Origin of the sequence: Pseudomonas sp. AP19, assembly GCF_001728855.1 — a bacterium.
Classification (GTDB): domain Bacteria; phylum Pseudomonadota; class Gammaproteobacteria; order Pseudomonadales; family Pseudomonadaceae; genus Aquipseudomonas; species Aquipseudomonas fluorescens.
On record NZ_LXJP01000038.1, the window covers coordinates 1 to 57,671 of the forward strand.

Annotated in this window: 48 protein-coding genes (1 of these 48 running past the window's edge); 24 read left to right on the top strand and 24 right to left on the bottom strand. The window is 60.0% G+C overall.

The genetic code is table 11. The features are described 5' to 3' along the window. Positions 1–377 precede the first annotated feature (377 nt). The 4 genes from A7D21_RS23020 (at position 378) to A7D21_RS23035 (ending at position 6,317) form a co-directional block, all read left to right on the top strand. A complete protein-coding gene (locus A7D21_RS23020; RefSeq protein ID WP_171902631.1) occupies positions 378–677 on the top strand; it encodes a DUF6124 family protein in 300 nt (99 codons plus the stop codon). A gap of 173 nt (positions 678–850) precedes the next feature. Then, positions 851–2,092, top strand: a complete 1,242-nt coding sequence (locus tag A7D21_RS23025; RefSeq protein WP_069552771.1) for an exonuclease SbcCD subunit D C-terminal domain-containing protein — start codon at positions 851–853, stop codon at positions 2,090–2,092. Next, positions 2,089–5,727: an AAA family ATPase gene (locus tag A7D21_RS23030; RefSeq protein ID WP_069552772.1), complete on the top strand. Its 3,639-nt coding sequence runs from the start codon at positions 2,089–2,091 to the stop codon at positions 5,725–5,727. The genes A7D21_RS23025 and A7D21_RS23030 overlap by 4 nt, the downstream gene beginning before the upstream one ends. Further along, positions 5,724–6,317, top strand: a complete 594-nt coding sequence (locus A7D21_RS23035) for a glutathione S-transferase (RefSeq protein WP_069552773.1) — start codon at positions 5,724–5,726, stop codon at positions 6,315–6,317. The genes A7D21_RS23030 and A7D21_RS23035 overlap by 4 nt, the downstream gene beginning before the upstream one ends. 126 nt (positions 6,318–6,443) lie before the next feature. Here A7D21_RS23035 and A7D21_RS23040 read toward each other — a convergent pair whose 3' ends face one another. From A7D21_RS23040 to A7D21_RS23050, 3 genes are all read right to left on the bottom strand, one after another. Further along, on the bottom strand, positions 6,444–6,623 hold the full coding sequence (locus tag A7D21_RS23040) for a hypothetical protein (RefSeq protein ID WP_069552774.1): 180 nt from the start codon (positions 6,621–6,623) through the stop codon (positions 6,444–6,446). A gap of 156 nt (positions 6,624–6,779) precedes the next feature. Beyond that, positions 6,780–7,955: a lactonase family protein gene (locus A7D21_RS23045; protein WP_053256547.1), complete on the bottom strand. Its 1,176-nt coding sequence runs from the start codon at positions 7,953–7,955 to the stop codon at positions 6,780–6,782. Then, complete coding sequence (locus tag A7D21_RS23050; protein ID WP_053256548.1) at positions 7,942–8,238, bottom strand: DUF5629 family protein; 297 nt, start codon at positions 8,236–8,238, stop codon at positions 7,942–7,944. Before A7D21_RS23050 ends, A7D21_RS23045 begins: the two co-directional genes overlap by 14 nt. A gap of 293 nt (positions 8,239–8,531) precedes the next feature. On the opposite strand from A7D21_RS23050, the gene A7D21_RS23055 reads away from it, so the two are divergent. Next, the gene (locus A7D21_RS23055; protein ID WP_069552775.1) at positions 8,532–13,598 is read left to right on the top strand and encodes a dermonecrotic toxin domain-containing protein; all 5,067 of its coding nucleotides are present in this window, start codon (positions 8,532–8,534) and stop codon (positions 13,596–13,598) included. Between the two features lie 63 nt (positions 13,599–13,661). Here A7D21_RS23055 and A7D21_RS23060 read toward each other — a convergent pair whose 3' ends face one another. Together A7D21_RS23060 and A7D21_RS23065 are read right to left on the bottom strand one after the other, a co-directional pair. After that, the gene (locus A7D21_RS23060) at positions 13,662–16,037 is read right to left on the bottom strand and encodes an RND family transporter (RefSeq protein ID WP_053256550.1); all 2,376 of its coding nucleotides are present in this window, start codon (positions 16,035–16,037) and stop codon (positions 13,662–13,664) included. Between the two features lie 15 nt (positions 16,038–16,052). Beyond that, entirely contained in the window at positions 16,053–17,102 is a 1,050-nt protein-coding gene (locus A7D21_RS23065; protein WP_053256551.1) for a YCF48-related protein, read from the bottom strand. A gap of 285 nt (positions 17,103–17,387) precedes the next feature. Here A7D21_RS23065 and A7D21_RS23070 point away from each other — a divergent pair, with 285 nt between their 5' ends. Then, positions 17,388–18,503, top strand: coding sequence for a Gfo/Idh/MocA family protein (locus tag A7D21_RS23070; protein WP_053256552.1), 1,116 nt, complete (start codon positions 17,388–17,390; stop codon positions 18,501–18,503). Positions 18,504–18,538: 35 nt separating this feature from the next. Here A7D21_RS23070 and A7D21_RS23075 read toward each other — a convergent pair whose 3' ends face one another. Next, positions 18,539–20,164 carry a methyl-accepting chemotaxis protein gene (locus A7D21_RS23075; RefSeq protein ID WP_053256553.1) on the bottom strand — a complete coding sequence of 542 codons (1,626 nt, stop codon included), beginning with the start codon at positions 20,162–20,164 and terminating at the stop codon, positions 18,539–18,541. 234 nt (positions 20,165–20,398) lie between these two features. Between A7D21_RS23075 and A7D21_RS23080 the strand changes: the two genes are divergently transcribed. The 3 genes from A7D21_RS23080 to A7D21_RS23090 are packed head-to-tail and all read left to right on the top strand — an operon-like array spanning position 20,399 to position 22,857. Beyond that, on the top strand, positions 20,399–21,826 hold the full coding sequence (locus A7D21_RS23080; protein WP_053256554.1) for a nucleobase:cation symporter-2 family protein: 1,428 nt from the start codon (positions 20,399–20,401) through the stop codon (positions 21,824–21,826). A 12-nt stretch (positions 21,827–21,838) separates the two neighbouring features. Continuing rightward, positions 21,839–22,300, top strand: a complete 462-nt coding sequence (locus A7D21_RS23085; RefSeq protein ID WP_053256555.1) for an LEA type 2 family protein — start codon at positions 21,839–21,841, stop codon at positions 22,298–22,300. 5 nt (positions 22,301–22,305) lie between these two features. Beyond that, positions 22,306–22,857: a GNAT family N-acetyltransferase gene (locus tag A7D21_RS23090; RefSeq protein ID WP_053256556.1), complete on the top strand. Its 552-nt coding sequence runs from the start codon at positions 22,306–22,308 to the stop codon at positions 22,855–22,857. 49 nt (positions 22,858–22,906) lie between these two features. Here A7D21_RS23090 and A7D21_RS23095 read toward each other — a convergent pair whose 3' ends face one another. After that, positions 22,907–23,833, bottom strand: a complete 927-nt coding sequence (locus A7D21_RS23095; RefSeq protein WP_069552776.1) for a carbon-nitrogen hydrolase family protein — start codon at positions 23,831–23,833, stop codon at positions 22,907–22,909. A 90-nt stretch (positions 23,834–23,923) separates the two neighbouring features. On the opposite strand from A7D21_RS23095, the gene A7D21_RS23100 reads away from it, so the two are divergent. Continuing rightward, on the top strand, positions 23,924–24,844 hold the full coding sequence (locus A7D21_RS23100; protein ID WP_053256788.1) for a LysR family transcriptional regulator: 921 nt from the start codon (positions 23,924–23,926) through the stop codon (positions 24,842–24,844). Here the strand turns inward: A7D21_RS23100 and A7D21_RS23105 are convergent. Next, positions 24,816–25,070, bottom strand: a complete 255-nt coding sequence (locus tag A7D21_RS23105) for a hypothetical protein (RefSeq protein ID WP_003190904.1) — start codon at positions 25,068–25,070, stop codon at positions 24,816–24,818. The genes A7D21_RS23100 and A7D21_RS23105 overlap by 29 nt on opposite strands. Positions 25,071–25,234: 164 nt before the next feature. On the opposite strand from A7D21_RS23105, the gene A7D21_RS23110 reads away from it, so the two are divergent. Beyond that, on the top strand, positions 25,235–25,555 hold the full coding sequence (locus A7D21_RS23110) for a YqjD family protein (RefSeq protein WP_032887039.1): 321 nt from the start codon (positions 25,235–25,237) through the stop codon (positions 25,553–25,555). 38 nt (positions 25,556–25,593) lie between these two features. Here A7D21_RS23110 and A7D21_RS23115 read toward each other — a convergent pair whose 3' ends face one another. Beyond that, positions 25,594–26,631: an Ldh family oxidoreductase gene (locus tag A7D21_RS23115; RefSeq protein ID WP_053256558.1), complete on the bottom strand. Its 1,038-nt coding sequence runs from the start codon at positions 26,629–26,631 to the stop codon at positions 25,594–25,596. Between the two features lie 169 nt (positions 26,632–26,800). Here A7D21_RS23115 and A7D21_RS23120 point away from each other — a divergent pair, with 169 nt between their 5' ends. Then, a complete protein-coding gene (locus A7D21_RS23120; protein ID WP_069552777.1) occupies positions 26,801–31,945 on the top strand; it encodes a dermonecrotic toxin domain-containing protein in 5,145 nt (1,714 codons plus the stop codon). Positions 31,946–31,964: 19 nt separating this feature from the next. Here A7D21_RS23120 and A7D21_RS23125 read toward each other — a convergent pair whose 3' ends face one another. After that, positions 31,965–32,234 carry a PepSY domain-containing protein gene (locus A7D21_RS23125; protein WP_053256560.1) on the bottom strand — a complete coding sequence of 90 codons (270 nt, stop codon included), beginning with the start codon at positions 32,232–32,234 and terminating at the stop codon, positions 31,965–31,967. A 151-nt stretch (positions 32,235–32,385) separates the two neighbouring features. Between A7D21_RS23125 and A7D21_RS23130 the strand changes: the two genes are divergently transcribed. The 7 genes from A7D21_RS23130 (at position 32,386) to A7D21_RS23160 (ending at position 38,363) form a co-directional block, all read left to right on the top strand. Beyond that, positions 32,386–33,381, top strand: coding sequence for a FecR family protein (locus tag A7D21_RS23130; protein ID WP_069552778.1), 996 nt, complete (start codon positions 32,386–32,388; stop codon positions 33,379–33,381). Positions 33,382–33,699: 318 nt separating this feature from the next. Beyond that, positions 33,700–34,155 carry a hypothetical protein gene (locus tag A7D21_RS23135; RefSeq protein ID WP_053256562.1) on the top strand — a complete coding sequence of 152 codons (456 nt, stop codon included), beginning with the start codon at positions 33,700–33,702 and terminating at the stop codon, positions 34,153–34,155. Then, positions 34,152–34,715 (top strand): adhesin, encoded by a 564-nt coding sequence (locus A7D21_RS23140; RefSeq protein WP_069552779.1) that lies wholly within the window; start codon positions 34,152–34,154, stop codon positions 34,713–34,715. Before A7D21_RS23135 ends, A7D21_RS23140 begins: the two co-directional genes overlap by 4 nt. A 66-nt stretch (positions 34,716–34,781) precedes the next feature. After that, the gene (locus A7D21_RS23145) at positions 34,782–35,477 is read left to right on the top strand and encodes a hypothetical protein (RefSeq protein WP_053256564.1); all 696 of its coding nucleotides are present in this window, start codon (positions 34,782–34,784) and stop codon (positions 35,475–35,477) included. A gap of 61 nt (positions 35,478–35,538) precedes the next feature. Next, positions 35,539–36,216 carry a C39 family peptidase gene (locus A7D21_RS23150; RefSeq protein WP_053256565.1) on the top strand — a complete coding sequence of 226 codons (678 nt, stop codon included), beginning with the start codon at positions 35,539–35,541 and terminating at the stop codon, positions 36,214–36,216. 37 nt (positions 36,217–36,253) lie between these two features. Then, positions 36,254–37,003, top strand: a complete 750-nt coding sequence (locus A7D21_RS23155; RefSeq protein ID WP_069552780.1) for a hypothetical protein — start codon at positions 36,254–36,256, stop codon at positions 37,001–37,003. 49 nt (positions 37,004–37,052) lie between these two features. Continuing rightward, the gene (locus A7D21_RS23160; protein ID WP_069552781.1) at positions 37,053–38,363 is read left to right on the top strand and encodes a hypothetical protein; all 1,311 of its coding nucleotides are present in this window, start codon (positions 37,053–37,055) and stop codon (positions 38,361–38,363) included. Positions 38,364–38,425: 62 nt separating this feature from the next. Here the strand turns inward: A7D21_RS23160 and A7D21_RS23165 are convergent, their stop codons facing one another. Continuing rightward, positions 38,426–39,751, bottom strand: coding sequence for a sigma-54 dependent transcriptional regulator (locus A7D21_RS23165; protein WP_053256568.1), 1,326 nt, complete (start codon positions 39,749–39,751; stop codon positions 38,426–38,428). Positions 39,752–40,095: 344 nt separating this feature from the next. On the opposite strand from A7D21_RS23165, the gene A7D21_RS23170 reads away from it, so the two are divergent. Continuing rightward, positions 40,096–40,356, top strand: coding sequence for a hypothetical protein (locus tag A7D21_RS23170; protein ID WP_053256569.1), 261 nt, complete (start codon positions 40,096–40,098; stop codon positions 40,354–40,356). Between the two features lie 75 nt (positions 40,357–40,431). On the opposite strand, the gene A7D21_RS23175 is transcribed toward A7D21_RS23170, so the two are convergent. From A7D21_RS23175 to gnd, 3 genes are read right to left on the bottom strand one after another with little or no spacing between them, the layout of a single operon-like run. Beyond that, the gene (locus A7D21_RS23175) at positions 40,432–41,256 is read right to left on the bottom strand and encodes an HAD family hydrolase (protein ID WP_069552782.1); all 825 of its coding nucleotides are present in this window, start codon (positions 41,254–41,256) and stop codon (positions 40,432–40,434) included. After that, positions 41,253–42,776 (bottom strand): glucose-6-phosphate dehydrogenase, encoded by a 1,524-nt coding sequence (gene zwf, locus A7D21_RS23180; protein WP_053256571.1) that lies wholly within the window; start codon positions 42,774–42,776, stop codon positions 41,253–41,255. The genes A7D21_RS23175 and zwf overlap by 4 nt, the downstream gene beginning before the upstream one ends. After that, positions 42,773–43,756 carry a phosphogluconate dehydrogenase (NAD(+)-dependent, decarboxylating) gene (gene gnd / locus A7D21_RS23185; protein ID WP_069552783.1) on the bottom strand — a complete coding sequence of 328 codons (984 nt, stop codon included), beginning with the start codon at positions 43,754–43,756 and terminating at the stop codon, positions 42,773–42,775. Before gnd ends, zwf begins: the two co-directional genes overlap by 4 nt. 269 nt (positions 43,757–44,025) lie before the next feature. Between gnd and A7D21_RS35875 the strand changes: the two genes are divergently transcribed. The 4 genes from A7D21_RS35875 to A7D21_RS23200 all read left to right on the top strand — a co-directional run bounded on the left by A7D21_RS35875 (position 44,026) and on the right by A7D21_RS23200 (position 48,827). Next, positions 44,026–44,202 carry a DUF6026 family protein gene (locus A7D21_RS35875; RefSeq protein WP_169874999.1) on the top strand — a complete coding sequence of 59 codons (177 nt, stop codon included), beginning with the start codon at positions 44,026–44,028 and terminating at the stop codon, positions 44,200–44,202. Positions 44,203–44,366: 164 nt separating this feature from the next. Beyond that, a complete protein-coding gene (locus tag A7D21_RS23190) occupies positions 44,367–46,109 on the top strand; it encodes a phosphoethanolamine transferase CptA (protein ID WP_069552784.1) in 1,743 nt (580 codons plus the stop codon). A 126-nt stretch (positions 46,110–46,235) separates the two neighbouring features. After that, complete coding sequence (locus tag A7D21_RS23195) at positions 46,236–48,464, top strand: TonB-dependent siderophore receptor (protein WP_069552785.1); 2,229 nt, start codon at positions 46,236–46,238, stop codon at positions 48,462–48,464. Positions 48,465–48,605: 141 nt separating this feature from the next. Continuing rightward, positions 48,606–48,827 carry a hypothetical protein gene (locus A7D21_RS23200; protein WP_053256575.1) on the top strand — a complete coding sequence of 74 codons (222 nt, stop codon included), beginning with the start codon at positions 48,606–48,608 and terminating at the stop codon, positions 48,825–48,827. Positions 48,828–48,928: 101 nt separating this feature from the next. Here A7D21_RS23200 and A7D21_RS23205 read toward each other — a convergent pair whose 3' ends face one another. The 10 genes from A7D21_RS23205 to A7D21_RS23250 all read right to left on the bottom strand — a co-directional run. Then, positions 48,929–49,420: a GNAT family N-acetyltransferase gene (locus tag A7D21_RS23205; protein WP_069552786.1), complete on the bottom strand. Its 492-nt coding sequence runs from the start codon at positions 49,418–49,420 to the stop codon at positions 48,929–48,931. 148 nt (positions 49,421–49,568) lie between these two features. Next, positions 49,569–50,687: a cell division protein ZapE gene (zapE, locus tag A7D21_RS23210; protein WP_053256577.1), complete on the bottom strand. Its 1,119-nt coding sequence runs from the start codon at positions 50,685–50,687 to the stop codon at positions 49,569–49,571. A 15-nt stretch (positions 50,688–50,702) separates the two neighbouring features. Next, positions 50,703–51,038, bottom strand: a complete 336-nt coding sequence (locus A7D21_RS23215) for a nuclear transport factor 2 family protein (protein WP_053256578.1) — start codon at positions 51,036–51,038, stop codon at positions 50,703–50,705. A 52-nt stretch (positions 51,039–51,090) separates the two neighbouring features. After that, the gene (locus A7D21_RS23220) at positions 51,091–51,807 is read right to left on the bottom strand and encodes a YafY family protein (protein ID WP_053256579.1); all 717 of its coding nucleotides are present in this window, start codon (positions 51,805–51,807) and stop codon (positions 51,091–51,093) included. 206 nt (positions 51,808–52,013) lie between these two features. After that, positions 52,014–54,671: an aminopeptidase N gene (gene pepN / locus A7D21_RS23225; RefSeq protein ID WP_069552787.1), complete on the bottom strand. Its 2,658-nt coding sequence runs from the start codon at positions 54,669–54,671 to the stop codon at positions 52,014–52,016. Between the two features lie 13 nt (positions 54,672–54,684). Beyond that, complete coding sequence (locus A7D21_RS23230; RefSeq protein ID WP_053256581.1) at positions 54,685–55,515, bottom strand: DUF2797 domain-containing protein; 831 nt, start codon at positions 55,513–55,515, stop codon at positions 54,685–54,687. Further along, positions 55,512–55,772, bottom strand: a complete 261-nt coding sequence (locus tag A7D21_RS23235) for a YeaC family protein (RefSeq protein ID WP_017138108.1) — start codon at positions 55,770–55,772, stop codon at positions 55,512–55,514. Before A7D21_RS23235 ends, A7D21_RS23230 begins: the two co-directional genes overlap by 4 nt. Positions 55,773–55,786: 14 nt before the next feature. After that, the gene (locus tag A7D21_RS23240; RefSeq protein ID WP_053256582.1) at positions 55,787–56,656 is read right to left on the bottom strand and encodes a rhomboid family intramembrane serine protease; all 870 of its coding nucleotides are present in this window, start codon (positions 56,654–56,656) and stop codon (positions 55,787–55,789) included. Further along, positions 56,653–57,627: a metallophosphoesterase gene (locus A7D21_RS23245; protein ID WP_162232025.1), complete on the bottom strand. Its 975-nt coding sequence runs from the start codon at positions 57,625–57,627 to the stop codon at positions 56,653–56,655. The genes A7D21_RS23240 and A7D21_RS23245 overlap by 4 nt, the downstream gene beginning before the upstream one ends. Next, positions 57,624–57,671 carry the final stretch of an NAD(+) kinase gene (locus A7D21_RS23250; RefSeq protein WP_010210870.1) on the bottom strand. 843 nt of this gene lie beyond the right edge of the window, so only the last 48 of its 891 coding nucleotides appear in the window; its start codon lies off the right edge, out of view; the stop codon is at positions 57,624–57,626. Before A7D21_RS23250 ends, A7D21_RS23245 begins: the two co-directional genes overlap by 4 nt.

Genomic DNA, 57,671 nt, shown 5'->3' on the forward strand with positions numbered 1-57,671 from the left:
TAAGCCGCCGTTACCGCAGCAACGGATATGTACTCATATCTACCTAAACGCCTGATCGACATGCATTGTTAAAGGCCAGCAATCCATATCCCTTTAATTTGCGGGAAGTTTCCTAGACAATCCTTTGGCCTTGCGCCTGCTCAGTCCACTGGCTAGCCTTCGCTCCGTCGCTGCATATCAGCGATCGGGTGTGAGATCCCGTGAACCTTTAGGCGCCACGAGCAATATGCTCTATGGCGGCTGTGTGCGGGCAGACTTCGGTCTGGCCGGGTGCTCCTACCTACTGGTTCCGGTATCTCACCCCGTACATAGCTGCCACCCTTTTGACGTGTGAGATCGGCAAAAGAAAGGCGCCCAACCCAGTAGGTAAATCATTCATGAAAAAAATCGTCCCAGACCCACCCCGCTTCACCCTCGACCGAGAAATCTTCGAACGCGCCCTGAGCCACTACCTACAACCCGACTCAACGCCGTCCTTCACCGTGCACCACGACCTCAGCTTCGAAGACGCCCTCGCCCAAATCTGCGACTTGCTACGCTGTGCAGCCGCCACCGCAGCCGTCTCCAGCCAAGGATTGAACGGCGATCAACGCCACATCGCCGGCGCCACCGAGCACCTGATCAACAGCGCCAGAGCCCTCGCCGACCGCGCCCTGAACTGCCTGCACGCCGCATGACCCCTGTTGGCGCTGGCTTGCCTGCGATACAGACACCTCGGTCTTTCTGTCACACCGAGGTGATGCCATCGCAGGCAAGCCAGCTCCCACAGTTGATCTGGGTCAGCCGCGGGCACGGTGTGGGCTTTTACAGGTAAACTCCCCTCCTTTTCATCTTCTCCACGGAGTTCGCCTTGCGTCTGTTCCACACCTCCGACTGGCACCTCGGCCAAAACCTGCATGGCCAGGAACGCGACTTCGAACACGCCTGTTTTCTCGAGTGGCTGCTGGGTCAATTAAAAGCCGAGCAGCCGGATGTGTTGCTGATCGCCGGGGATATCTTCGACACGGTCAACCCGCCGCTCAAGGCCCAGGAGCGCCTGTATGACTTCATCATCAGCGCCCACGAACAAAACCCTAAACTCACGATTGTGATGATCGCCGGCAACCACGACTCCGGCTCGCGTATCGAATTGCCGGCGCCGTTGATGCGCCGTTTGCGCACGCATGCCCTGGGGCGAGTGCTGTGGCTGGATGACGGCCAACTGGATGCCGAGCGTTTACTGATCCCGCTGCCTGACGCCAAAGGCAAGATCGCCGCCTGGTGCCTGGCGCTGCCGTTCTTGCGCCCGGCGGAAGTCACTGGCGCACACCTGGGCGATGATTACTTGCGCGGCATTGGCCAGGTGCACGAATGGCTGATCGCCGCCGCCAATGCCAAACGCAAAAAAGGCCAGGCGCTGATTGCCATCAGCCATGCCCACATGGCGGGTGGTTCGGTGTCGGAAGACTCCGAACGCAGCCTGATCATCGGCAATGCCGAAGCGCTGCCCGCCAGCCTGTTTGATGCCAGCGTGAGTTATGTGGCCCTCGGCCATTTGCACAAGCCGCAACGGGTGAATGGTGAGGAACGGATTCGCTACAGTGGCTCGCCGATTCCCTTGTCGTTTTCCGAAATCGGCTACAAGCACCAAATTCTCGATGTGACCTTTCAGGGCCAATGCCTGGTGAGTGTCGAGCCACGCCTGATTCCGCGTTCGGTCAACCTGCAACGCCTGGAAGCCGCGCCGCTGGCAGATATCCTCAAGCAATTGGCGGACCTGCCCGACATCGACCTGCTCGCCGAAACCCAGCGCCACCCGTGGCTGGAAGTGCGCGTGCGCCTCGACGAGCCGCAACCGGACCTGCGCCAGCAAATCGAGACTGCCTTGCAAGGCAAGGCCGTGCGCCTGGTGCGCATTGCCGCCGAATATGCCGGCAAACGCGGCAGCGACGAGACTGACGACGAGCGCCTGATCGAACTCGACCAGCTCACGCCCCAGGAACTGTTCAGCCGCGCCTGGCAGGACAGCTACGGCAGCGAAGTGGATGAACAAACCTTGAAGGACTTCGCCGTGCTGCTCCAGGAAGTGCAACAGGAGGGCGAACAGCCATGAAGATCCTCGCCATCCGCCTGAAAAACCTCGCCTCACTGGCGGGCCCGTTTGAAATCGACTTTACCGCCGAGCCCTTGGCCAGCGCCGGGTTGTTCGCCATCACCGGGCCGACCGGCGCAGGCAAAAGTACCTTGCTGGATGCCTTGTGCCTGGCGCTGTTTGGCACGGTGCCGCGCCTGGGCGATACCGGCCAGGCGAAAATGCCGGATGCCGACAGCGACATTTCCATCGGCGACCCGCGCACCCTGCTGCGGCGCGGCACCGGCGGTGGGTATGCCGAGGTGGATTTTGTCGGCGTCAGCGGCCGTCGCTACCGCGCGCGCTGGGAAGCCAACCGCGCCCGTGACAAGGCCAGCGGCAAGTTGCAGAACAGCCGACAGAGCCTGATCGACCTCGACAGCGACCAACTGCTGGCCAGCCAGAAGACCGAATACAAAACCCAGCTGGAACTGGCCCTGGGCCTGAATTTCGAGCAGTTCACCCGTGCAGTGTTGCTGGCGCAGAGCGAATTCAGTGCCTTCCTCAAGGCCAACGATAACGAGCGCAGCGAGCTGCTGGAAAAGCTCACTGACACCGCGCTCTACACCCAGCTCGGCCGCCGCGCCTTCGACAAGGCCAAGGAGGCCAAGGACGCGCATAAACAGCTGCAAGACCAGGCGACCGGCGTGGTGCCGTTGCCCGCCGAAGCCCGCGCCGAACTCGACCAGCAGTTGGCCGAGGCTCAGCAACAGCTCAAGACCCAACAGGCCCAGCTCAAGCAGTTGGATTTGCAGCACACCTGGCTCAAGGAGTTGCGCGAGTGGCAGGAGCGCCAACAAGATGCAACTGAGCAATTGCAACGGGCGCAAGCGGATTGGGCAGGCCAGGGCCAGCAGCGTCAGGACCTGAGCCGCCTGGAGCAATTGGCACCGCAGCGCCATCAGTTTGCGCGCCAGGCTGAACTCGCCACGTTGCTGGCGCCGCTCGCCGTGCAGATTCAGCAGCACCTTGAGCAGCAGACCGCGCTGCAAACGCGTCAGGAGCAGGCGCAACAGCAGCAGTCCGCCGCCCAGGCCGCCTTGGCTGACGCCCTGAAACAGCAGGCCGACGCCGTGCCCTTGTTGCGTCAGGCGTTCGAACAACAGAGCACCCTCGCCCACCTGACCCAAGACCTGGCCAAGCGCAGCGACGACAAACAGCAACAGGAAAGCGCCTGCCAAGAAGGCCAGGCCTTGCTCACCGGGTTGCAGGAGAAGCAAACCCAAGTGGCCGGGCGCCTGCAACGCCTGGCGGCCGAGCTTGAGCGCAGTGCCGCGCTGGCACCGTTGAGCGACGCCTGGAGCGCCTACCGCGACCGCCTGCAACAGCTGATGCTGATCGGCAACCGCCTCAACAAGGGCCAGAGCGAGCTGCCGCAACTCGAACAGCGCGCCAGCAGCGCTGCCGAGACATTCGCCCAGCAACGCGACGCGCTGGACCTGCTGTACCAGGAAGCCGGTGCCGAGCCGCAGGCGGTCGCCGAGCAGATTCAATTACTCGCCAGCCTGCTGCAAGACAACCGCAAGCAACAGCGCGCCTTCGAAGACCTCACGCGCCTGTGGGACAGCCAGCAACAGCTGGACCAACAGGCGGCTGCATTGACGCAAAAGCTCGCGCACGCCCAACAGCAACGCGAACACCTGAACCAGATCGGCCTGCAGGCCAAGGCCGAACTGACGGTGGCCGAACAGACCCTGACGGTGACCAAGCAACTGCTGGAACGCCAGCGCCTGGCCCGCAGTGCCAGCGTCGAAGAGTTGCGCGCGCAGTTACAGGATGACCAACCGTGCCCGGTGTGCGGCAGCCATGAGCACCCGTATCACCAGCCCGAAGCGTTGCTGCACAGCCTCGGCCGCCATGATGAAAACGAAGAAGCGACAGCGCAGAAAGCGGTCGACACGCTCAAGGAAAAACTCACCGAGCTGCGTGGCGAAGTCGGCGGCCTGATTGCCCAGCAAAAAGAGTTCCTGCAGCAGCAGGAGCTGCTGGCGACCCAGCAACACGGCCTGACACCCAGCCTGCAAGCGCACCCATTGGCCGCCTCGTTGTTCAATCAGGATGCCGCCAAACGCAGCACCTGGCTGGCCCAGCAACTGGCGCAGCTGACGCAAAGCATCAGCCAGGACGAACAACGCCAGGGCGCCCTGCTCAACCTTCAGCAAAATGCCGGGCGCATGCAGCAACAACTGCAAGCCGCCCAGGACGCGAGCCAGCAAGCCCGCCAGTTGCTGGTGGACCAGCAGCGCGAGCTGTCCAACGACCGCGAACGCCTCGACGAAGAACTCCATGCCTTCGCCAGCCTGTTGCCCGCTGAAACCCTCGAAGGTCTGCGCCGCGAACCGGCGGCGACGTTTATGCAGTTGGACCAGCACGTCAGCCAACGCCTTGAGCAACTGGGCCACCAGCGCGATGAACTGGCCGAGCAGCACGAGCGCCAGCAGGCCATCGAGAAAGAACACACCCATCAGCAGCATCGCCAGCAGCAACTGGACGCCTTGCTCCAGCAGGTCACCGAGCTGTCTGCTCGGCAACAGGCCGCCCAGGACACGCTCCGCGCGCTGCTCGGCGAGCACAGCAGTGCCGAACAGTGGCAACAGCAACTGGACCAAGCGGTGGCCCAGTCACGCCAGAGCGAGACCGACGCCAACCACCAGTTGCAAGAGACCCGCAACGCCCTGATTCAATTGGCTGCCGACCTCAAGGCGCAGCAGGATCGCCAACAGGCGTTGGCCGCCGAGCAACACACCCTGGGCGAACGCCTGAGCGAATGGCGTGCCTTGCACCCGGAACTGCATGACGACGGGCTCACGCGCTTGCTGGCCTTTGATGACAGCCACGTCAACGCATTGCGCCAGCAGGTGCAGCACAGCGAAAAAGCCGTCGAACAAGCCAAGGTGCTGCTGCAAGAGCGCGAGCAACGCCTGGCCGAACACCAGGCGTTGCACAATGGCAACCTGGCAGCCGAACAACTGGACGCCGCCCTGGCTGCGCTCAATCAGCAATTGGCTGACGCTGAAAAAACCTGCGCGGAATTGCGTGCGCGCCAGTCCGAAGACCAGCGCCGCCAGGAGGCCAACCATGTACTGGCCGAGCACATCGCCAAGGCCTATGACGAGTGGCAGCGCTGGGCACGCCTGAATGCGCTGATCGGTTCGGCCACCGGCGACACCTTCCGCAAGATCGCCCAGGCCTACAACCTCGACCTGCTGGTGCACCACGCCAACGTGCAACTGCGCCAGCTGGTGCGCCGTTACCGGCTCAAGCGTGGCGGCAGCATGCTCGGCTTGCTGGTGATGGACACCGAGATGGGCGATGAATTGCGCTCGGTGCACTCGTTGTCAGGTGGCGAAACGTTCCTGGTGTCGCTGGCGCTGGCGTTGGGCCTGGCGTCGATGGCGTCGAGCACGCTGAAAATCGAGTCGCTGTTTATCGACGAGGGCTTTGGCAGCCTCGACCCCGAGTCGCTGCAATTGGCGATGGACGCCTTGGACGGCCTGCAGGCCCAGGGCCGCAAGGTGGCGGTGATCTCCCACGTGCAGGAAATGCACGAACGCATCCCGGTGCAGATCCAGGTCAAGCGCCAGGGCAATGGTTTGAGCACCCTGGAGGTCAAGTGAGCGAGGCGCTGCTGTATTCGTTTCGGCGCTGCCCGTATGCGATGCGCGCGCGTCTGGCGTTGCGCTATGCCGGCGTGCCTGTGCAGATTGTCGAGGTCAGCCTCAGGGCCAAGCCCGCCGAAATGCTCGCGCTGTCGCCCAAAGGCACGGTGCCAGTGCTCTGCGTGGGTGGCCGGGTGATCGAGGAAAGCCTGGAAATCATGCAATGGGCGCTGGCGCAGCATGATCCGGATGGCTGGTTGCGCCAAGGCGACCCGAGGGTGCTGGCGCTGATTGCCGAGAACGATCAGGTGTTCAAACATCACTTGAATCGATACAAGTACGCCGAACGCTACCCGGAACAGCCGATGGAACACTATCGGGCCGAGGGCGAGGTGTTTTTGCACAAGCTGGAAGGTTTGTTGGCGGAAAATGACTACTTACTGGCCGAGCAGTTGAGCCTGGCCGATGTGGCACTGGCGCCGTTTGTGCGCCAGTTTGCCCATGTGGATCGCGAGTGGTTTGCCGGGACGCCATATCGCCAGTTACAAGCCTGGCTACAGCGCTTTCTGGAGTCGCCGCTGTTTATTGCGGTGATGGCAAAACCCTGAGCCCAGCACAATCAAATGTGGGAGCTGGCTTGCCTGCGATGCCGACAACTCGGTCCAACTGATACACCGAGTTGATTTCATCGCAGGCAAGCCAGCTCCCACATTTGACCGTTGCTCAGCTCAAGCTCAGTGCTGAGTCTTGTGGTCCAGTGCGGCATAGAAGTTGGCGCTCTGTTGCAGGTATTTCTGGGTGTAGGCGCTGGTGCTGGTTTTTTTGCCGGAGACTTCCACGCTGGCGGCGGCGGGCAATGCCACAGTGGCGGAAACAGCGGAAGCGGCGATGATCGAGAAGAGATTGAAGTTCATGTCGGTAACCCTTGTGTTCGTTTGGTTAGGTGGCCGGTGAAGGCCTTGAAACCAAACTTACGCCCGAGGGCTGAGCCTTAGAAATGCTTTGAAACAGTAGCCGCTATTAATAGAATTAATACAAAGGGTCAGGCCCCGCACTGCGGGGCCTGTGGCTTATTGACGCACCAGAAACTTGAGGTCGCTGGGGGCATCGATCGGCAATTTCTGCACGGTTTTACCCAGCAGGCCGGTCTTGGGGTCACGTTCGACCACCACGATTTCGTTGCTCTTCTGGTTGGCGATCAGCAGGAACTTGCCGCTCGGGTCCAGGCTGAACTCGCGCGGATGGTCACCTTCGACCGAACGGCGCTGCAACTCCTTGAGGTGCGCGGTGGCCGGGTCAATGCTGAATACCAGGACCTGGTTGGTGGTGCCACGGTTGCTCACGTAAAGGAATTTGCCGTCGCTTGAGGCGTGCAATGCCGCGCCCGCCTTGTCGGACACCGGCTGCCCCGCAGCGAAATCCACCAGCTGGGTTTGGCTGAGCGTGCCGTCCTTGTAATCAAAGACCGCCACCTGAGCGCTCATCTCGGTGGTCAGCCAGGCATGCTTGCCATCGGCGCTGAACAGCAAGTGGCGTGGGCCGCTGCCCGGTGGCAGTGGCACGGAGGCCGGGGTAGCCGCAGTGAGTGGCAGTTCGTGGTTGGCCTGTGGGTCGTAGCGGTAGGCAAAAATCTTGTCTGCCCCCAAGTCCTGCACATACACGTACTTGCCATCCGGCGACGACACCACCGAGTGCACATGGTTGGACGCCTGGCGCTCAGGGTTGACGCGGCTCGCCGGGTGCCCGCTCAGTTGTACCGGTGCCGACAGCTTGCCGTTGGCATCGACCGGCAGAACCGCCAGGCTACCGCCCGGGTCTTCCAGCACCGAATAGTTGGCGACGAACAGGTAGCGCCCATCAGCGGCCAGGCTGGAATGGGTCGGCTCATTGCCCAGGCTTTGCACCTGGTTGATCAGGGTGAGCTGATGACTGTGCGGGTCAATGCTGTAGCTGCTGACGCGCCCGACCGGGTCTTTCTGGCCCGGGCCGTTCTCGTTGACTACAAACAGGTGCTTCTGGTCTTTGGAAACCGTCAGCCACGAAGGGTTGGCCGCCTTGGCCGCGAGCACCGGCTTGCCACTGAACTGGCCCGTACGGCTGTCAAATTGCAGGCGGTAGATGCCTTCGCTGGTGCCGGCCGTGTAGCTGCCCACCAGCAGTTCATAGGTGTCGACCGGCGCGGCGTGCACCGACATCGCCCCCACACTCCCCGCCATCAGCAGGGGCCAGAATTTACGCATCATCATCCGCTTCATCCTCGTCGTTATTATTGCCGGTGACGCCGTTCATGCAGACCAGGCGATGCTCGCCCGAGTCACCGGTAAGGGTCCAACTTTGCAGCGTTTGATCAAACACCGCCGCCTTGACTTGCTCCAGGCTGAAACTCCAGCGTTTCTCGGCACGACCGTCCATGCAACGGATCAGCAATTGATGCTCGTCCAAGCCGAAATCGAACGTGTGCAGCCCGTCGATTTCGACCATCTGGCAGTTTTTAAACGCGTCGAGCAAGGTAGCGGTGTCGGCAGTCATAACCATCAATCATCAAAAGGAAAGACGTCATGATAGGTCAATTTGTTGCATCGACCTAAACCCCGCTGCTCATCGATTCGCCCCGTTAACATGCAGCCATAATTACCGCGCCCCCTGCTGACCTGGGCGCCATCAGGATTTGCGCGGATAGCGCGGCCTCGGAAACAGGCTATTACCCATTGTTCATTTCACGGCTAAGCACCGATCGTTAGCTTTCGCTCACCTGCTCACTTCGCGCGGCCAGGGTTAAATCGCAACACCGAGCCAGATCTTAACGACAAGGAAGCTGCACGATGATTCATGGAAACCACCCGCCAACACTGTTCAACTACGCCTTGAGCCCTGTATTGCCATCACCTCGTGCCCGCCAACCGGGTGAAGCCCGTGAAGCAGCCATTGAGGGCGGCTCCGGGACCTCGTCCCAGGCAGAGTACGAGCACCCCCTGCGCAGACGCAGCCGAGCAGCCGGGCTGACCGCTGCGCGACTCTCCGCGGCCCCGGCTGCCACACTTGCAATGCCCGCGCCGGTTAACGCCGCCAGCTCACCCGAGCTGACCGCCAATAGGGTCGCCCAGCAGTTCGCCGAGCGCCCCACACTGCGCTCCGTTGTGTCAGGTTTACTCAGCGAGGCGCTCAAAACCCTCTACCCCACGTTGGCGTTCGACCTCGAATACACCGCGCTGGCCGAACCCATCTCAAGCAATCCGCCCCAATATTGCCTGACGCCCCTGCTGGACGTCGCACTCAAGCACCTGACGACCGACGGCGAACTGGACTTTACCGATAAAGAAGGCATTGCCTGCACGTTGATCGACCAAGCTACCGGTCATACGCTCAAGCCGGCGCCCTTGGCGGGAGCACTGGTGCCCGGCATCGATATGCAGGCTATCGAGATGGCGATCCGCAGCCTGCGTACGGCCCTCAAGCGTGGGTTCGAGCAAGCACTGCTTCGTCACTTCACCGGTAATGCCTACACCACCCAACGTGCCGGCGACGCACAGACCAACCGATGGCTATGGCTCAGCGACACCCTCAGAGACACCCTACGAACCGCCGCCTTGAAACAGCCCGGGCTGACTGAGCAACAACGCGACACCCTTGACCAAATCGTCAGCTACCCAAATCAAGCGCAACGCGTGCGCGCCAAAGGCGATACGGCAGCCAGCGTATTCATCCTCGAGGCCGCCGTTCGCCACGACGATCGCGCATCCGCACAGCTCAGCCCGGACCTGCTGATCACCCGAGAAGTGGCCGGCCGGACGCAGGTCCTGCATGCGACGCCTGCCGGAGTGGTAACCGCGTATGACTCCTTGCAAGCCTTCGGCGAAGCCTGGGGGCGAAATCTGGAGAAGGCGTTCGTCTTCGATAGCCTTGATTGGAAGCGTCAGGCGCCCGACGCGAATATTTTCGATATACAAGCCGCGACCCTCCTGAATGCCATGTTGGAAAACGTCGCGTCCATTCGACTGCCGGCATCGGGCACGCTTGATGAACTGGACCAGGTATTTTCCCGGGCCAGCGACCCAAGCCCATGGTTTGCAGGGAGCTATACCCCCAACGCTACCAGGCTTGGGCGGCTGCGTGACAATCTACCGGCATGGCTCAGTCACGCGAGTGATGCAGAACGCGATGCCTATCGGCATCATTCACTGGCACTGGCCAGCAGCGTACAGCGCAACAACGGGCGCACCTTCCTCGACGGCATCCCCGATATCCGCACTTTTGCCCGGCAACAGCTGGACCAGCAATTGGCAGGTAAAGGCTACACCGCACAGGATCTGGAAGTGGTGTTCAAGGTCGCCGTGGGTGACTTGGGCAGCGGCTACATCGAACGGGAGAAGATGAGCCTGGTCGACATGGCCCTGAACAACCTCGCGGGTTTGCCCAAGGGGCAGATGGAGGTTTATCTGCGCGGGCAACCGGTCAGCGATCCGCACATGCCGCAGATGCTCAAGAACCTGGTCAGCAGCGTTGATATCGGTAGCCACTACCCGCAACTGTTGAACCGCGAGCTGCAAAGCGATAGCCCATCGGCTCGGGACCGAACCGCGCGCTTTATCGAGCAAGTGCCGATCCAGCTCGCCATGCAGGCGCTGGAACTCAAGCTCAAGGGCGAGGCTGGCATTACCGACCTGGGTTATCGCTTTATCGAAGCGGTTACCCACCCGGGCGTAGGCAGCAAGCAGGTGGACGGCCAAGCGATTACCGTTCGGCCCCTGGCCTTTGTGCGCAAGCCGGGGGCCACACCGGATGTCGCCGTAAACATGTTCCTGATTGAGCCGCTGGCCGCTACCAACGGCCCGCACATTCTCTATCGCCCCCTACTGAAACCGGCGCTGCTTGAGTTCCCCAGCCGCGACGCGCTGCTGGAGGCCATCCGTACGCCAGGCGCGTTGCAGGAGAGTATTCTGGCGTGGCTGAAAGATGACAAAGCCCGAGCAGTCTATGGCAACGGCGGCTTCCAAACGCCCAATATTTCACGCTACTCGGTATTCAATGAGTTCGACCCGCCCACCACGCCCACCCCCACCGCACTTGCCGTCGACGGTTATGCGACCGCCACCACGCTACGCCAGGACGTGCTCAACGGCGACCTGATGAAACACTGGTTCCATACCAATGCCGACAGCCTGGTCACCCTGGCAGAAGGCCAATCCACCTCCGACGCGGAAAGCCGCTGGGCTTCGCACAAGGAACTTGGCTGGCTGTTATTCAACACACTGCTGCCGGTGCTACGTGGGCCGGGGGCGATGGCGGGCTGGCTGCTGCAACTGGCCAACAGCGAAGAAGATATCAAGCGGCTTTCCACACCAAACGACCCGGACCCGTCTTCGGCGGTGGTCGACCTGCTCGTCAACCTGGGCATGACACTGGGCCACGCGTCCGCCTCCGAGCCCGGCGAGCCCGCGCGCACTTTTGAACCATTCAAGCAAGACGCCCATTCCGACAGCGCCGGGCCACGCCCCCGTCACGACGATGAGCCCGTTGCCCGCCAAGCCATCATCCGGCAGGCCCCGGCAGCGCCCGCCTCCGGCAGCTTTGGCGGCGAAAACACGGCCATTGACGTGCGATTATCGAGCCCACGCGGGTTAACGCCAAGCCTGCTTGCGCACATAGACTCGTTCAAAGTAGCGGCGCCAACGGATCCCGGATCGCCCATCGGCGAAGGCACCAGAAAAGGCCTGTACACCATTCATGACCGGCTTTATGCCAACATCGACCATCACTGGTTCCGCGTGGCAAACGACCTGGATGGCGCCTACGTCATCGATGAACACAACAAGGCACGTACAGCGCCGCCCATCACACGCGACGCGCAGGGTAAGTGGCATTTTGACCTGGCGCCCAAACTCAGAGGCGGCATGCCAAAATCTGCCAGGCCACTGGATTCACTCGCGAACAGTATGCAAGCCAAGCGCCTGGCGGAGACCGACTATCGGCGCAACCTGAAAGAGCGCAAGAAAGTTTCAAAAACACATGACACTGCAATGGCAAACATCGAGGCCGACCTCACCGAGTACGAAAGCGCCCGAAAGAAACTCAAGACCCTTTACAACCTGGCAAGCACCGAGGCATCAGCCGTTCGATTTGCCGAACCTTATGCACAGCAACGGCAGATTACCGACGCGCTGAAGGACAGGATTGCTCAACAACTTGAGCGTCTCAAACCCCTGACGCAATCACTCGTGGCCGCCAGCAAAACCACTGTTGAAACCATTGCGCCGAGGAAGTTGGGCGGGATAGACGATCTATCGGAGTTCAAGCACAACCGTTCAGTGGAGTACGAAAATACGCTGCACACCTTGACGGCAATAGAAAACTTTTACGTTCGCCTGTTTAACGACACCCGTCAGTACGGCGTGCGTGGCGCCTCAATCTCAGAGCTGGAAGCACATGCCAATAGCGGCATACAGCCAGCCTACGAACAATTGACTGAAGCGTACAAAATAATCTATGAAAACAATAAACAACTGTTGCGGTCGAGGCAGGCAGTCGGCGCGCTGTTGGCTGAGTGGAAGAGCGATTCACCTTTTGGCAACAAGGAAGCGTTGGGCTACATCAAGAGGCGATACACCACGACTGTCGCGCTCAATGAACTTACAACGAAATTGAACAACCTATCGTTTCTCCATCAACTGACCTCGACATGGGGTGCGCGCTTCCCAGAGGATGCCGCGCGCCGTCAGATGGAGCGATTCTTAAAGGACAATCTGAAAGCCGAAGCTTCAGCACTCCAGGATCTACGCCAATACAACGACTTCACCTTGGGCGAGCGGAACGCGACGCTAAACACCATTATCACCAAATACAAACAGGTCCTGAGCGACAGCCTCGTCTTGCAGGAAGAGTATCCACAGCTCTTTCGGGCGGACTACCACCAGCGGTTCACTGCTTTACTGAGTGAATTCATCGCCGATGCACAGGCCGAATTGGCACAGGTCGTCAAAGAGGAGCAGTTTCTGATTCCGGCTGCGCCCGCGCGCAGTGACCAAAGGGCCAAACCGCAGAACCAGCGCGTGTTCAAGACCGAACATAAAGAGACCTTGATTGGTACATTACGCGCGCCCGAGCCGGGCCGAACCGTCGACATCATTGATGTGTTGGACCCACAAAGCGGTCAACCTATCGCAAGCTACAGTGAACACGCCAAGGAGCGCGGATGGGTGAAAATCATCCGCGGCCAGCCCACGCAAACGTCTCCCGCCGCTTCGCCGAAGCCCTTGGCGAGCTATAAGAGCGATGCGCAAAAGTCGATAGATGCCGCGACGCGACGCGAGCAATCGATTCTTTTCCAGAAAAAGAAACTTGACGACCCCCAGCGACGCGACACCGTCTCCCCTCTGGATTGGTACGAGATGCTGGAGACCGTGGCTAACCAACTCAAGGAGACCGCACGGCAGGCCGAGGCCAACCATGGTGGCAGGCCGGAAACCGCCGAGTTGGTGGCGCGCTGGCGAACCGCTGCAGATGAAATGCTGCAAAAGGCCCGACAACACACCGCAGATGGCTATCTGGTTCAGCCGCCGACAGCGGAAAATGTCGACTTCCTGTGGCGTCATGGGTTTGTCGATATCAACCTGGTACGGCGGGACGTGCCCACAAAAGCTGGCGACGTATTCACCGAATACGCGGTGCGTAAAAAAGGCAAGATCGACGTGGTGTGGTACGCCCACTTCCACTACCCGCAGAAAGGTTGGCCACGGGATGATCACAGAGCAGCGCATCTGAAAATCCCGTCGCAACGCTACAAAACCAAAAAAGACTTGATTGCCGAAGCCAAAAGCAACGGCGTCGTCGCGCAAATAATCAACGCCGATATCAACGCCCCGTTGGATCAGAAGCTGTTTCTGAAGCTGTAAAACTGACAGGCTGAGCACTGCAAAAAAAAAGCCGCACACTGTGCGGCTTTTGATTAATGGCACTTAATGCGCAAACAACGAGTTGCCTTTCTGCCCGGCCAGTTTTTCAGGCTTGATCAGGAACCGTGCGAGCGCCGGCAACAGCCATAGCGCACCGAACATGTTCCACAGCAGCATGAAGGTGAGCATCAGGCCCATGTCGGCCTGGAACTTGATGGCCGAGAAGATCCAGGTGCACACGCCGATTGCCAGGCACAGGCCGGTGAACAGCACGGCTTTGCCGGTGGACTTGAGCGTTTGGTAGTAAGCCTCTTGCAACGGCAGGCCGGCACGCAGGAAGCTTTCCAGACGGCTGTAGATGTAGATGCCGTAATCCACGCCAATCCCCACGCCCAGCGCCACCACCGGCAAGGTCGCGACCTTGACGCCGATGCCCATGAACGCCATCAGCGCGTTGCCCAGCACCGAGGTCAGCACCAGCGGCAACACGATGCACAGGGTGGCGGCCCAAGATCGGAAAGTGATCATGCACATCGTGGCCACGCACAGGTAGACCAGGATCAGAATGGTCAGCTCCGACTCTTTGATGACTTCGTTGGTGGCGGCTTCGATCCCGGCGTTACCGGCGGCGAGGATAAATTCCAGGCCATCCTTGTTGTTCTCCTTGGCGAAGTCCTGCACGGCGTGCACCGCGCGGTCGAGGGTTTCGGCCTTGTGGTCGTTGAGGAACACCAGCACCGGCGCCAGCGAGCAATTGTTGTTGTACAAGCCATCGGCACGGGCGATGGAGTTGTTCAGGACGTCAGGGTTGCGCGACAAGGTTTCCCATTTGAGGTTGCCCTCGTTCATCCCCTTGATCATTTGCTTGGACACGGTCACCAGCGAGATCGCCGACTGCACGCCTTCAGTGTTCTGCATCTTCCACATCAGTTGGTCGATGGGCGCCATGGCTTCATAGCGCGAACAGCCTTCGGCCTTGGTCTTGACCATCACCACCAGCACGTCGGAGCTGGTGGAGTAGTTGCTGATGATGAAATTGTTGTCCTTGTTATAGCGCGAGTCCGGGCGCAGTTCCGGTGCACCCTGGTCCAGATCGCCGATCTTGAGGTTCTGGCTGTACCAGAGGCCGCCACCGAAGGCGATCAACGCGAGCAACACAGACACCGGCGCGACCTTGGGGCTGGCGAATTTGGACAGCAGGCGCCAGAACGGGTGTTCGCGGTGCGCGTCCTTTTTGCTCTTGGCGATGGCACGCTTGCTGATACCGACGTAGGAGATCGCCACCGGCAGCAGGATCAGGTTGGTGAACACGATCACCGCCACGCCGATGGAGGCGCCGATGGCCAGCTCGCGGATGACACCGATGTCGATGATCAGCAGTGTGATAAAGCCCACGGCGTCGGCGAGAATCGCGATCATCCCCGGCAGGAACAGTTGCCGGAACGTGCGGCGCGCAGCGGTCAGCGCGTTGTCCGCCTCACTGGATTGCAGCGCAATACCGTTGATCTTCTGCACGCCATGGGAAATACCGATGGCGAAAATCAGGAACGGCACCAGCATCGAATATGGGTCGAGGCCGAAACCGAAAAAGTGCATCAGCCCCAGTTGCCAGACCACCGCCACCAGCGTCGTGCTCAACACCGCGACGGTGCTGCGCAGGCAGTTGGTGAACCACAGCAGCAGAATCAGGGTGATGACGAACGCGATACCAAAGAACATCACCACCATGACCAGGCCATCAATCAGGTCGCCGACCTTCTTGGCAAACCCGACGATGTGGATTTTGACGTTGGGGTTCTGCGCTTCGAACTTGTCGCGGATCTTGTCTTCGAGTTCATGGGAGAACTTGCGGTAGTCCAGGGCCAGCAATTTGCCCTGGTCCTGCGGGTCCGGGTAGGACTCCAGCAACGGAATGTCGACGATGCTCGACTTGAAGTCGTTGGCCACCAGGCGCCCGACCTGGCCGGACTTGAGCACATTGTTGCGCAACTGGTCGAGGCTTTGCGGCGAGCCGTTGTAGCTTTGCGGGATCACTTCACCGCCGGCAAAGCCTTCTTCGGTGACTTCGGTCCAGCGTACGCTGGGGCTCCACAGCGACTTTAGACCCGAGCGGTCAACGCCGGAGATGTAGAACACCTCGTCGTTGATCTGGCGCAGGGTCTCCATGTACTCCTTGGTGAAGATGTCGCCGTCCTTGGCCTCCACCGAGATGCGCACGGTATTGCCCAGGTTGGCCAGATCGTTACGGTGCTCCATCATCTTTTCGATGAAGGGATGCTTGAGGGGGATCATCTTTTCAAAGCTGGTCGACGGGCGAATCAGCGTCGCCTGCCAGAACAGGAAAATACTCACCAGCAGGCAGATGACGATGACTGCCGGGCGATTGTTGAAGATCAGGCGCTCAAGCAAGGTCGCTTTATCGTTGTGATGACTGCTCATTCTTTACCCGCCTTCTTATTGTTTTTCGAGTTCAGCGCCGGCCGGCGTAGCAACGCGTACACCGCCCTGCCCGACCAGAATCAGGTTGCCATTGCCTGCAGCAGTGACTGCCGACAATGAGATGCGGTCCGGGCGATTGAATACGCTGAAGGTCTGGCCATCATCGTGACTGACCACCACGCTGCCGCCATTGCCGACCACGACCAGCGAGCCGTCATCGAGCAAACTCGCGCCCGACAAACCGAACTCCAGGGCGCCACGCGCCGCATTCAATTGGACTTGCTCCCAGGTGATGCCGAAATCCGTGGAGCGATACAGGTTGCCGCGCAGGCCATAGACCAACAGGGTTTGCGGCTGGGCGGTGCTGATCACCCCGAACAGCGAGCCCTCGTAGGGGCCTTCGAGCTTCTCCCAGGTCTGGCCGTCGTCGCTGGAGCGGAACATGCTGCCCTGCTCGCCGACGATAAACAGCCCGGCGTCCTTGATGTGGGCGATGGCGTTGAGGTGGAACTGGTCTTCGTTATCGAGACGGTCGCTGACGTCTTCCCAGTGTTTGCCAGCGTCGGTGGTTTCAATCAACGCACCGTAGGCGCCCACGGCAATACCGTGTTCGGCATCCTTGAACCACACGTCGAGCAACGGTGCTTCGCGCTTGAGGTCCTGAAATTGCTGGGTCCAGCTAGCGCCGCCGTCGACGCTTGCCAGAATCTGCGCATCATGGCCGACCGCCCAGCCGCGTTTATCGTCGACGAAATACACTGCCGTGAGCAGTTGCCGGGTGGGGACTTTGGCCTGGGTCCAGGTGCTGCCCTGGTCATCGGAATAGAGGATGTGCCCACGATCACCGACCGCCACCAGACGTTTGCCGGCATGGACCACATCGATCATCAGGCCTTTGCTGGCCTTGGGGGATTCAATCGCAAATACCGGCTGCGTACGGGTATCGCCGGCAGCGAACGTGGGAGTCGATAACACTCCAAACAGCGAGAGCGCTGTGGCCAGCATCGCAACCCTGCGTGCGGCGCGCGGGCAGCAAACAGCCCAACCCATGACAGGCTCACTCATAGACCTTTCTCCCCATTTATTATTGTTAGGTGGTCTCGCCTTCCCGGGCTCTGAAACCTGCACTCTAGAGCGCCTGGTGGAAGCAAGGGCCATCCTATCGGGCTTTCGAATCGTCTGACAATCGGCGCTACGTTATCTTTTGTTAACTGACGGCGTTTGGTCGTGGCCTGAATATCGCTGCATTCCCCAGGCTGATTAATGAATTTTTATTCCATCTATTGAATTTAGTGAATTTTTATTCCATTAATGGTGTTCTTGAAAACAATAATTCAAAGGACCACGGCTATGCGTGAACTCGGAATCGGCCTGATCGGCACAGGCTTCATGGGGCGCGCCCATGCGTTAGCGTTCAATAATGCGCGGGCGGTATTCGAACTGCCGGTACGCCTCACGTTAGCGGCCCTGGCCGATGCCGACACCGCGCGCGCTCAGCGTTGCGCGACGGCGTGGGGGTTTGCCCAGGCCCATGGCGATTGGCAGGCGCTGATCAACGACCCCAGCGTTGACGTGGTGGCCATCACCACCCCCAACCATCTGCATTACCCCATGGCCATGGCCGCGATTGCGGCGGGCAAGGCGGTGTATTGCGAAAAGCCGCTGGCGGTCAGCCTGGAGCAGGCCGACGCGATGCGCCGCGCCGCCCGTGCCGCCGGAGTGGTCACGCGCGTCGGCTACAACTATCAGCACAACCCGATGATCAGCCTGGCAAGGCAGATGATTGCCGATGGCGAGCTGGGCGAGATCATCAGCTTCCAGGGCGAGTTCAGCGAAGACTTCATGGCCGACCCGGCCTCGCCCTGGTCGTGGCGGTGTGAAGTGGACCATGCCGGTGGTGCGCTGGCGGACCTCGGTAGCCACCTGCTGTCGATGGCGCGCTACCTGGTGGGCGATGTGCTCAGCGTGTGCGCCGACACCCACACCGTCCACGCGCAACGCCCCGCCACCGCCGGCAGCCCGACGAACCGCGCGATTGCCGTGGATGACCAGGTGCATGCGCTGCTGCGCTTTGCCAACGGCGCCCGTGGCACCGTGAGCAGCAGTTGGCTCAAGCATGGCTACAAAAACCACTTGAGTTTCGAAATCAGCGGTACGAAAGGCACCCTTGCGTTCGATCAGGAGCGCTTGAACGAGCTGCGAGTGTGCCGTGTCGGCCAGGACGGTTTCCAGCGGTTGCTGGCGGGCCCCGCCCTGCCCGGCTATGCCGCGTTCAGCCCGGCGGCCGGGCATCAATTGGGCTACAACGAGTTGAAGACGCTGGAAGTACACGAATTGAACATGGCGCTGGCGGGTCAGGGCGTTGATGGCACCGACTTTGACCAGGCGTGGGAGGTCGAGCGGCTGGCGACGGCGATTCGCCTGGCCGCGCGCGAGGCGCGTTGGGTCAACGTGAGCGAGGTGTAAATGCGGGGGAGCAGCGCGCTCCCCACGCGTTCGGCTCAGATCACGAAACGCGCGACCATCCCGTTCAAATCCACCGCCAGGCGCGACAGCTCGTGGCTGGCCGCGCTGGTCTGGTTAGCGCCCGCCGCCGATTGAGTCGCCAGGTCGCGGATGTTCACCAGGTTGCGGTCGACTTCACGGGACACCTGCGCCTGCTCTTCCGAGGCGCTGGCGATCACCAGGTTGCGCTCATTGATCAGGCTGATGGATTGGGTGATCTGCTCCAGCGCCACACCGGCGGCGCGGGCCATTTCCAGGGTGGCGTGGGTGCGCTGGTTGCTCTGCTGCATCGACTGTACCGCGTCACCGGTGCCGCTCTGGATACCGGCGACCATTTTTTCGATTTCCTGGGTCGACTGCGCGGTGCGATGAGCCAAGGCGCGGACTTCATCGGCCACCACCGCAAACCCACGGCCGGCTTCACCGGCGCGGGCCGCCTCAATCGCTGCGTTGAGCGCGAGCAGGTTGGTCTGTTCGGCAATTGCGCGTATCACGTCGAGGACCTTGCCAATGTCGCGGCCCTGAGTGGCCAAGCCTTCGATCATGACCGAGGTGTTTTGTACATCCTGAGTCATGGTTTGAATCGCGCCGACGGTTTCCACCACGCGATCACGCCCTTCACGCGCTGCCAGGTTGGATTGGCTGGAGGCTTCGGAGGTGGACACCGCGTTGCGCGCCACCTCTTCCACGGCAGCGGTCATTTCGTTGACGGCGGTGGCGGCCTGGTCGATTTCGTTGTTCTGCTGTTGCAGGCCTTTGGAGGCTTCCTCGGTGACCGCGCTGAGTTCTTCCGCTGCCGAGGCAAGCTGGGTGGCGGAACCGGCGATGTGCTGGATGGTTTGGCGCAGGTTGGTTTGCATGGCCGACAGGGCACTGAGCAAGCGTGCCGGCTCGTCCTTGCCATCGTCTTCAATAACGCTGGTCAAGTTGCCACCGGCAATGGTTTGCGCCACTTCCACCGCTTTGCGCAGCGGCGTAACAATGCTGCGCGTCAACAGCCAGGCCAGCAACACGGTCAACAACGCCGCCGCGACTGAAACGATGATGATCCCGGTCACGCCTTGCTGGTAACTGGCCTCAGCATTACGCCCGGCCTGGTCGGCATCGGCGCCGTTGAACGCGATCAGTTGGTTGAGTTGCTCGCCCATCAAGTCGGTACCGTTCTTGATACGCGTGTTGATCAGGGTGCGCATCGCCTCGACGTTGTTTTGCTGGGACAGTGACAGCATCTCGGCCTGAGCCGCGAAGTAACTCTCAAGGGTCGCGGCGAAGGTTTTGTACAAGGCCGCCTCCTCGGGACCCGCCGGCATCACCGAATACGCGCTTTGAGCCTGCTTGACCTTATCCATCAATACGCCGATGCGCGTCTTGGCTTCCTCGAGCGCCGCAGGTTCGCGGTTGATCAGTACCCGAAAGGACAGAATGCGCAGGCGCAGAACGTTTTCTGTGAGGTTACCGAGGTATTTCACACTGGGTAGTTGGTTGGCCCCCATGTCCACGGATGCCTGGCGGATTGTCGTCATGCGGTTGACGGCAAACACGCCAAGGATTACTACCAGCAACGCAATGAACGCAAAACCGAGAAACGCGCGAGGGGCAATATTCAGATTACGAAGGGACATAGGGGTGCTCTCAAAAAGGGGTGTTTGCGCGCATCCCTGCGGCGACACGATCCGCGGGTGTCAACGCACCACTCGGACCACTAAGCGCCACTGTTGTCATTGATGTGTGGGCCTATTCAGGCTATCGGCGGACTTGAGAAATTAATGGGCACATTTCGAAATATTTTTTCACACTTCTGACAGCCAACACTTTCTGGCATCCTTCGCGTCCCTTTTCTGACCCGAGCCCGCATTTTGTCTGACGCTCAAGCGCCCCGCCCCCGCTATAAATCCGACCTGATCTACGGCCTGGAAGACCGCCCGCACTTCACCGCAGCGATTTTTGCTGCGCTGCAACATGTGCTCGCGAGTTTCGTCGGCATCATCACCCCCACGTTGATCGTCGGCGGCGTGCTGGGGCTGGAAAGCGAGGTGCCGTACCTGGTGAGCATGGCGCTGTTCGTGTCCGGGCTCGGGACGTTTGTGCAAGCGCGCACGTTCGGGCCGATCGGTTCCGGCCTGCTGTGCCTGCAGGGCACCAGTTTTTCGTTTATCAGCGTTATTTTGAGTGCCGGGTTCATGGTCAAGGCCCGAGGCGGCGGTACTGATGAAATCCTCTCGACGATCTTTGGCATCTGCTTTTTCGCAGCCTTTATCGAAGTGGTGCTCAGCCAGTTCATCGGCAAGCTGCGCAAACTGATCACCCCGGTAGTGACGGGCACCATCATCACCTTGATGGGTTTGTCGTTGATCAAGGTGGCGGTCACCGACATGGCGGGGGGCTTCGGTTCCAGCGATCTGGGCGCGGCAAGCAATATGGGGCTGGCGGCGCTGGTGCTGCTGACCATCGTGGTGCTCAACCGCTTCAGTAACCCGTTCCTGCGCCTGGGTTCGATCGTGATCGGCCTGACCCTGGGCTTCGTGGTGGCCTGGTGGATGGGACGTGTCGATATGGCGGCGCTGCCGCAGGTGCCGTTAATCAGCGTGCCGGTGCCGTTCAAGTACGGGTTCTCGTTCGACTGGGTGGCGTTTATACCGGTGGCGGTGATTTTTCTGATTTCGCCATTGGAAGCCGCCGGTGACTTGACGGCCAACTCGATGATTTCCCAGCAACCGGTCAAAGGCCCGCTCTACATCAAGCGAATCAAGTCGGGCCTGCTGGCCGACGGCCTCAACTCGGCGATGGCCGCGACGTTCAACAGCCTGCCGATGGTGACCTTCGCGCAAAACAATGGCGTGATTCAGCTGACCGGCGTGGCCAGTCGCTACGTGGCGTACTTTATCGCCGGCCTGCTGGTGCTGCTGGGGCTGTTCCCGATGATCGGCGCCGTGCTGCAACTGATGCCCAAACCGGTACTCGGCGGCGCCACCCTGATCATGTTCGGCACCGTTGCCGTGGCCGGGATCAAGATTCTTGCCGAAGCCGGGCTGCATCGGCGCAATGTGCTGATCGTGGCGATTTCCCTGGGCATGGGCCTGGGGGTCGCCGCCGTGCCGGAGGTATTGCGCGACTTGCCCAAGGCGCTGCACAACATCTTCGAATCGCCGATCACCGTGGGGGCGTTCTGTGCAATCGTGCTGAACATTTTCCTGCCGGAAGAGTTCTTAGAGCTGGAAGAAGATGAATTTGATCCGGAGTCCTCTACCCTCAAGGTCATGCAGGATCCGGACGTCACGAAATAGGAGCATCTGTTAATGCGCAAGCTCATGGTTCTATCGCTACTGCTGCTTACCTTGAGCGCCTGCGCGCTGTTCCCCAACCGCGACCCGCTCAACATTACGGTGGTCGGCATCGAGCCGCTGCAAAGCCAGGACCTGGAAGTACGCTTCGCCGTGAAGCTACGGGTGCAGAACCCCAATGAAACGGCAATCGACTACAGCGGCGTAGCCTTGGACCTGGACGTCAATGGTCGGCCGCTGGCGTCGGGGGTGAGTGATCAATCCGGTTCCATTGCACGCTTTTCCGAAGCGGTGCTGATGGTGCCAGTCAGCGTTTCCGCATTTTCGGTATTACGCCAAACGCTGGGGCTGAGCCAGACCCAGAGCTTGAACAACTTGCCGTACGTACTGCGTGGCAAACTGGCCGGTGGGCTGTTCGGCACCCTGCGCTTTGTGGAGCGCGGCACGTTGGACCTGCCAAACACGGCGACCTGGTAAAGGCCATGCAACCGACATTGCTCACTGAACGGCTGATCCTGCGCCCACTCACCCTGGACGACGCCGACGGTATCCAGCAGCAATTCCCGCATTGGGCCGTGGTGCGCTACCTCAATGCCTTGGTGCCCTGGCCCTACCCGGCCGACGGCGCGCGTACTTATCTGCAACAGCACGCCCTGCCCGCCATGGCCCGTGGCAAGGAGTGGCACTGGTCGATCCGCCTCAACAGCGCGCCTGAGCAACTGATCGGTACTATCAGCCTGATGGACGAACACGACAACAACCGTGGCTTTTGGCTCGGCCCGCAATGGCACGGCCTGGGCTTGATGAGCGAAGCCAGTGCGGCGGTGACCGAATACTGGTTCGATACCCTCAAACGCCCGCTGCTGCGCGTGCCCAAGGCTGGGCCTAACCGAGGGTCACGGCGGATTTCCGAGCGCACCGGCATGCGCTTGATCCGCACGGATTACGGGGCGTTTGTAGAAGGGACTTTGCCACGCGAGTTATGGGAGATGACCCGCGAGGAATGGCTTGAAGCCCACGCGCGCGCACGCTGAAATTTACGCTGGGCGCGGGCTTGCCTGCGCCCAGCGTGCTCGACGGGTTTTAGTCGGTGATGAAGCGCACGCCCGGTTTGGCACGCTCATCCACTACCAGCTCAAATATGTCCGGCCGCGCATAATGCCCCACCACGTCATAGTCGTACCGTGCGCGCACCAGGTCATCGGTGTTGATCTGCGCGGTCAATAACCCCGCCCCGCCCAGCAACGGCCCGGCCAGGATGTCGCCCATCGGCCCGATGATCACGCTGCCGCCCGCGATCAAGGCGCGGTCTGACGGCCAGTTGGCAACCTCCACCCCCAACGCCTCGGGCGAAGCCTGCACTTGGCAGGCACTCACCACAAAGCAGCGGCCTTCGTGGGCAATATGGCGCATGCTCACTTGCCACATCTCGCGCTCATCCACCGTAGGCGCGCACCACACCTCCACGCCCTTGGCGTACATCGCCGTGCGCAGCAACGGCATCATGTTTTCCCAGCAGACTGCGCCGCCAATGCGGCCTACCGCTGCATCGATCACCGGCAAGGTCGAGCCATCGCCCTTGCCCCAGATCAGCCGTTCGGTGCCGGTGGGCATCAGCTTGCGGTGCTTGGCGACCAAACCGCCCGACGGCTCGAAATACAACAGTGTGCAATACAGCGTGCTGCCACTGCGCTCAATCACACCGAGTACCAGGCTCGCGCCGGTACGGGCCGACAACCCGGCCAGTACTTCGGTTTCGATGCCCGGCACGTCGATGGCATTGGCAAAATACCGCGCAAACGCTTCGCGGCCTTCCGGCAGGCGGTAACCCAACTGCGTGCCGAAGCTTTCGCCCTTGGGGTAGCCGCCGAGCAAGGCCTCGGGCATCACCACCAATTGCGCGCCACTGCGCAGGATTTCTTGCTCATAGGTCAGGATTTGCGCCAGGGTTTGCGCCTTGCCACCCGGCAGGGCGCCAATTTGCAAAGCAGCCACGGTAGAAACAGGCATGACGAACTCTCCGAATAAGGGGGTTGCCCATTCTCCGGCCAGCCTGGATCATGAATAAAGCCTACTTCAGTGCTGAATGATATGAACCAGATGAATATCGCCCAGGTTGACCTGAACCTGCTGAAAACCTTCGAAGCCCTGCACGACGAGTCGAGCGCCAGCCGCGCGGCATTGCGCCTGGGTGTTACCCAGTCGGCGATCAGTGCGGGGTTGCGGCGCCTACGCGAAATGTATGGCGATCAGCTGTTCGTGCGCACCGGCCGGGGCTTGGCGCCAACCTTGCGGGCCAATCAGCTGAAGCCGGTCATCAGCGAGGCCCTGGACCGCTGTCGGCAGAGCCTGGCGATGACCCATCCGACCCATCCCAACTACCAGGGCCGGTCGGTGGTGCTGGGTTTGTCCGATGATTTCGAGATCGCCCATGGCCGTCGGCTGATGGCGGAAATAGCGCAACGCGCGCCGAAACTGCGGGTGATTTTCCGCCAGACCCATAGCCAAATCGTCGCCGCCGCCCTGCTCGACCGCACCCTGGACCTGGCGATTACCGCTGGCGGCTTTGCCGAGCGCCGGCTGAGCCGGCACGTGCTGGGAGACGGGGATTACCGCTGCCTGATAGACCCGCAAAGCCTGACGCCAGGCCAGCACGGCATCACCTTGGAAGAATTCGTCACGCGCGAGCATGTGCTGGTGTCGTCGGGCGGGTTTATCGGGATTACCGACGAAGGTTTGGCGGCGCAAGGGCTGAGCCGCCAAGTGTGCGCATCCACCAGCCATTTTGCCGCGCTGCCGTACTTGCTCAAGGGCAGCCAGGCGCTGGCGACGATTCCCGGGCATGCCGCCGAGGCCATTGCGCAGATGACCGGTTTGCGCGTGCTGCCCTGCCCGCTGGCATTGCCGCGCTACCCGGTGGAACTGGGCTGGCGCACCCAGTCCCAGCTTGATCCGGTGCTGCTTAAAGTCCGTGAGGCGATTGTGGCGTGCTTTACTTGGCCGCAGCCATCAGCTTGTTGACTTCGCTGCGTACCATGTTGGAAAACTCCGGCGGCGACATGCCGTCGAGTTCCGCACGCACCCACTCAGCCCACTTGCCCTTGCGCTTGGCGCGCTCGCCGAACAAGCGTGCCGCTTCGCCTTTGGCCTTGCCCAGGTTGGTTTGCCACAGGTCGTAGAGGCGGGACTTTTCATCTTCCAGCTCGGCGCGTTCGGCGAGGGTTTTGTTGGCCAGATTGAAGCTCATGTTGAATTACCTGCTGCACAAATAGGTGACATCTTACACGGTAGGTCGAAACTTCCAGATTCGGATTTTGCTCGGGACCACGCTACCGGCAAAAAAACTGCAACTTTTGCCGCCACCCGACACTCCATTGTTCACTGTCACATTCACCTGCAAGGAGTCACACAATGGCCCGCAAAACTGCCGCCCAAGCTGTCGAAGACCAAATCAAGGATCAAGCCTTCAGTGAACTGACGGCGCTGATCGAAGAATCGGACAAACTGCTCAAGAGCAGCGCCGCCCTGGTGGGCGAAGAAGGCGAAACCTTGCGCGAGCAGGTTGCCATCAAGCTCAAGCAAGCGCTGGACTCGGTGTCCAACGTGCGCGAGCGCAGCAAGCCTGTGGTCGATGCCACCGAAACCTACATCGGCGGCCATCCATGGCAGACCGTGGCGATTTCCGCAGGCTTTGGCCTGGTGGTCGGCCTGCTGCTCGGTCGCCGCAACTGAGTGACGGGGGCTGCTGCCTGAGGCAGCGGCCCCCTTTTTTAACCCTCGGCTAATGCCTGCAACTGCCGAAGGTCCTTCGCGTCAAGCTCAATACCTGTTTCCTGCGACTTCGCCCGTGTGCGATGACGTCGATCCCCTGGTAACCGCCGTAATCCCGCCGCATGCATCTGCCGCACCAGCTCCTGGCTGCGCTCGGCGAAGTGTTGCCCGGCGGTTTTGCTCGGGTCGATCAGGATCAGTAACTGTCCGGTCCAGGGCGTGCGCGCGCCCGGGTGATCCGACCAATTGAATTCAAACGAGAAGTTGCCCCCGGTGAGTGCCGCCGCCAACAACTCGACCATCATCGACAGCGCCGAACCTTTATGGCCGCCAAACGGCAACAACGCTCCGCCCTCGAGAATGGCCTTGGGGTCCTGGGTCGGCTGGCCCAGGCTGTCGACGCCCATACCCGGCGCAAGGCGCTCGCCCTTGCGTGCGGCAATCTGCACGTCACCGTGGGCGATGGCACTGGTGGCGAGGTCAAACACGATAGGCGCGCCGTCCGCCCGGGGTGCGGCAAACGCAATCGGGTTGGTGCCGAACAGCGGCCGATCGGCGCCATGGGGCACCACGCAGGTCATGCTATTGACCACGCTCAGCGCCACCAGCCCTTCTTCGGCGAAGGGTTCGACATCCGGCCACAACGCGGCGAAATGATGGGAGTTGTGAATAGCCAGCAATGCGATGCCGGCGCTGCGGGCCTTGGCTACCAGCTGTGAACGGGCCGCTGCCAGCGCCGGTTGGGCGAAGCCGTTGCAGGCGTCGACCCGCACGCAACCGGACGCGACGTCCGTGACCACCGGCACGGCTTGGCCGTCAACCCAGCCGCTGGCCAGCGTGCTCAGGTACCCAGGGATGCGGAAAATGCCATGACTGTGGGCACCGTCACGTTCAGCACTGGCGCAGTTGTGCGCCAGGATGGCAGCCACCTGCGGGGATGTGCCATGCCTGATAAAAATCCGTTGTAGCAATGCCACCAGCTCAGAGAAGCCGATTGAGGTGGATGCCGTGGCAACTGTCGGAGACTGCGCAGACATTTGAAGCTCCGTTTTTATGATTGGAAGGGGCAACGAATGAACATTCAGGCGGTTGATTAAACACCACGCACGCCGCCTGCTGTCAACTTGTGCGGGGCTGATTATGTACCCCCGCTCGGCGCTGACGCGTACTTACCCTGTGATCTCCCGTCCACAAAGGAGACAGACCATGGTGCGCGTTACCCCAGCGTATTTCTTTGACGAGTTCCTGCTGCCCCTTAGCCGCAAAACACCCAGCGAGCGGGAGCGTGCGCTGGGGCTCACCGTCAAGGACCTTGATTGGCTGCATACGCTGTACTACGCCAATGATACGGCCCGACAGGATACCCGCCTGCAAAGCCATCCCATGCGTGTCGAAAGGTTGCTGATCCACGTCTCGGGGCAACCCCCGGTTCCCATCGCCGGCGCTTTCCTGATGAGTCCGAGCCCGGACGGTGCCAAGGCTCTGCTCTACACGCCCTATGGCGGCATTCAGGTCGCTGACAGCCATGCCTCGCTGCTCGCCGACGTCAGCGCGGCGTTGGCCGACCCGCTGCAGCGCGTGGACTTGCTGAAGTTCGTCTCGATTGCCCAGCGCAACGCACTGCCCGTTGGCACGGCCATGACCTTGACCACCGAGATCATCGAAGGCGCCGTGATGGAAGACCAGGAGCGGCTCCTGCAGGCGTGTCAGCAAGCCAACGTACACACCATGTTTGAGCACCTGCAAAAAACGCCCACCCTGGCGAGCATGCTCGACACAGTGCTCGGGATCATGGCGCGGGCTTTTTTTCCAGGCCTGGATCAACGCGATACGCAGGTGAACTGCTTTATCAACACCCCGCCGAACACTGATCGACGCTGGGTCGGCTCCGTGCCATTAAGCGAAGCGCTCTTACAGTTCTATGTGCGACACGCCTGGCCCAAGGCGCAAACCCGCGAGTTCGTTAACCCCAAACATGTCACCACCGCCTTCACCCTGGCCCAGTTGGAGCAAGATCATCAGCACTGGGAAACGCTGACCGAACAGGCCTCCAGCATCCTATCCAAACTGCTGGAGAGCCTGCTGCAAACTTACTGGAACGAGGACATCGACAACGGGACTTCACGCCGGGATCTTTTCGCGCACGTCATGGCAGAGAAGTTTCGCATCGAGGTACTGCTCAAGCGCCAGCAAAAGGTTATCAGCGCCGACGAAAGCCATCGGCTCCAGGCATTATTCCTTAGCGACCAGAGCGCTCGCGGCGCCTACTCGGCGACCCTGAGTGTGGAAAAAGTGCGCATCTACGCGCCCTACCAGCACTACGTAGAGCTGGCCAGCACACTGATGATCAGCGAAAGCCGCGCCTACCTCTACACGCAATCTCGCGGGCTGCAGGTGCTCGAAGACCTGGATGACTTGAAAGATACGTTATTGAGCATGCTCAAGGCCGCTGGGCATGAGGACGAGCTACTCAACTTCCTGTCCCTGGATGAGCGCAACACGTTTATTGGCATGGACCAGGTAAACATTGCTTCGCGCCCCGTAACGGGCGACGTTTTTTCCGACCTGATCGACGACATTGCGCTCAAGCAAATCAGCAATATGAACCACGCCCTGGGGCTGTTCCGGCTCAGTGATGGGCAGGTCGACCTGGCGGCCCTGCTCGATAGCGCACTGGATATACGCGCCATGCTCGACGATCGATTGGCAGCCTTGGATGCCGATGGTCGCTGGACCCTCCACCCTGTCACCAGCGGCAATGACCGCCCTTCGACGGTGCAGGCAGAGCGCGCCAAACTGCAACTGCAACGCCTGAGGGTTACCGCGGATGCCCTGGCCATGGAGCGCAAAAAGCACCCGACATTACGCAGCATGGTCACCCACGCCTTGAACGCGGAACTGCTCTTACAGCAACAGGACCTCAGCGCAGAGGCGGTCTTTATAAACACCTACGCCACTCGCGCCCAAGAGCGTGAAGACCGCCTGCCCGTGTCTTCCCTGAGCATGGTTGAACACTTTATCGAGCGCCTGAGCCTTGACACCGGACCTCTCGCGACTTCGTCCAGAACCTGGTTTTACGGCAAGCGTGACCAGGGCAGTGCCAATCAACTGCACAGCATGACGCTGAAAACCTTCAATTCGATTATGGATAAAGTACTCAAGGTGTTTTCCAGCCACTCAATGCGAGAACTCCCGCGCCTGTTTTACCGTAATACCCGCGACAAACAGGCTCACTCGATGCTGCTCGGGCTGCGCAGTGAGGCCGAACTGAGGTTGCTGGGTAAAACCCTGAGTGCCCTGGATCACGCCGTGCTGGACACCGTGCTCACGCCTGAAAGCCTTACACGCCTGACCCGGCATGGCATTCACGGTTTTATCCCGGATGCCTACGCCTTGGCGCTTGGCATCGGCACGTCGGCGACACTCCAGCCCCTCGCGAACCTGTTTGTACTGACTGAGCGCGGCGGTCTAGACCCACAGCGCTCCGGCAGGGCGCTGCTCTGGACGCCCCGGCGCGGACATGAGGCCTTTGCCTCGGTTAACGCCTTGCGCGAAGCCATAACGCGACGCCTGGAACATCCGATCAAGCGCTTGAGCCTGCTGGAAAACCTGCCACCCTCCGTGCGCATTCCTCATCAGGTTTATCGATGGGGCGCACTGCAACGCATTGACGAAAATGTGCTGAATAATCGCCTGCAAACCCACAGCGACTATGTCATGGACGGCGTCGATCAGCTGCTCGCCATGAAGTTGCCCGCCCGGGCCTTGCAGGACCGCCTGGATACCGTCATAGAACATGCCGCGCCGACCAACCTTGCAAGGGCCAGCGCGATCGCCCGCGCCGTGATTAACCAGCAGGCGCTGCCGGTCTGGTTGGGCATGGCCCCGCCCGAGGACCAACGCCATCAGGCGGAGCTGCTCCAGCAATACCACGACAGTGCGCCGGATGAGGAAGACTATCTGCATGGCATCACGCCCGTGCGCGAACACGCGTTCACAACGCTTCAGGCGTTATTGCTGGCACGCTTTCCCGGCCAGGCCCTCAACCCCGATGACATTCTGATTCCTGTTCACCAGGCGCTTGGCATCCATGATTTCACCCTGACCGACTTTGCCTTGCGGCACTGGCCAGACCTGGAGGCCGCAAGCATCCGCCCACGCTCACGCACCGCCACGTCCCTGCCGAGCTCACTGGATGCAAGTACCGTGGTGCAAATGGTCCGGCAGCTGGACCTGAAAACCGCTTACCAGACGCGGTTGCAAGACCACTTGAACACCCAAACTGATGAGGGCCGCACACGCAGGCGCCGGTTCTGCCGGCAACTGCCGTGGCAAACCTTGCAATACGCCCACGAGCAAAAACTGCGCGAGCGTCTTTCTGCGCAGGCACTGAGTCTGGTCCAACAGGTATTCGACATGCCTGACGCTCTGGCACGCGCATCGCTCGCGGGTGCGTCAGCCATGATCAGCCCTTTGGGGCTGATGGCGACCGAGGGTGCCAGCACTGTCAACGTGCTCGGAATGTACCTGATAAGCTCGGACGCAGGCGCGTCTGGCACGGTGGTGCTGTACGCGCCCTTCTACGAAAACCATGCACTCAAGGAATACTCGAACGAGCAATCGCTGCTGGATGAATTAGCAAGACCGGGAGCGCTTCAGGACTGGGTCCTCACACACGTGGAAGCACCACATCAGGCAACTTATCGCAACCTGCTGCAAAACAACCATCATCGCCCATTTGAGATCCGTCTCGGCTTGTCTGCCGTCGCAGGCAACGCCCTGCATTACCTGTTCGATGAAACCAAGCAGTTCCTGCTCAAGGCGGTTGCCTGCCAATTCAAGAAAGGCGCCAAGCCGCTATGGGACAGCGTCATCAGCCTGCTGCGCAAGGACATTGGCACCGCCGTGCAGTTCATGGCGGGAAAGCTTGCCTATCCGCTGGTGGTTTGGCGTAGCTACACGCTGTTCAAGCGCTCCGCCGAAGCGCTGCAGCTGCACCATTGGAAGGCGGCCATGAAAGATTTTATTTGCGGGGTGGCTGAAATGGCCGGCCTGCGCAGTGAACTTGAGGGCTCCGAGCGCCCGCCGCCGACGGCACAAGAGGTGCCAGAGGCCGAACTGTCGAGTGAAACGTTACCCGCCGCCACCACACTCGCCAGCCTGGATATCACCGCTGCCTCACGTACGCGGATGCAGCCTTTCGAGGGCCACGATGTAGCCTTGAAAGACCTTGAAAAAAGCACCGTCACCGATGTTTATAAAGACCAGAAAACCTTGAAGAATTACGTCCCGCTGGACGGCAAAGTGTATTCAGTCAAGAAAACCGCCCAACGCTGGCGCCTGGCCAACGACGATCTGTCGGGGCCCTATGTAGGGCTCAACTCACGCGGCGAATGGGTATTAGATCTGAGTCGTCACAACCCACGCTTCGGCAAAACCCTGTCGCGCATGAGAGCACGCGCCAGCGAACGGGAGGCGATCAATATCCAAGCGACGGGTATCCGCGACATTGCTGCGCTCTCCAGTTGGAAAGCCCAAGTCATCAATGAGGCGCTGAACGTGGCGACTTACTACGCCGTCACTTGCAAGCGCAACATCGCTCAGTTTTCAAATTCCCTCGACCCTGATAGCCAGGTCGGCCTTTTTTTCGGTGAGATGTTCGGTGTCATCAGCCTGACCCCTGATCAAGTACAAAGGATCGAGAGGATAGTTGACGGGATACTGGATGAGTTAAGCGACCCCAGCTTGACCGGCCCCGATTCCAGGCGGTTTGTCAGCGGCACCAGCCGCTTGAATCCGGCCGCCACCTACGCCTTTGTGCTCGACGGAGACAGAGAACATAAGCTGTATCTGCTCGATCGTTTCTTTGATCCGAATCTGGATGCTTACCAGAATCGCCTGAACGCGCCCTTCGATATCTCCGCCCACGCCAGAGCCAGCGTCCTGATACACGAGTTGACACATTTGAAGACCAAGACTGCCGACATTGCCTACCTTGACAGCATGCGACCGTTCCCTGATCTGTTGAATACACGCAGGCCTGGTGCTCAAGCGCTGAAAACCGACCTGGAGGACATACGCAGGACTGCATTGTCGACGTTGACGCCGGCAACCATGCTGTTCAAGACCTGGGATGATTTGACCGCATCGTGGGAAGACTACGGGCATGACACCGACACCCATCACGTCAAACGTAAAGTGCTTAGCATCACCGGTGCGAATAACCTCGACGACGCTCGGCAGGTGTTCATGAGCAACCCCGACAAACGCATTGACACCATCTTGGCTAACGCCGACTCAGTCACCTACCTGATAACGCAGCTGGGCCGTGTTTTGGAGCCGGGGGCCTGAGCGGCCCCCGCAGGTGACGTCAGTCTTTCTGGTCACGCAGGATGTTGCCGGACACACCGTCGATACGTGCTTCGTAGACGCTGCCATCGGATTTGCGCCCTTTGACTTCCCAGTAGCCATTGTCATCGGCTTCGGCGCTATAGACCTCGACATACGCGGCTTTGGTCTTGGCAGTCTCAATGGCCTTTTCGATCGGAATCCAGCCGGCCCCCGGCTTATCGGCAAGGGCCGCGCCGGCACTCAACAGGGCGGTGGTTGCACACAGGGCGACTACGGTTTTCTTGAGCATGTTCGTTCTCCATTGGGGGATGACGGACTCGTGTCCTGTATTTTCTGAGGGTTACAAACGAGAATAAGTTCCAATTGATGTGCAATCGCCATGACTGCGGTTCTCGCCGTCTGCCTCCAGAGGTTAGAATGGGCGAAATCAGGATGAGCCCATGAGCGACAAGCCCCTTTCAGAAGCCGAATATGACGCCATCACCGACGCCGCCGCGCATTGGTGCATGCGACTGCATGCCAGTGATTGCACGGCGGCCGAGCGTCAGGCTTTTGTGCAATGGCACGATGCTCATCCACTGCACGCCTTTGAATACGCGGCCATGCTGGAAATCTGGGATGTCGCCGATCACTTGCCGCGCCATGAACCGGCGCCGGTTGTGCTGCCGCCCACGCCGCGTCGTCGCTTTCGCACTTACGCGGTGGCTGCCGCGGTCTGCCTCGGCGCTTTGCCGCTTGCCGCCTTCACCGGTTGGGAAGCGGGTTGGGTGCCCAATGCCTATGAACGTGTCGAAGCCAGCCATGAGCAACGCAAGGTGACGCTCGGCGATGGCAGCCAGGTCGAGTTGAACCTGGGCACCGAGCTGGTGTTCAGCAACTACAAGGACCAACGCCGGGTCACCTTGAAAAAGGGCGAGGCATTTTTCAACGTTGCCCATGACAGCAGGCACCCGTTTATTGTGCGGGCTGGCGAGGGGCAGGTGCGGGTCACAGGCACCCAATTCAACGTCTGGAAGTATGAAGACCAGGTACGGGTGATGTTGCTTGAAGGCTCGGTGCAGGTGTCCAGCGACCAGGCCCACGCCAGCGTTGCGCTGAGCCCGGGCATGCAGGCCAGCTATCACCACGGTGAGGCGGCCCCGCAAGTCGTCGCCATCCACCCCAACGACGCAAGCCTGGCATGGCGCCAGGGCAAGCTGGTGCTCGACAACCTGGCGTTGAGCGACGCATTGCCACTGATCAACCGCTACCTGAACAAACCGGTGATGCTGGCAGACGCCAGTACCGGAGCGATTCGCATCGGCGGCATCTACAACCTCAATGAGGTCAACAACCTCGTCCCTTCCCTGCCCAAGGTTTTGCCGGTTTATCTGACGCAGAACCAGGACGGCAACCCCGTACTTAATTCGATCCCGCGCAAAACACCCAAAGGCTAAGTCTTACGCCTGCACCTGCAGGTCTGTTCGCGCCCATAGTGTCCATTTTTGAAACACCTCTCTCGCCTGAACCGCCCGCCCCGGGCGGATTCATCGTTTTGTCATGCCGACTGTTACATCGCTGAGACAGCCTTGAGGCGGGGCTGCGCATAGGCGGCCATGCGGACACTGTCTCAACGGTGAAACACCCCAGCCATCCCAGGGTCTCGGTTTAATTACAACCCGCTGAATACCCACAACAAATAAAAAGCGGCACGCGTTCTGCTCTCTCCCTTACAGCGCTGTTTAGGGTCAGCGCTAAGAATAAGGAACACTGCCGTGGACACACATAATCCGAGCTCATTGAGCCTCCTGCTGATCAGTTGTGTACTGAGTGCCAGCGCAAGCCTTCCGGCTTTTGCGGACGGTGATGGTGTGATCGTGGTCCAGCGTCAGGTCCAACCTTATGCAATCGGCCGCTCACGCGGTAAAGACCCCTACCCCACCACCGTGAATGCCAACCCATCAGCGCAAATCCTGCACGCCACCAGCAATGAACTCAGCGACAACGACATCGCTGGTATCAGCAGTGGCTCAAGCATTACACGCAGCATCATGCCCAATGGCGACATCACTGGCCTGAACAACTTCGGCAGCAGTACTGGCCTGGGGGCCGGCAGCGCGGCCGGCCACAACAGTGGTAGCGGAATCTCCGGCACGGTCAATGGGGCGATATCCAGCGGCCTCGCCCCACTGAACAACATCAGCGGCATGGTCGGGGGGGCAATGAAATGAACCACTCCTGGATGCTTATTGCGGCGCTCAGTTGCACAGCGGCGATGGCCGACAGCAACAACAACGCAACCATCACCCACTCCGGCAACCAATACGACGGTGTGGTCTCGACCAACCAGGCAGCCGGCGACCAGCAACAACTGAGCAACAACCTCGCCATCGCAGTCGGCCACAACGCGCAGGCAAACCTCTCCGTCACACAAAAAATCAGCGGCGCAGCAGCCGACCGCTCCCTGAACGCCAACGCCGCGATCCAGGGCAATTCTTTCAGCAAAGGCAACGGTGCACTGAGTGTCAACCAGTCCGCCGGGGCCCAGAACCAGATGATCAATGCCGTGCGAATCAGCGTGAGTGCTGGCCCGCAAAGCATCGACGACAGCGTCATGTCGCAACAGACCGTTGCGCTTGCAACCGACTCAGCGTTGACCCCTACCACTGGCAGCCGCCAGGTCGTTACCAGCGACCAGGCCTTCACCGGCAGCCGTGGAGTGGTACAGGTCAACCAGAGCGCCGGGGTGGGGAACCGAGTGGCTAACACCCTGAACTTACGACTCAACTGATGGAGCTGAGTCGATCGCTGGACCGCACCAACACTTAACCAACTAATAGAAGCAAGGAGATACACCATGAAAACTACAATGGCTCTTAAACCACTGGCTTTCGCTCTCGCTGCGCTCATGGCTGTTGCTGCTCAAGCGGGTCAACCCAACCATTATCCACAGCCAGCGCCTACCACCGCGTCTGCGACCACGCTGGATGGTCAATCCAACCACGGCAACGTGGTCACCAATGAAAAAACCAAAAACAACGCGTCGGCCAATGGTTCCTACAACAACATCAGTGGCGTGGCCAACGGCAACGTGCTGAGCGGCGACAACAACCAAGGCAAAAACGATGTGGCCATCGTTTCCGGCGACGCAGACTTCGTGTTCGCCAGCACCGGCACCGCACAATCGAACACCGGTAACAAGGTGCTCAACAGCGGTACTAAAAACAATGCTTCTCTGAACGACAGCGGCAACCACGCTTCGGGCATCATTCAACTGAACTCCGAAGCAGGCACCTCCAACCAAGGCAGCAGCAGTGTTGCAATTGCCTCCGGCAATGGCTCCAGCGGCTCCGCAGCCGTTACCGGCGTGCAGGACGTGTCGGGCAACCTGACCCTCAACCTGAGCAGCGGCCACGGCTGGAGCACCAAACCCGTGGTCAACAATGCCAGCGTGAACAACTCGATGAACTTCAGCTCTGGGGTGTCGAACTCCAACGTTCTGTCGGGCAGCGGCAACCAAGGTCAGAACAACGTAGCAATCACTCGCTTCTGATCCAGATCGGGCCCTGGCAACAGGGCCCTTTTTATTCCAGCGTCCAACAGGTCGTACGATCATGCGCTTCGCAGCCCTTCTTTTACTGCTAGCACTCACCGGCCCTGCCTGGGCAGCGCAAATGGCAGTGGTCATGCCCAATGGCGCGGTGGTCTACAAGAAAGTCGAGAGCATCCGTGAACGCAAGTTCGCCAACCTGGTGGAACAGAAAACCGATTTCAGCTGTGGCGCCGCCGCACTGGCGACCATCCTGCGCCAAGCCTATTGGATGGACGTGGATGAAGACCATGTCATCAAGGGCATGCTGGTCAACGCTGACCAGAATCTGGTGCGCACCCAAGGTTTCTCCATGCTCGACATGAAGCGCTACCTGGAAAGCATCCACATGCGCGCCAAGGGCTACCGGATTACACCTGAGGTACTGACCACCGTAAAAGTGCCGGTTGTGGTGCTGTTGGACATTCGCGGCTACAAGCACTTCGTGGTGTTGCAACGCGCTGACAAGGACTGGGCCTATATCGGCGACCCCGTGCTGGGCAACAAGCGTTACGCCAAGGACGATTTCGTCAAGGGTTGGAACGGCATCGTGTTCGCCGTCATCGGTGAGGGCTATGACAAGGCCAACGCCCTGCTCACCCCGCCCACCCCACTGACCGCCAAGAACCAACTGAACGAGTTCAGCCCGGTACGCGACAGTGAACTGATGGACTTCGGTTTTATCCAGAGCGACTTCTTTTAGAGGCGCAATAAGGAGCAGGACGCTCCAGGAGCACACGATGAACACTTTCCGTTGGCTGACGGTGATGTGCCTGGCAGCCTCTGCACCTGCTTATGCGACCTCGGCGTTCAAGCCGATCGAACTCAAAGACTCGGAAATGGCCGAGCTGCGCGGACGCTATGTGATGCCGGGCCGGATTATCAGCTTTGGCATCGTCATGAGCAGCACCTGGACCAATGCCGCCGGTGCGACCGTCACTGGCACCGCCAATATGCAAGTCAATTCGTCCACCGTGACCCCTCAGTTTTATGTGCAAGTCACCGGCAATGACGGCAACGGCATCGTCAAGCAACCTCAAGGCACCGGCACGGTCATCGGCGGCTCCGGCCTCGGAACGGGACAGGGCGTGACGCAAAGCGTACGCGCCGCTGGCGACGGCAACACCGCCAGCAACGGCGTGGACATCAACGTCACCCAAAACGGTTTGGCCCCCGCCAACTACGTGCAATCAGGGCAAGCGCTAATGGCAGGCCAAACCATCAGCGGTGGCACCGCGGCCGGCCAGGTCACGGTATCGGCCAAGAACGGCGGGCTGCAAATGGCACTTCAGGGCAATAACAACCAGGGCAATGTGGTGCAGCAAATTGGCGGCGGCAACGTCCTGCAAGGCACGGTCATTCAAGGCAACAGCAACTTTGTAAACAATATGACCCAACTCAACGTGGTGCTGGGTAACAACGGATTAAACAACATCACCCAGAACCTTAACCTCGATCAACTCAAAGGCCTACGCCCTTCAGGTTATTGAACTACGCTGAGCCTCGGCACTTACGCATTAGAAAGGGACGGCTTATTTCATGCATCGATCGTTATCGTTACGTACCGTGATTTGTTTGAGTACGCTATTGCCGGCATCCATGCTCTACGCCGCGCCGGACGCCGACATCGAAACCTTAAAACAGCAACTTCTGGAGCTCAAGCAACGCTATGAAGTGCAGCAAAAAGCACTGGCGGTGCTGGAACAACGTGTACGGCAAGTAGAAGACCAACCCGCAACGCCCGCGCCTAAACGCTTGGCCAAGTCCCCCGCCGACTTCCAGAAAGGCGGCACTACCGTGGCAGGTCATACGCCTGGAGTGGGCGCTGCGGCGGCGTCAGGTGGCGCGGGCGGCGGCAGTTCCTACGGGCAAAGTCTCAAGGACGACTCGGCGCCGGCACAAAGTGTCAGCAACCTCTATAACGAGGCCAGCGGCTTTTTCGGCAACGGCAAGTTCAGCTTTGAGACCGGCGTCACCTATGCCCGCTACGACGCCCGGCAGTTATCGCTCAACGGCTTTTTGGCACTGGACTCGATCTTCCTCGGGAATATCAACCTGGACCGGATCAAATCCGACAGTTGGACGCTGGACCTGACCGGGCGCTACAACCTGGACAATCGCTGGCAGTTCGACCTGAACGTACCGGTGGTCTACCGCGAATCGACGTACCAGTCGGGGGGTGTCAACGGCGACGCCAACGCGATGTCGGAAGCCTCCGTCACTCGAGACCCGACCATCGGCGACGTCAACTTCGGGATTGCCTACAAATTCCTCGATGAGACTGCCAACCTGCCGGACGCTGTGGTTTCGGTGCGCGTCAAGGCCCCCACTGGCCAGGAGCCCTACGGCATCAAGCTGATCGAGCAAGCCAATAACAATAACCTGGCCGTGCCGGAAAGCCTGCCGACGGGTAACGGGGTGTGGTCGGTGACGCCAGGCATCTCCCTAGTGAAAACCTTCGATCCGGCGGTGCTGTTCGGTTCGCTGTCGTATACCCATAACTTCGAGGAGTCGTTCGGCGATATCAGCCCCAACGTCAATCAGAAAGTCCCCGGCAAAATCAGCCTGGGCGACAGCTTTCAACTCGGCGTAGGGGTAGCTTTTGCGCTTAACGAGAAAATGAGCATGTCGTTTTCCGTGTCGGACCTGGTGCAGCGTAAGAGCAGGATCAAGCAGACCGGCCAAGACTGGCAATCGGTGGTATCCAGCGACGCCAACGCCGGTTATTTCAACGTGGGCATGACCATTGCCGCGTCGGAAAACCTGACGATCGTACCGAACCTGTCCCTCGGCATGACGGATGACGCGCCGGACTTTACGTTCAGCTTGAAATTCCCGTACTACTTTTAAGGCCCGCAAGGAAAAGCCCCGCAACGATAAGGGTCGTTGCGGGGCTTTTCGGTTTACCCGCCCTAGCGGATCTGGTGTTTGTGCAGCAACCGGTAGAACGTCGGCCGGGACACGCCCAGCATGCGGGCCGCGATGCTCAGGTTATCGCTGTGCCGGTTGAGCACATCACACAACGCCTGACGTTCGGCGCGGTGCTTATAATCTTCCAGTGTAGCCATCGGCGGCACGATTGCTGGTTCGTCTTGGAGTCCCAGATCAACGGCTTCGATCTGGCGCCCTTCTGCCAGTACCAGGCCACGGCGCACGCGGTTGGCCAACTCGCGCACATTCCCCGGCCACGGGTGTTGCCCCATTGCAACGAGGGCCTCCTCGCTGAAACTGCGTGGCCGACGCCCGGTTTCCTGACTGTAGAAGCGCGAGAAGTGATTGGCCAGCATGGCCACGTCGCCATGTCGCTCACGCAGGGGCGCAGTCACCACCTGCAGGACATTGAGCCGGTAATACAAGTCTTCTCGAAACGAGCCCTTTGCAACCGCGGCTTCCAGATCAACGTGGGTGGCTGCCAACACCCGCACATCCACTGCAATGGGCTGGCTGCCGCCAACGCGTTCGATCTGTTTTTCCTGGAGAAAACGCAACAGATTGGCTTGCAATTCCATCGGCAAATCGCCAATTTCATCGAGAAACAAGGTGCCACCGTGGGCCGCCTCGATCCGCCCGACCTTACGCTGATGAGCACCGGTGAACGCGCCTTTTTCATGGCCGAACAGTTCGGACTGGATGAGGTGCTCGGGAATCGCGCCGCAGTTGATTGCGACAAACGGCTTGGCATGGCGCTGGGATTGACGATGCAGCGTCTTGGCCACCAACTCTTTGCCGGTGCCGCTTTCGCCCCGAATCAAAACGGGAGACTCCGTTGGCGCGAGTTTGGCCAGTAATTTGCGCAACTCGCGGATCGGTCGGCTGTCACCCAGCAACTCATGTTCCTGCGCATCAATCAGCGTGTGGCCTTTGCCCCGCAGGCGCGCCATACCGAACGCACGCCCGAGGGTGACCTGCACGCGCGCGACATCAAACGGCAAGGTGTGGAAGTCAAAAAACCACTCACAGACAAAATCACCGACATTTTGCAGGCGCAAAACATCCTGACTGAGCACGGCGATCCATTCGGTGCCACTGCGGCTGATCAGTTCCTTGACCGCTTCGGGACGCTCCAGGTGAAAGGGCTGTAAACGCAACAGCCCCACATCACACGACCGATCACCCACGGCGCTCAGGGCGCAGCTGTCCACCTCCCACCCGGCGGCGCGCAGGCCAGGCAACAGGCCGTGACAGTCATCGCAGGGGTCAACCACCAAAAGGCGTCGCTGAACAGGTGTAACAACCATGACTATTCCTTGGCGCCAAAATTGTTAAAGTTATTTATAAACAAAGGTTTGTGAAACCTGCCGCTAACACTAGCAAGATATTGACGCTGTTCTTGTACCGTTTCGCTATAAGTGTTGGCAAAAAGCCACCTCACGGCGGTTGCAGGTAAAAAGTTGCAACCCAAGAGAACGTTGATTGGGCTGTTAAAACAGTCGCTTACATGACGTCAATCACGAAAGGTCGAAATTTGTTGTTCTAAGATGTGACCCGTACCCCGCCATCGTGCATCAGTACAAGTAACTCGCCGCCTGGCTCGCCCAACCGACGGCATTCACTTGATTGGGCATTTAGAGAGAAGACCCACATGAACGCCCCGCTCCGCATCAACGAAGCTCTTTTGATCGCAGACCGTGCTTTCCAACCCTTTCAGTGCGTGGCCTGGCACGATGGCAATGGCGCCCTCAGCCTGAGCGTCATCGACCGTACCAATACCCGTATCGGCAGCAAACACCTGACGTCGAGCACTTATACCGACCCGGCGCAATTGGAAGACTTGTTGTTGCAAGCCCGTGCTGAACTCGACAAAAACGGCCATCAGTTAACGTCGTGGGCAATGCCGAAGTAAATCGAGACTGCAACGTGCGCTCATTGCATGACCACACCACAATGAGCGCACATTCAGTCAGCGTACAGTGGACGCTTACTGTGCCGCGAGAATAAACCGTTCGATCGCTTCTGCGGCACCGTTGTCGATATTACTGCCGGTCACTACATTGGCCTGGCGCTTGACCGCCTCTTCCGCCTGCCCCATGGCAATCGACAAGCCGGCAACCTGAAACATTGCCGGGTCATTGCCACCGTCGCCGATGGCCGCCGTCTGCTCCATGGGCACGCCAAGGTGGGCAGCCAGGGTCTTCAAGGCCTCGCCTTTGTTGGCCAGCATGGCGGTTACGTCCAGGTACACCGGCTGCGAGCGTGACACCTGAGCCAAGCCGTGCACCTTGGGCTGCAACTGAGCTTCGAGCGTCACCAGCAACTGCGTGTTATTGCTGGCAGCGACGATCTTGTCGACCCGATCCAGGTACGGCTCAAAACTCTCCACCACCACTGGCCCATAGCCGAGGCCATTGGCTTCACGCTGCTCCATCGGCCCGGATCGGTCACGGCGCAGCCAATCACCGTCGGCAAACACCCAAACCTCTACGTCCGGCTCTGCTGAAAACAGCGCCAGGGTCACCAGCGCCGCCTCCATCGGCAGATGATGAGCAACCAGGATGCTGCCATCCGGGTTGATCAGCGTGCCGCCATTAAAGCCGGCGACCGGAACATCAATGCCGAAGGTTTCGATCAGGTGCCGCATGGCCTTGGGCGGCCGCCCACTGGCCAGGCTGAAAAACACCCCGGCGTCGCGCAAGGCGCGAATGGCATCCGCCGTGCGCTGGCTCAGGCTGTGGTCCGGATACAACAACGTACCGTCCACATCGCTGAGGATAAAACGGATGGGATGAATCGCTGCGTCACTCATCCGAGGCTATGCCAGGTGCGGCCATCTCGGGCCAGTAAGGCGTCGGCCGCTGCCGGGCCGTCTTCACCGGCCTTGTAGGTCTGGATACCATTGTCTTCCTTCCAGGCATCAAGGAACGGCTGCACCGCACGCCAGCCATTTTCGATGTTGTCGGCGCGCTGGAACAAGGTCTGGTCACCGGTCATGCAGTCATAGATCAGGGTTTCATACCCGGTCGATGGCTGCATTTCGAAGAAGTCCTTGTAGTCGAAACCCAACTCGATATTAGCCATCTCCAGGGTCGGCCCAGGCTTTTTCGCCAACAGGTCGAACCACATGCCTTCATTCGGCTGGATCTGGATTTTCAGGTAGGTGGGCTTGAGCTCATCCACGTCGGTGTCGCGGAACTGCGCATACGGTGCGTGCTTGAAGCAGATCACGATTTCCGTGTCGCGAATGCTCATGCGCTTGCCGGTTCGCAGGTAAAACGGCACGCCGACCCAGCGCCAGTTGTCGATCATCACCTTGAGCGCAACGAACGTCTCGGTGCTGCTGTCGGGCGCGACATTGGCTTCTTCGCGGTAACCGGGCAGTTGCTTGCCAGCGATTGCGCCAGCGGTGTACTGGCCGCGTACCGAGTTGGCGCGGGCATCTTCCAAAGACCACGGGCGAATGGCACCGACGACCTTGGCCTTTTCACCGCGCACTGCATCGGCGCCAAACGCCGCGGGCGGCTCCATGGCCACCATCGCCAGCAACTGGAACAGATGGTTGGGCACCATGTCCCGCAGGGTGCCGGTTTTTTCGAAGAAATTACCCCGGGTTTCCACACCGACGGTTTCCGCCGCGGTGATTTGCACGTGGTCGATGTAATGGTTGTTCCAGAACGCTTCGAACAGCACGTTGGAGAAACGGCTGATCAAAATGTTCTGCACCGTTTCCTTGCCCAGGTAATGGTCGATGCGATAGATCTGCTTCTCGCTCATCACCTTGAGCAGGCAGGCGTTCAGCGCTTCAGCGGTTGCCAGGTCGGAGCCGAACGGTTTCTCGATCACCACGCGGCGGAAGGCCTCATCGCTTTCCTCGAGCAGACCGGCGCTGCCCAGGCGCTGCACCACTTCACTGAAGAAACGCGGTGCAGTGGCCAGGTAAAACACCGCGTTGCCGGTGCCGCTGTCGGCGATCTTGTTGGCGATGTCGGCATAGGTGCTGTCGTCGAGGAAATCGCCCTCGACGTAGCTGATGCCTTTGGCCAACTGGGCCCACAGTTCGGGGTCAAGGGCATTTTCACCCTTGCCCTTGACCTTGCTCGCGGCCTCGGTGCGAATGAAATCCTCGAGCTTCTTGGCAAAGTCCGCGTCGCTGATGGCGTTGTGGTCAACGCCGACAATGCGCAGGCCGTCGCCGAGCAGCCCGTCGCGGCTCAGGTTGTACAGCGCCGGCATGAGCAGGCGCTTGACCAGGTCGCCATGGGCGCCAAACAGGAACAGTGTGGTTGGGGGTGCAGGTTCGGCCTTGAGTTTCTTGCCGTTAGCCGTCATTTTTTGGAAGTCTCCACATGGCCGCCAAAGCCGAAGCGCATGGCAGAGAGCATTTTGTCACCGTAGGTGCTCTGCTGGCGGGAACGGAACCGTGCGAACAGCGAGGTCGACAGCACCGGTACCGGCACCGCTTGCTCCATCGCCGCTTCGATGGTCCAGCGGCCTTCGCCACTGTCGGCCACGGAGCCGGAGTAACCGTCGAGTTTCGGGTCAGTGGCCAGCGCGTCAGCGGTCAGGTCCAACAGCCACGACGACACCACGCTGCCACGGCGCCACACTTCGGCGATATCGGCAACGTTGAGGTCGAAGCGCTCGTGCTCCGGGAGGTTGTCGGAGTTTTTAGTCTTGAGGATGTCGAAGCCTTCGGCAAAGGCCTGCATCATCCCGTACTCAATGCCGTTGTGAATCATCTTCACAAAGTGCCCGGAACCAGCTGGGCCGGCATGAATGTAACCCTGCTCGGCGCGGCTGTCGGCGGAGGCAGAACGGTCTTTGGTGCGAGGGATGTTGCCCAGGCCCGGTGCCAGGCTGGCGAAGATCGGATCGAGACGCTGCACGGTTTCGGCGTCACCACCGATCATCATGCAATAGCCGCGCTCCAGCCCCCAGACGCCACCGGAGGTGCCGACATCGACGTAATGCAGACCTTTCACCGACAACGCTTGAGCGCGACGGATGTCATCTTTGTACATGGTATTGCCGCCATCGATGATCACGTCACCGTCTTCAAGCAGCTCACTCAATTGATTAATCGTGTCTTCGGTGGGGGCGCCTGCCGGCAACATCACCCACACGGCGCGTGGCTTTTGCAGCCCGGCGACCAACGCCTTCAAGTCGGCAACGCCGGTGGCGCCCTCCTCGCTCAAGCCTTTGACGAATGCTTCGTTACGGTCGTATACAACGGTGGTATGCCCATTGAGCATCAGGCGCCGCGCAATGTTACCGCCCATGCGGCCTAGTCCGATAATCCCCAGTTGCATGTGCTGATGCTCCTAACTACTAAATAAATGTGTGACATAGTTTATAGCGCAATGAGCCTATTGAGGGTTAGTCCAGAGCGGATCCGTGTAGTTTCATCACAAAAAAATGCCAGCGTTTCAGCATCACCGCCCAAAAAGTCACAGCGACCACCAAAAATAAAAAAGTTCCATTGCCCCAGAAAAGAATTCAGAATTGCGCTGACTGTTGCCGAGCAGCGCGACTCATGCGTTCCGGCACCGCGATCTACCGGCTATTTGCGAGGTAAGCAATGAGCACAGCACAGATGACCCGCCCGCCACAGACCCTTTACGTCAGCGTCCGTCGCGATGAATTGCGCCAATTGAAAGATGAGCGCGATCAACTGCAGCAGGAAGTCCTGCGCCTGCGCTCACACCTGCAAGCCCAGCTGGATCAGACGTCAGCCGCCCGATCAGCCCTTTGCTGAACCCCCGCTGAACAGAATGTAAGATAACGTCCACAAAATTCTCACAAAGTTTTCACATATCCCTCTCGATACTCCCGCGAAGAAGGGCCACCCCATGCATGGGTGGCCTCTGTTGCGTGCGTCCTTGCGCGTCAACTGCAAAAATTATCGGGTTGGATTACTGGATGGCGATGTTCAAACGCAGCACCACGTCTGCGAAAGGCTTTGATTGGGCCGGTCTCGGCTGGCTGTTTCTGTTTTTCTGGTATTTCTCGGGAATCACCCAACTCCTGATCCAGCTGACCGGCACCTCCGGTTTCAGCGGTTTTCGTCAAGCCTTCTTCCTGAGTGCGTTCTGGCTCGCGCCGATGCTGCTCTTCCCGCGACGTACGCGCCTGCTTGCCGCCTTGATCGGCATCGTGCTGTGGGCCTGCTCCATGGCCAGCCTGGGTTATTTCTTCATCTACCAGCAGGAATTTTCCCAAAGCGTCATCTTCATCATGTTCGAGTCGAACACTTCTGAAGCGGGTGAATACGCGACCCAATACTTCGCCTGGTGGATTGTGCTGGCGTTTCTCGCCCATACCGCCATGGCGGTTTTCCTGTGGACGCGCCTGCGCCCGGTTTACCTGCCACGAGGCCAAGCGATGCTGGCGGCGACCGCCATCGTGCTGGCGGTGGTCGGTTACCCGCTGGTTAAACAGATTGCGACCAACCCGACCATGGAACTGGCCATCGACGGCTTCGAGTCCCGTGTCGAGCCCGCCGTGCCATGGCAGATGATCGTCGCTTACCGCCGCTACACCGAACAGCTCAACAACATGCAAGGCATGCTGACCAGCGCCAGCAAGATCCCGCCCTTGAAGAACCTCAAGGACACCATGGCCGGGCAGCCGGCTACCCTGGTGCTGGTGATCGGTGAATCCACCAACCGCCAGCGCATGAGCCTTTATGGCTACCCGCGCAACACCACACCGGAGCTGGACAAGCTGCGCGACCAACTGGCGGTGTTCAACAACGTCATCACCCCACGCCCGTACACGATTGAAGCGCTTCAACAAGTGCTGACGTTCGCTGATGAAGAGAACCCGGACCTGTACCTCAAGACGCCGTCGATTGTCAGCGTGATGAAACAGGCCGGCTACAAGACCTACTGGATCACCAACCAGCAGACCATGACCAAGCGCAACACCATGCTCACGACCTTCTCCGAACAGGCCGACGAGCAGGTGTACCTTAATAACAACCGCAACCAGAACGCCCGCCAATACGACGGCGACGTACTCGCGCCGTTCGCCAAGGCCATGGCCGACCCCGCCGAGCGCAAATTCATCGTGGTGCATTTGCTCGGCACCCACATGAGCTACCAGTACCGCTACCCGCCGACCTTTGAGAAATTCACTGATCGCCAGGGCGTACCGGCCGGCATCAGCGACGCCCAGCTGCCGATCTACAACAGCTACGACAACGCGGTGTTGTACAACGACTTCGTGGTGTCGAGCCTGATCAAGGATTACGCCAAGACCGACCCCAACGGCTTCCTGTTGTACCTTTCGGACCATGGCGAAGACGTCTACGACTCGGCGGGCCATAGCACCCTGGGACGTAACGAAGGCAAACCCACCGCGCCGATGTACACCATTCCGTTCATGGCCTACGCCTCACCGAAATGGCGCGAAACCCATGACTGGAGCTTCGCCGGCGACTTACAGCGCGCCTCCAGCAGCTCACAGCTGATTCACACCTGGGCTGATTTGGCGGGGTTGAGTTTTGATGAATGGGACCGCAGCAAAAGCCTGGTCAGCGACAGCTTCAAGCCGCGTCCGCTGATGATTGGCGATCCCTACATCGGCCAGAAAAAGGGCCTGATTGATTTCAGCCTGCTCAAGCCGAAGAGCACTGATACCACCGAGGTGGTGGTTAAGTGATCACAGGCTCCGCGGCAAAAAGATAACAATCATTCTCGTTTAAGCCTAAAGTTCCACGCCTCCTTTCGTCTTTGAGCCAAGGCCTTCTCTTATCGAGAAGGCCACAAAGACAAGGAGTCTGCCGCAATGCTTGCACCTTTTACCCGCTCCATGACCTTCACCGTTGGCCTGTTCAGCGTGGTGCTGAGCCCGGAACTGCTGGCCGAAACCGACCCCGAACACACCGTGCTGGAGCTGGGCAGCACCCGCGTCACCGCCGAAGGCCTGGGTGCCACTACCGAGCACACCCAGGCCTACACCACCGGCTCGATGAGCACTGCCACTCGCCTGAACCTGTCCATCAAGGAAACCCCGCAATCCATCTCGGTGATCACCCGCCAGCAGCTGGATGACTTCAACCTCAATACGCTGACCGACGCCCTGCGCCAGACCACAGGGGTAACGGTGCAGCACCTGGACTCGGATCGGGCGGGTTACTCATCCCGTGGCTATTCGATCAACAACTTCCAGGTTGACGGCATGCTCAGCACCTTCGGGCGGATGAAGTCAGATGCCGACACCATCATTTACGACCGCATCGAGGTCGTACGCGGCGCCACAGGCCTGACCACCGGCGCGGGCGACCCTTCGGCCACGGTCAACATGATCCGCAAACGGCCTACTGCCGACTGGCAAGCCCGGACCGGCGTCAGCGCTGCCAGCCATGACAACTACTACAGCTACGTCGATGTGGGCGGCCCCCTGGCGTTCGATGGACGCCTGCGCGGGCGCACCGTACTGGCTTACCGTGACAGCCAGTCCTATCGCGATAACTACGCGCTGCAACGGGAAGTGGGCTACGGCATTCTCGAAGGCGACCTGACGGACGACACCGTGATTTCCGCAGGTTTCGACTATCAGAACAAACATGTGCAAGGCACCTCCTGGGGCACCCTGCCCTATTGGAACAGCGACGGCAGCAAGGCGCGGCTCTCGCGCTCGGCAAACATGGCCACCGACTGGAGCTCCTGGCCGCTGAAAGACAAGACCACCTTCGCCTCCATCGACCACAAACTGTCCCCCGACTGGCGCCTGAAAGCCGCCTACACCCATCGACAGAGCGACACTGATGGCAAGGTGTATTACGGCGGTGCCGGCTTCCCCAATCCGGATGGCAGCGGCATGAGTGCCTGGACCAACCAGATGGTCGGCACGTCGAAAATGGACGTGGTGGATTTCAATCTCGCTGGCGCTTATTCATTGTTTGGACGCGAACATGAGCTGATGGTCGGGTACGGCGAGTCCGAACAGCGCGACACTTCGCCATTCCAGCGCTACACAACGCCTGCGGGCTACGAACACATCAACCAGTGGCAACACATGGGCGGCATCGTTAAATTCCCCGACCGCACCACCGGCCTGAAGGGCGAGCACAGCCGTAAAAAACAGAAGGCGGGCTACCTCGCCACCCGCCTGAGCCTCACCGACCGACTGCACGCCGTGCTGGGAAGCCGCTATGGCAGCTGGGAAAGCGAAACGGTCTCGCCTGACTACAACAGCAATAATCAGCTGATCAACGCCAGTAAAACCAGCCAGACCCACAACGACATGTGGACGCCGTATGCCGGCGTGCTCTACGACCTAACACCCGAATACACCGTGTATGCCAGCTACACCGATATTTTCAACCCACAGGAAGAACGCGACGCCAGCAAGAAGTACCTGGAGCCGGTGGTGGGCAGCAACTATGAGATCGGCCTCAAGGGCAGTCTGCTCAACGAGCGTCTCAACCTGGCCAGCGCTTATTTCTGGAGCACTCAGGATAACGTCGCCGAGCTCGATAACAGCGCACCGCCGGATCCAATCACACGCGAGCAATTCTACAAATCAGGCGGTAAAGGCAATAAGGTGCAAGGCTTTGAGGTGGAGGTATCGGGCGAAGTCATGCCGGACTGGAACCTTACCGCAGGCTACACCTATACCCACTCGCGCAATGGCGAGAAGCAGCGCGCCAACCGCAACCAGCCACTCAATCTGTTGAAGGTCTCGACGGCCTATCGCCCGCCGGGACAGTGGCGTGGCTTGACGGTGGGTGGCGCGGTGAACTGGCAAAGCGATGCCTACGACGTTGCCCGGCGCCCGACAGGTGCGCGAGACGATAACGGCGACCTGATGACCGAAAGCGCCAAAATCACGCAACAGGCCTACACCGTCGTCAACCTGATGTCGCGCTACCAGTTCGACGAACATGTTTCGGCCTCAATCAACGTCAATAATCTATTTGATAAAAAATATTACGAACGCGTCGGCTTTTATAACGGCGTGTATTGGGGAGAACCGCGCTCCCTCACGCTGGCGCTGGACTGGCGGCTATAACACCGAGCCCGAAGTTAACAAAAACGTTAACTTCGGGGCCGCACCACGTTAATTCCCACTTAATAAGCGAGCGCCATAGTCGCTTCACGAATCGGATCACGAAGCGATCAGACACTTCTTACTCTTAATGGGAATACTGCCATGAAACTCTCCACCTTGATGCTCGCCAGCTTGATGACCCTGACCTCCGCAGCCGCCTTTGCAGAAGGCGGCGCAGAGCGCTCGAAGGAGTTCTATAACAACTTCACGTTTATGCAGCAGAAGACGCACGGCACAACGGATCAAACTGCGCTGGCCGACGGCAAGAATGTTAAGACTGGCACTGCCGATCAAACCAGTGCAGAGCAACGCCCCAATAGCTGATTTAATCGTTAGTTAATCCGCATGACCCTGTGCCATCCCGCTCCTTTGGCAAAGGCTAACTTGGCGCCATTTAATGGCGCCTTTTTTTTGCATTTGATTTATTAAAGCGGCTTACTCCAGAACAGCATACGCCCATGGGCGGGATCAAAAATCGAATCATCAAAACCGAACTTGCGGTATGCCGCTTGCGCTACATCATTGCCTTCAAGCACTTCCAGGGTGATCTTGCAGCAACCCCGCTGACGTGAGATCTCTTCGACCTTTTGCAACATCTTCTGGCTCAAGCCCAGGCCACGAAACTGATTCATCACCACCACGTCGTGCACGTTGATCAACGGACGGCAGGCGAACGTCGAGAACCCTTCAAAACAATTGACCAGCCCCGCCGGTTCACCACCGACAAACGCCAGTACGCTGAACGCGTGGGGGCGCTTGGCGAGTTCGGCCGGCAGTTGCTGCAACAGGTCAGCAGGCAACGTATGGCCGCCACCCATGGGGTCTTCAGCATAATGGTTGAGCACCAGGCCGATGGCCTCGGCGTGCACGGGGTTGGTGTAACTGGCTTGCAGTACCAGGATGTCTGGGGTGTCCATTTCCTTCCTCAATCACGACAACAAGGGAATCGGTTCCCTTTGAAGCGACGATTGTAAGCATGGACTCGGCCGCAGATGAAGGCGATTTACGACAAATACCTGACAGAAAGTACGCAGGTTGTGCACATAAAACGCTGTCATCCGTCTTTTAGGCGTTGCCCGATGCACCAAAGCGCTGCAACTGCATCTCCTGCAAGCGGCTGAGGGTGCGGCGGAACGGAAACTCCAGGTAGCCTTCGGTGTAGAGACGCTCCAGCGGTACGCGGGCCTCAATGAACAACGGCACCTTACGGTCGTAGCATTCGTCGACCAGGGCGATAAAGCGCCGCACACTGTCATCGTGCACCGACAGCTCAGGCAACTCGCGATCACCGGCCACCACGCGCTGCGCAGCATCCTCAGTGCCACGGGCAATCCGGCCCGGGCGTTTTTGTGCGCTCAGGTTGGGGACGTCACCGAGCAGGATCGCCTTGAAGCGATCGCACAGCAACATGAAGTCCATCGCGGCCAGCGGTTGCTCGCACAGCTCCACGTAGCGACACCAGAGCACCGTGTCGCTGTACTGCACCGTCACAATCGAGCGGAAACCAACACTGATCGGCCCGCTGCCCAGCGCCTGCCCTTCGGTCAATTGTGTGAACACCGTGGCGAGCGCGTGCGGCTGGTCCACCCAATAGCGCTGCAGCCCCACACCGGGGTGCAAACGGTGGTCTTCACCGCCGTCTACCGCCACCACCTGCATGTGCTGCATGATCGCCTCGATACCCGGCAGGAAACGCTCGCGATTGAAACCACCGGCGTACAGCTGGTCGGGAGGCTGATTCGAGGTGCAGACCATCACCACTCCTTCTTCGAACATCACCTGGAACAGGCGGCCGAGAATGATCGCGTCACCGATGTCATTGACGAACAACTCGTCGAAACACAGCACACGCACTTCCCGGCTGAGCTCCCGCGCCAAGGACTGCAAGGGGTCGTGGATGCCGCTGAGCTGGAACAGACGCTGATGCACCCACCCCATGAAATGATGAAAATGCTGGCGCCGCGCAGGCACTCGCAGGCTTTGATAGAACTGGTCCATCAACCAGGTTTTACCCCGACCGACCGGCCCCCAGAGGTAAACCCCGGGAATCGGCGAGCGCCCTTCGTGCAAGGCTTCATGGCAGGTTTGCAAGGCTTGCACCGCACGGCGCTGAGCGTCGTCAGGCACAAACCCCTGCTGGGCGATGGCGTGTTGGTAGGCCGTGAGCGGCGATTCAAAAGTCATGCGTGCCAGTATGACTTACACAGAGATATCCAGCCGTGAAATCTTGCCCTGCGCGTTCAGGCGAAAGGTGTAGCGCAACTCCAGCGGACTGCCCGGAAAATTCCCGGACACCACGTTGCTGACCAACACCTTGCCGGTGCGATGCTGCACCTTGATCACCTCGACCCTGGGCTGATAACGCCGCCCGGTGTCTTCCATCCAACGGGCGATGGCGGCCGTACCGACTTGATGCTGCCCTTCATCGAAGACGTTGGCATCCTCGGCGAAACAGTCGGTAATGGCCGAGGTATCACGGGTATTGGCCGCAGTGATATACGCCGCAATGGCGGGGGCCAATTCAGGCAGGGACATGGCACAGCTCCTTTTTTAGCAATTTATGGCGTCATGCTAAGCCAGAGCTGTGTCAGTTTTTGTCAGGAGTAAAGGGCGCCGATTCATTCTGTTCCATCACCTTGCGCCACGCCCGTAACAGGTCGCTGCGCCGCCCCGGATAACGCGTCTCCTGGACCTCGGCGGCGGCCACCCGGTCGGTGCGAAAGGTGCGATAAGCACCGCGCAACTCGCACCACGCCACGATCACCCGCACCTCATTGAGAAAGCCCAGGGCCAGTGGCCAGATCAGCCGCTGGCTCTGGGTCTGGCTGGCGTCCGCGTACTCCATATGCAGTTTGGCTTGCTGCCGAATCGCCTCGCGAAACACGTTAAGCGGCACGCGGTTCTCCGGGTAGCCAAACCCGGGCGGCCCAGGCAGCAGCGTCGGATTACGCAGGGCTTCCTGCGCGGCAGGGTCGAGCACGTCGGCAATCTTCGCCAAAGCATTGGCGGCCGCACGGCTCAGCACGTCATCGCCACGCTGGTCCACGTAGCGCAACCCCAGCACGATCGCTTCGGTTTCCTCGGCATTGAGCATCAATGGCGGCAGAAACAGGCCGCTGCGTAACACATACCCAACCCCTGCTTCGCCGAAAATCGGCGCGCCCAGTGCAGTCAATTCAGCAATATCACGGTACAGCGTGCGCTCGGACACCTCCAATTGAGCGGCCAATACGGCAGCGGTTACCGGGCGTTTTTTACCGCGCAGGGCCTGCAACAAGGTCAGTAAACGAGTGGTACGTGACACGTCGATCCCGCCGTAAAAGAAACAGTGCCGCAGCTTAGCAGAGCACCCTGTCAGAAAATGTCAGCAGCAAACACGCACTGCTGATGAAATGAATGGCCGCGCCCCTACCGCTGGGCCAGGCAACACAGCGTGAGCACCACGATGACCGGCGATTATCCGAGACGAAAAAAAACGGCCTGAACAGGCCGTTTTTTTATAGGCAGAACTTACGCAAGGCTCTTGCTGACCACCTCGAACACGTCACTCGACAGCTCACCGGACGCACGAATGCGCTCCAGCTCCGCCTTCATCAGCGCCTGGCGTGCGCTGTCGTATTTACGCCAGCGGGTCAGTGGCGCCAATTGGCGCGAAGCGATCTGCGGGTTAAAGGCGTTCAATTGGATCACCAGGTCCGCCAGGAAACGATAGCCCGAGCCATCCGCCGCGTGGAAGTTGATCAGGTTTTGCCCGGCAAACGCCCCCACCAGCGCGCGCACCTTGTTCGGGTTCTTGAGGTTGAAGGCCGGGTGTTCCATCAGCGCTTTGACCCGCGCCAGCCCGCCCGGCAAGGTGCTGCCGGCCTGTACGCTGAACCATTGGTCCATGACCAACGGGTTGTCTTTGAAGTTCTCGGCAAACACCGCCAATGCCTGGGCTTTTTCTGCCTCGAACGGTGAGTTCACCAGCACCGCCAGCGCGGTCAGGCGTTCGGTCATGTTGTCGCAGGCGTCGAACTGCTCCAGGGTCGCGGCCACTACTTCAGACTTGCCGCTGAGCATCAGGTACGACAGCGCAATGTTCTGCAAGGCGCGACGAGCAAAATGCTCGGCCGCCGCAACATACGGCGTCTGCCGGGACAGCTCGCGATTGGCCTGGTAGCGCAGCCACAGGCCTTCGAACAGGTTGTCAGCCAACTGCTTACGGGCAAACTCACGGGCAGTGTGGATGGCTTCGACATCCGCCACTTCGCTGATTTCCGTCAAGTAGGCTTCGCTTGGCAACGACAGCATTTCGGCGACCATCGCCTGATCCAGGCGCTCATCGCTGAGCACGGCGCGCAAGGCGTCGATCAGGCGTTGATCCGGCTTCAACGGCTGGCCGGCCTGATGCTGGGCGATCAGTTCCTGCAACACCTGCACCGACAGTTGCTGGCCGGCATCCCAGCGGTTGAAGCCATCGCTGTCGTGCTGCATCAGGAACATCAGTTGATCGCGGTTGTACGGGAAGCTCAGCTTCACCGGCGCCGAGAAGCCACGCAGCAGCGAGGGCAGCGGCTGTTCGGCGATCTCTACAAAGGTGAAGGTCTGCTCGGCTTCAGTCACCGAAATAACCCGGGACGTACCGCCAGCCGCGGCTTCACCGGCCAGGCGCAAGGCAATGCCGGCGCCCTTCGCATCCAGCAAGCCCAGCTCGACCGGAATCACGAACGGCAGTTTCTGCACCTTGTCCGGGGTTTCCGGGCAGCTCTGGCGGAAGGTCAGGCTGTAGGTTTTAGCCGCCGCGTCGTAGGACTCGCTCACCGCCAGACGCGGGGTTCCGGCCTGGCTGTACCAGCGTTTGAACTGAGTCAGGTCGGCGCCGTTCGCGTCTTCCATGGCCTTGATGAAATCATCGCAGGTCACGGCCTGGCCGTCGTGGCGTTCGAAGTACAGGTCGCTGCCTTTACGGAAGCCTTCTGCACCGAGCAAGGTGTGGATCATGCAGACCACTTCCGAGCCCTTTTCGTACACCGTCAGGGTGTAGAAGTTGGAGATTTCAATAAAGCTGTCCGGGCGCACGGCGTGGGCCATGGGGCCGGCGTCTTCGGCGAACTGGTGCGTACGCAGGTACGCCACGTCCTGGATGCGCTTGACCGTGGCCGAGTTCATGTCGGCGGAGAAACCCGAATCCCGGAACACGGTGAAGCCTTCTTTCAGCGACAGCTGGAACCAGTCGCGGCAGGTCACGCGGTTGCCCGACCAGTTGTGGAAGTATTCGTGGGCAACGATCGCCTCGACCCGCTGGTGCGCGGCATCGGTGGCGGTTTCGGCGCGGGCCAGCACGGCGCTGGAGTTGAAGATATTAAGGCCCTTGTTCTCCATGGCGCCCATGTTGAAGTCGTTGACCGCCACGATCATGAAGATGTCGAGGTCGTACTCACGGCCGTAGGTTTCTTCGTCCCAGCGCATGGATTTTTTCAGGCTGGTCATGGCGTGCTGGCATTTGTCGATATTTTCCGGCTCGACATAAATGCGCAGCGCCACCTCGCGGTGGGTCATGGTGGTGAACGTGTCTTCAACACACCACAGGTCACCGGCCACCAGCGCGAACAGGTACGCCGGCTTCTTGAACGGGTCTTCCCAGGTCGCCCAGTGACGACCGTCTTCACCGGGTCCGCTGGCAATCGGGTTGCCGTTGGAGAGCAGCACCGGGTAACGGTGTTGCTCGGCGATCACCGTGGTGGTGAAGGTGCTCATCACGTCCGGGCGGTCGAGGTAATAGGTAATCTTGCGAAAGCCCTCGGCCTCGCACTGGGTGCAGAACATGCTGCCGGATTTGTACAGGCCTTCGAGGGCGGTGTTGGTTTCCGGATGGATGCGCACGCTGGTGTCGACCGTGAAGGTTTCACGGGTCGGGTGCAGGGTCAGGTGGCTGTCGGTCAGCTGGTAGTCTGCCTCGGTCAGCTCCTGGTCGCCCAGGTTGACGGTCAGCAGCTCAAGCTGTTGGCCATCGAGTACCAGCGGCGGCAGGCCGGCACCGCGCTCAGGGTTGCGGCGCATCACCAACTGCGCGTGGACCAGGCTGTGGTCCTCGAACAACTCGAAGGTCAGGTGCGTCTCTTCGATCAGGTAGTCCGGCGCCTGATAGTCCTTCAGGTAAATCATCTTCGGTTGTTCGGTGCGCATGGGTGGCATCCTTTTACTGATGCACGGCGAGCTGATAGGCCGTGTACTTACGAATGTTGATAACGCCGGTATCGAAGATCAGGTATTGGCCCTTGATCCCCAACAGCGTGCCTTCGGCAATCGGGTTCTTGTCCAGGTTGAAGCTGACGATCTTGGCCGGGTATTGCTCGACCGGGTAACGGATCTCGATCGGTTCGATGTCGGTCACCGGTTGGATGGCCTGCAGGCCAAAGCGTTCCTGCAAACTCAGCAGGCCTTCAGCGCAAGAGGCAAACAGCTGGTCGCGCACCTGCTTGAGGTCCACCGATTGCGCATCGCCCTTGAGCAAGGCGCGCCAGTTGGTTTTGTCGGCCACTTGGCTGCGGAACAGGTCTTCGACAAAGCCGGACTGCTGGCGGGTCGCGACGCGCATGATCGGCAGCGCCTGGCTGGCGCCCTGGTCGAGCCAGCGCGTCGGCAGTTGGGTGGCCCGGGTGATGCCGACCTTGATCCCCGACGAATTGGCCAGGTACACCACATGGTCGGTCATGCAGAATGTTTCGCCCCAGCCGGGATCACGGCAAGTGCCGGCGTCGTAATGGCAACGTTCGGGGCTCATGATGCACAGGTCACACTGGGCCAGCTTGGTCATGCACGGGTAGCAGTAACCCTGGCTGAAACTGGTTTTGGTCTTGCGGCCGCAATGGCTGCAATGAATGGCACCCAGGTATTCCAGGCGCACGTGGGTGCCGATCAACGGGTTGACCGGCACCTCGGTGTCGCCCAGACGAAACGCGTATTGAACGGTCGGCTCACCGAGTTGCGCCGACATTTTGCTGACTGCACCGCGACCGATTTCAATCAATGGATCGCATCCGACTTGAACAGAATGTTCGGCACCGGCGCCGATTTGGACGCGCATTCCTGCGGGCCCATGTAGCCGGTGCGCTGCTCTTCCGGCAGGTTCTGGATTTCCCAGGCAATCACCGCTTGCAGGGACAGCTCGCGTTGCTCGGCGGTGAGCTTGCGACCATCGGACCATTTGCCGATTTCCACGGCGAGCTTGAGGCTCTCGTAGATATCCGGGGTGATGTTTTCGATCATTTCAGCAAAAGAGGACATGAGGCTCTTCCTTATCAAATAGACGCTTTGCGGCGGCTGTAAAGCCCACCCAGCAAACCTGTCAGGCAACCGATAACCAGGCCGCCAACGTGGGCAGCGTTGGCGATTTCGCCGAAGCCGATCATCGAGACCAGCCCCGACAGGCACAGCACCAGCCAGACCAGCATCATCACCAATACCCCACGAGGCAGGCGATAGGCCGGGTTAGGCGACAATAATTGAAAAATCCAGCAATGCCCGAGCAAGCCATACAACACGCCGGACAGGCCGCCAAACAGGCCGGGGCCGCCATAGGCGTATTGAGCGTAGTTGGAGACCAGGCTGAACAACAACGTCAGGCCGAGCAGGTTGATACTGCCCTGGCGCACTTCGATGCGCCGGCCCAACTCCCAGTACCACATGCCATTCATGGCCAGGTGCAGAATGCCGAAGTGGATCAGCATCGGAGTCACCAGCCGCCACCACTGCCCCGAAGCCATCGTCTCGGCGAACGGCGTGAACTGGATGTACTCGCCCGAGACGTGAAACGGCAGGAAGGTCAGCCAGCTCATGGCTTGCAGGTTTTCGCCCAGCAGCGTCACCGCGCCGACGATCAGGCTGGCCAGCAGCACCAGCGCCGTGACCGGGCTCATGCGCAATTGCTGGACTAAGCCAGCACGCGCCACAGGCGCCTGCTCGGGAATATCCAGTTGCTGGTCCGGGTCACCGGCGGGAAAGCGCTGGTACAACACGCGCACGTCGTCGCTGATGGTCTCGGGCACCCACAACACCTGCTCCCCCGCTTCCTCGCTGACGCGATGCGGCACTTGCATGCGTTGCAGCAGTTTGACGAAGCCGCCCAGGTCGACGCTCAGTGGCAAACGCAATACAGCCACGGTACTCATGAAATCACCTCGGGCCGCTCAACGTCGACCCATACGAATTTACGCGGATCCAGTTGGGTTTCCTGGTCCAGTCGGTAGGCCACCAACTTGCCGTACAGCACCGCGCTGTAGTCCAGGCAGGCCAGGTTCGGGCGAATCGGCGCCGGTTTGCCGCTGCGCCAGTAATGGCCGACGAACAACAACGGTTCATCGACGCCGTAGCGCAGCAGGGAGTTTTTCTGCGAGGACGACAGTGGCGTACGCGCCACCGGCTCCGGCAGCGCATCGGGTTGGAACACGATGTCGCCGTAGGTTTTCGGGTCGTCTTCCCAGAACTTGGTGCGAAAGAACGAGCGCGTCAGGCCATCACCACCGGTGAGCGTCAGGCCATCCGGCAGGCGCATATCGGTGCCGCGCAACAGGCGGTCGAACGCGTTGCAGGCAAAACTGCCCGGTACGGCAGCGGCCTGCAGGAAATGCTGGTCGATGCAGCCATCCGGGAAGGTGGCGCGCAGCGGCTGGATAAAGCCGTCATCCCAGCAGGCATGCACCACACGGAAACGCCCGGCGTCGACAAACAACGGCATGTCATAGAACCAGCCGAGGAAGTCATGCCAGTCAGCCGGGTGGTGCTCGAACTGGGTCAGGGTTTCATGGATCAAGCGCGCATGGCGTGGGTTGTGCTCGCGCACGAACTGCTTGCCACTGCCCGGTGGCGCCGGTGTGCTCCAGCCCAGCGCGTTGAACTCGTGGTTGCCCATGATGCACAGCGCCTGACCGGCTTCGGCCATGTCATGCACAATATGCAGCGCCTCGCGAATGCGTGGGCCACGGTCGATGATATCGCCGAGGAACACCGCCATGCGCGACGGATGGCGCCAGGTGCCGCCCTGCTTGTGGTAACCCAATTGGTCGAGCAAGTGCTCAAGGGTATGAGCGCAACCGTGCACGTCACCAATCAGGTCGTAGCTACGCGCGGGATCAAGCATCAGTCGCCTCCACCCCCCAAGCGGCTGCCCCAGCCCAACTTGGTCCG

What these genes read in the sequence shown, in the direction of transcription:
- A7D21_RS23100 (WP_053256788.1), top strand. Translation starts at nt 23,924, where the DNA reads ATGAATATCGCCCAGGTTGACCTGAACCTGCTGAAAACCTTCGAAGCC.
- A7D21_RS23200 (WP_053256575.1), top strand. Translation starts at nt 48,606, where the DNA reads ATGAAACTCTCCACCTTGATGCTCGCCAGCTTGATGACCCTGACCTCC.
- A7D21_RS23095 (WP_069552776.1), bottom strand. Translation starts at nt 23,833, where the DNA reads ATGCCTGTTTCTACCGTGGCTGCTTTGCAAATTGGCGCCCTGCCGGGT.
- A7D21_RS23050 (WP_053256548.1), bottom strand. Translation starts at nt 8,238, where the DNA reads ATGACTGCCGACACCGCTACCTTGCTCGACGCGTTTAAAAACTGCCAG.
- A7D21_RS23075 (WP_053256553.1), bottom strand. Translation starts at nt 20,164, where the DNA reads ATGTCCCTTCGTAATCTGAATATTGCCCCTCGCGCGTTTCTCGGTTTT.
- A7D21_RS23175 (WP_069552782.1), bottom strand. Translation starts at nt 41,256, where the DNA reads ATGAGTGACGCAGCGATTCATCCCATCCGTTTTATCCTCAGCGATGTG.
- A7D21_RS23125 (WP_053256560.1), bottom strand. Translation starts at nt 32,234, where the DNA reads ATGCTCAAGAAAACCGTAGTCGCCCTGTGTGCAACCACCGCCCTGTTG.
- A7D21_RS23020 (WP_171902631.1), top strand. Translation starts at nt 378, where the DNA reads ATGAAAAAAATCGTCCCAGACCCACCCCGCTTCACCCTCGACCGAGAA.
- A7D21_RS23120 (WP_069552777.1), top strand. Translation starts at nt 26,801, where the DNA reads ATGGTGCGCGTTACCCCAGCGTATTTCTTTGACGAGTTCCTGCTGCCC.
- A7D21_RS23105 (WP_003190904.1), bottom strand. Translation starts at nt 25,070, where the DNA reads ATGAGCTTCAATCTGGCCAACAAAACCCTCGCCGAACGCGCCGAGCTG.
- A7D21_RS23240 (WP_053256582.1), bottom strand. Translation starts at nt 56,656, where the DNA reads ATGAGTACCGTGGCTGTATTGCGTTTGCCACTGAGCGTCGACCTGGGC.
- A7D21_RS23130 (WP_069552778.1), top strand. Translation starts at nt 32,386, where the DNA reads ATGAGCGACAAGCCCCTTTCAGAAGCCGAATATGACGCCATCACCGAC.
- zwf (WP_053256571.1), bottom strand. Translation starts at nt 42,776, where the DNA reads ATGACGGCTAACGGCAAGAAACTCAAGGCCGAACCTGCACCCCCAACC.
- A7D21_RS23085 (WP_053256555.1), top strand. Translation starts at nt 21,839, where the DNA reads ATGCGCAAGCTCATGGTTCTATCGCTACTGCTGCTTACCTTGAGCGCC.
- A7D21_RS23145 (WP_053256564.1), top strand. Translation starts at nt 34,782, where the DNA reads ATGAAAACTACAATGGCTCTTAAACCACTGGCTTTCGCTCTCGCTGCG.
- A7D21_RS23030 (WP_069552772.1), top strand. Translation starts at nt 2,089, where the DNA reads ATGAAGATCCTCGCCATCCGCCTGAAAAACCTCGCCTCACTGGCGGGC.
- A7D21_RS23155 (WP_069552780.1), top strand. Translation starts at nt 36,254, where the DNA reads ATGAACACTTTCCGTTGGCTGACGGTGATGTGCCTGGCAGCCTCTGCA.
- A7D21_RS23090 (WP_053256556.1), top strand. Translation starts at nt 22,306, where the DNA reads ATGCAACCGACATTGCTCACTGAACGGCTGATCCTGCGCCCACTCACC.
- A7D21_RS23040 (WP_069552774.1), bottom strand. Translation starts at nt 6,623, where the DNA reads ATGAACTTCAATCTCTTCTCGATCATCGCCGCTTCCGCTGTTTCCGCC.
- A7D21_RS23045 (WP_053256547.1), bottom strand. Translation starts at nt 7,955, where the DNA reads ATGATGATGCGTAAATTCTGGCCCCTGCTGATGGCGGGGAGTGTGGGG.
- A7D21_RS23160 (WP_069552781.1), top strand. Translation starts at nt 37,053, where the DNA reads ATGCATCGATCGTTATCGTTACGTACCGTGATTTGTTTGAGTACGCTA.
- A7D21_RS23060 (WP_053256550.1), bottom strand. Translation starts at nt 16,037, where the DNA reads ATGAGCAGTCATCACAACGATAAAGCGACCTTGCTTGAGCGCCTGATC.
- pepN (WP_069552787.1), bottom strand. Translation starts at nt 54,671, where the DNA reads ATGCGCACCGAACAACCGAAGATGATTTACCTGAAGGACTATCAGGCG.
- gnd (WP_069552783.1), bottom strand. Translation starts at nt 43,756, where the DNA reads ATGCAACTGGGGATTATCGGACTAGGCCGCATGGGCGGTAACATTGCG.
- A7D21_RS23195 (WP_069552785.1), top strand. Translation starts at nt 46,236, where the DNA reads ATGCTTGCACCTTTTACCCGCTCCATGACCTTCACCGTTGGCCTGTTC.
- A7D21_RS35875 (WP_169874999.1), top strand. Translation starts at nt 44,026, where the DNA reads ATGAGCACAGCACAGATGACCCGCCCGCCACAGACCCTTTACGTCAGC.
- zapE (WP_053256577.1), bottom strand. Translation starts at nt 50,687, where the DNA reads ATGACTTTTGAATCGCCGCTCACGGCCTACCAACACGCCATCGCCCAG.
- A7D21_RS23150 (WP_053256565.1), top strand. Translation starts at nt 35,539, where the DNA reads ATGCGCTTCGCAGCCCTTCTTTTACTGCTAGCACTCACCGGCCCTGCC.
- A7D21_RS23235 (WP_017138108.1), bottom strand. Translation starts at nt 55,772, where the DNA reads ATGTCCTCTTTTGCTGAAATGATCGAAAACATCACCCCGGATATCTAC.
- A7D21_RS23070 (WP_053256552.1), top strand. Translation starts at nt 17,388, where the DNA reads ATGCGTGAACTCGGAATCGGCCTGATCGGCACAGGCTTCATGGGGCGC.
- A7D21_RS23065 (WP_053256551.1), bottom strand. Translation starts at nt 17,102, where the DNA reads ATGAGTGAGCCTGTCATGGGTTGGGCTGTTTGCTGCCCGCGCGCCGCA.
- A7D21_RS23115 (WP_053256558.1), bottom strand. Translation starts at nt 26,631, where the DNA reads ATGTCTGCGCAGTCTCCGACAGTTGCCACGGCATCCACCTCAATCGGC.
- A7D21_RS23165 (WP_053256568.1), bottom strand. Translation starts at nt 39,751, where the DNA reads ATGGTTGTTACACCTGTTCAGCGACGCCTTTTGGTGGTTGACCCCTGC.
- A7D21_RS23140 (WP_069552779.1), top strand. Translation starts at nt 34,152, where the DNA reads ATGAACCACTCCTGGATGCTTATTGCGGCGCTCAGTTGCACAGCGGCG.
- A7D21_RS23215 (WP_053256578.1), bottom strand. Translation starts at nt 51,038, where the DNA reads ATGTCCCTGCCTGAATTGGCCCCCGCCATTGCGGCGTATATCACTGCG.
- A7D21_RS23055 (WP_069552775.1), top strand. Translation starts at nt 8,532, where the DNA reads ATGATTCATGGAAACCACCCGCCAACACTGTTCAACTACGCCTTGAGC.
- A7D21_RS23110 (WP_032887039.1), top strand. Translation starts at nt 25,235, where the DNA reads ATGGCCCGCAAAACTGCCGCCCAAGCTGTCGAAGACCAAATCAAGGAT.
- A7D21_RS23170 (WP_053256569.1), top strand. Translation starts at nt 40,096, where the DNA reads ATGAACGCCCCGCTCCGCATCAACGAAGCTCTTTTGATCGCAGACCGT.
- A7D21_RS23205 (WP_069552786.1), bottom strand. Translation starts at nt 49,420, where the DNA reads ATGGACACCCCAGACATCCTGGTACTGCAAGCCAGTTACACCAACCCC.
- A7D21_RS23190 (WP_069552784.1), top strand. Translation starts at nt 44,367, where the DNA reads ATGGCGATGTTCAAACGCAGCACCACGTCTGCGAAAGGCTTTGATTGG.